This is a genomic window from Hymenobacter sp. GOD-10R (assembly GCF_035609205.1).
Lineage (GTDB): Bacteria > Bacteroidota > Bacteroidia > Cytophagales > Hymenobacteraceae > Hymenobacter.
The window spans coordinates 1-43437 of the sequence record NZ_CP141190.1; the positions used below are offsets into that span (position 1 = coordinate 1).

General features: G+C 46.5%; 35 protein-coding genes and 1 pseudogene. 15 read left to right on the top strand and 21 right to left on the bottom strand.

Going from position 1 to position 43437, the window contains the following annotated elements; genetic code table 11:
• Positions 1-193: 193 nt before the first annotated feature.
• Positions 194-952 carry a DUF72 domain-containing protein gene (locus SD425_RS29780; RefSeq protein ID WP_324680921.1) on the bottom strand — a complete coding sequence of 253 codons (759 nt, stop codon included), beginning with the start codon at positions 950-952 and terminating at the stop codon, positions 194-196.
• A gap of 412 nt (positions 953-1364) precedes the next feature.
• Positions 1365-2405: an RtcB family protein gene (locus tag SD425_RS29785; protein ID WP_324680923.1), complete on the bottom strand. Its 1041-nt coding sequence runs from the start codon at positions 2403-2405 to the stop codon at positions 1365-1367.
• Between the two features lie 579 nt (positions 2406-2984).
• On the opposite strand from SD425_RS29785, the gene SD425_RS29790 reads away from it, so the two are divergent.
• From SD425_RS29790 to SD425_RS29825, 8 genes are all read left to right on the top strand, one after another.
• Complete coding sequence (locus SD425_RS29790; protein WP_324680925.1) at positions 2985-4523, top strand: T9SS type A sorting domain-containing protein; 1539 nt, start codon at positions 2985-2987, stop codon at positions 4521-4523.
• A 708-nt stretch (positions 4524-5231) separates the two neighbouring features.
• A complete protein-coding gene (locus tag SD425_RS29795; RefSeq protein ID WP_324680927.1) occupies positions 5232-6818 on the top strand; it encodes a DUF2235 domain-containing protein in 1587 nt (528 codons plus the stop codon).
• Positions 6819-7043: 225 nt separating this feature from the next.
• Entirely contained in the window at positions 7044-7598 is a 555-nt protein-coding gene (locus SD425_RS29800) for a hypothetical protein (protein ID WP_324680929.1), read from the top strand.
• An 82-nt stretch (positions 7599-7680) separates the two neighbouring features.
• On the top strand, positions 7681-9246 hold the full coding sequence (locus tag SD425_RS29805) for a hypothetical protein (RefSeq protein ID WP_324680931.1): 1566 nt from the start codon (positions 7681-7683) through the stop codon (positions 9244-9246).
• 474 nt (positions 9247-9720) lie between these two features.
• Positions 9721-10200 carry a transposase gene (locus tag SD425_RS29810; RefSeq protein ID WP_324680933.1) on the top strand — a complete coding sequence of 160 codons (480 nt, stop codon included), beginning with the start codon at positions 9721-9723 and terminating at the stop codon, positions 10198-10200.
• 1012 nt (positions 10201-11212) lie between these two features.
• Complete coding sequence (locus SD425_RS29815; protein WP_324680935.1) at positions 11213-11716, top strand: hypothetical protein; 504 nt, start codon at positions 11213-11215, stop codon at positions 11714-11716.
• Positions 11703-12392 carry a hypothetical protein gene (locus SD425_RS29820; protein ID WP_324680937.1) on the top strand — a complete coding sequence of 230 codons (690 nt, stop codon included), beginning with the start codon at positions 11703-11705 and terminating at the stop codon, positions 12390-12392. Before SD425_RS29815 ends, SD425_RS29820 begins: the two co-directional genes overlap by 14 nt.
• Before the next feature lie 20 nt (positions 12393-12412).
• Complete coding sequence (locus tag SD425_RS29825; protein WP_324680939.1) at positions 12413-13663, top strand: hypothetical protein; 1251 nt, start codon at positions 12413-12415, stop codon at positions 13661-13663.
• A 1405-nt stretch (positions 13664-15068) separates the two neighbouring features.
• Here SD425_RS29825 and SD425_RS29830 read toward each other — a convergent pair.
• On the bottom strand, positions 15069-15245 hold the full coding sequence (locus SD425_RS29830) for a hypothetical protein (RefSeq protein ID WP_324680941.1): 177 nt from the start codon (positions 15243-15245) through the stop codon (positions 15069-15071).
• Between the two features lie 215 nt (positions 15246-15460).
• On the opposite strand from SD425_RS29830, the gene SD425_RS29835 reads away from it, so the two are divergent.
• Positions 15461-16261: a GTPase domain-containing protein gene (locus SD425_RS29835; RefSeq protein ID WP_324680943.1), complete on the top strand. Its 801-nt coding sequence runs from the start codon at positions 15461-15463 to the stop codon at positions 16259-16261.
• Between the two features lie 4 nt (positions 16262-16265).
• Positions 16266-16790 carry a hypothetical protein gene (locus tag SD425_RS29840; protein WP_324680945.1) on the top strand — a complete coding sequence of 175 codons (525 nt, stop codon included), beginning with the start codon at positions 16266-16268 and terminating at the stop codon, positions 16788-16790.
• Between the two features lie 835 nt (positions 16791-17625).
• Here the strand turns inward: SD425_RS29840 and SD425_RS29845 are convergent.
• Positions 17626-17835: a transposase gene (locus SD425_RS29845; protein WP_324680947.1), complete on the bottom strand. Its 210-nt coding sequence runs from the start codon at positions 17833-17835 to the stop codon at positions 17626-17628.
• Between the two features lie 125 nt (positions 17836-17960).
• Between SD425_RS29845 and SD425_RS29850 the strand changes: the two genes are divergently transcribed.
• A complete protein-coding gene (locus SD425_RS29850) occupies positions 17961-18410 on the top strand; it encodes a hypothetical protein (protein ID WP_324680949.1) in 450 nt (149 codons plus the stop codon).
• Between the two features lie 294 nt (positions 18411-18704).
• Here SD425_RS29850 and SD425_RS29855 read toward each other — a convergent pair whose 3' ends face one another.
• The 5 genes from SD425_RS29855 to SD425_RS29870 all read right to left on the bottom strand — a co-directional run bounded on the left by SD425_RS29855 (position 18705) and on the right by SD425_RS29870 (position 22475).
• Positions 18705-21056 carry a S1 RNA-binding domain-containing protein gene (locus tag SD425_RS29855; protein WP_324680951.1) on the bottom strand — a complete coding sequence of 784 codons (2352 nt, stop codon included), beginning with the start codon at positions 21054-21056 and terminating at the stop codon, positions 18705-18707.
• Positions 21057-21297: 241 nt separating this feature from the next.
• Entirely contained in the window at positions 21298-21486 is a 189-nt protein-coding gene (locus SD425_RS30125) for an integrase core domain-containing protein (RefSeq protein ID WP_416381055.1), read from the bottom strand.
• 252 nt (positions 21487-21738) lie between these two features.
• Complete coding sequence (locus SD425_RS29860; RefSeq protein WP_324680886.1) at positions 21739-21924, bottom strand: hypothetical protein; 186 nt, start codon at positions 21922-21924, stop codon at positions 21739-21741.
• Complete coding sequence (locus tag SD425_RS29865) at positions 21925-22176, bottom strand: hypothetical protein (protein ID WP_324680888.1); 252 nt, start codon at positions 22174-22176, stop codon at positions 21925-21927.
• Positions 22173-22475, bottom strand: coding sequence for a transposase (locus SD425_RS29870; RefSeq protein WP_324680890.1), 303 nt, complete (start codon positions 22473-22475; stop codon positions 22173-22175). Before SD425_RS29870 ends, SD425_RS29865 begins: the two co-directional genes overlap by 4 nt.
• A 231-nt stretch (positions 22476-22706) precedes the next feature.
• Here SD425_RS29870 and SD425_RS29875 point away from each other — a divergent pair, with 231 nt between their 5' ends.
• On the top strand, positions 22707-24545 hold the full coding sequence (locus SD425_RS29875; protein WP_324680892.1) for a DUF262 domain-containing protein: 1839 nt from the start codon (positions 22707-22709) through the stop codon (positions 24543-24545).
• A 529-nt stretch (positions 24546-25074) separates the two neighbouring features.
• Here the strand turns inward: SD425_RS29875 and SD425_RS29880 are convergent.
• The 9 genes and pseudogenes from SD425_RS29880 to SD425_RS29925 all read right to left on the bottom strand — a co-directional run bounded on the left by SD425_RS29880 (position 25075) and on the right by SD425_RS29925 (position 36804).
• Positions 25075-26028, bottom strand: a complete 954-nt coding sequence (locus tag SD425_RS29880) for a phospholipase D family protein (protein WP_324680894.1) — start codon at positions 26026-26028, stop codon at positions 25075-25077.
• Between the two features lie 9 nt (positions 26029-26037).
• The gene (locus SD425_RS29885; RefSeq protein ID WP_324680896.1) at positions 26038-27840 is read right to left on the bottom strand and encodes an ATP-binding protein; all 1803 of its coding nucleotides are present in this window, start codon (positions 27838-27840) and stop codon (positions 26038-26040) included.
• Between the two features lie 21 nt (positions 27841-27861).
• A complete protein-coding gene (locus SD425_RS29890) occupies positions 27862-29283 on the bottom strand; it encodes a DEAD/DEAH box helicase (RefSeq protein WP_324680898.1) in 1422 nt (473 codons plus the stop codon).
• 387 nt (positions 29284-29670) lie between these two features.
• A complete protein-coding gene (locus tag SD425_RS29895) occupies positions 29671-30201 on the bottom strand; it encodes a hypothetical protein (protein WP_324680900.1) in 531 nt (176 codons plus the stop codon).
• Positions 30202-30434: 233 nt separating this feature from the next.
• A complete protein-coding gene (locus tag SD425_RS29900; RefSeq protein WP_324680902.1) occupies positions 30435-31538 on the bottom strand; it encodes a phosphoadenosine phosphosulfate reductase family protein in 1104 nt (367 codons plus the stop codon).
• A 4-nt stretch (positions 31539-31542) separates the two neighbouring features.
• Entirely contained in the window at positions 31543-34776 is a 3234-nt protein-coding gene (locus tag SD425_RS29905; protein WP_324680904.1) for a hypothetical protein, read from the bottom strand.
• On the bottom strand, positions 34760-35641 hold the full coding sequence (locus SD425_RS29910) for a DUF4007 family protein (protein ID WP_324680905.1): 882 nt from the start codon (positions 35639-35641) through the stop codon (positions 34760-34762). The genes SD425_RS29905 and SD425_RS29910 overlap by 17 nt, the downstream gene beginning before the upstream one ends.
• Before the next feature lie 537 nt (positions 35642-36178).
• Positions 36179-36364 (bottom strand): annotated as a pseudogene (locus tag SD425_RS29920) (DMT family transporter); the annotation flags it as partial.
• A gap of 179 nt (positions 36365-36543) precedes the next feature.
• Entirely contained in the window at positions 36544-36804 is a 261-nt protein-coding gene (locus SD425_RS29925; protein WP_324680907.1) for a helix-turn-helix transcriptional regulator, read from the bottom strand.
• Between the two features lie 259 nt (positions 36805-37063).
• Between SD425_RS29925 and SD425_RS29930 the strand changes: the two genes are divergently transcribed.
• Together SD425_RS29930 and SD425_RS29935 are read left to right on the top strand one after the other, a co-directional pair.
• Positions 37064-37441, top strand: a complete 378-nt coding sequence (locus tag SD425_RS29930; protein WP_324680909.1) for a GNAT family protein — start codon at positions 37064-37066, stop codon at positions 37439-37441.
• A 197-nt stretch (positions 37442-37638) separates the two neighbouring features.
• Positions 37639-38298 (top strand): recombinase family protein, encoded by a 660-nt coding sequence (locus SD425_RS29935; protein ID WP_324680912.1) that lies wholly within the window; start codon positions 37639-37641, stop codon positions 38296-38298.
• 161 nt (positions 38299-38459) lie between these two features.
• Here the strand turns inward: SD425_RS29935 and SD425_RS29940 are convergent, their stop codons facing one another.
• The 3 genes from SD425_RS29940 to SD425_RS29950 form a co-directional block, all read right to left on the bottom strand.
• Positions 38460-38693, bottom strand: a complete 234-nt coding sequence (locus SD425_RS29940; protein ID WP_324680913.1) for a hypothetical protein — start codon at positions 38691-38693, stop codon at positions 38460-38462.
• Positions 38694-40437: 1744 nt separating this feature from the next.
• The gene (locus SD425_RS29945; protein ID WP_324680915.1) at positions 40438-40878 is read right to left on the bottom strand and encodes a hypothetical protein; all 441 of its coding nucleotides are present in this window, start codon (positions 40876-40878) and stop codon (positions 40438-40440) included.
• 11 nt (positions 40879-40889) lie between these two features.
• Positions 40890-41633 carry a ParA family protein gene (locus SD425_RS29950; RefSeq protein ID WP_324680917.1) on the bottom strand — a complete coding sequence of 248 codons (744 nt, stop codon included), beginning with the start codon at positions 41631-41633 and terminating at the stop codon, positions 40890-40892.
• A gap of 767 nt (positions 41634-42400) precedes the next feature.
• Here SD425_RS29950 and SD425_RS29955 point away from each other — a divergent pair.
• Positions 42401-43333, top strand: coding sequence for a replication initiation protein (locus SD425_RS29955; protein WP_324680919.1), 933 nt, complete (start codon positions 42401-42403; stop codon positions 43331-43333).
• The last annotated feature ends 104 nt before the right edge of the window (positions 43334-43437 follow it).

Sequence of the window (43437 nt, forward strand, 5' to 3'; positions counted from 1 at the left end):
ACACGCACAAGTAGATTTACCTACACATTTATAGGCTTCGGTATTTACTGGTTAAGATGTAATTGTCTGCGCTCTTGCAGTCTAAAGCAAGTAAATAATAAGCAGGATTTACCCAGACAGACCCGCGCTGTGGTTTACCATGACTTGGACCTGGAAATCAACGCCACCCGGCCCCGGACGCGCGTCGTACGGCTCAGGCCCGCTCCGCGACCAGCCGCTGCAGGTCTTGGGCATTGGCAAACGCGGCACCCATGGTATTGTTGAAGTAGGCATACACGTCTTTCCCCTCTAGCAGGTAGTCGTGGATCTGCTCGGCCTGCTCGTGCAGAAAGTCGCGCTCGTAGGACTCCCGGTAGTTTCCCTGCGGGCCGTGGAAGCGCAGGTAGACAAAGTCCGCCCCCTCGTTGAGCCGAGCGTTGCGGGCGGCACCTTTGTCGTGCCGCACCAGGCTAGCGCCGTGCTGGTCCAGCAGCTCAAACGTCTCCTCGGCCTGCCAGCTGGGGTGGCGAAACTCCACTGCTTTGCGCCACTCGTGAGCGGGGTCTGCCGCGGCCAGCGCCTGCAATAAGGCACGGACGGCGGGTAGCTGGCGAATAGTGTTGCTGGGCGGGAACTGCAGGAGCAGACAGCCCTTTTTGGGGCCTAGCTCCCGGGCGGCCTCGATGAAGCGGACCAGGCCGGAGAGGTCCTCGGCCAGCGTCTTGGTGTGCGTGATATCGCGCCACAGCTTGAGGGTAAAGGCAAACCCAGGGCCGGTTTCCGCGGCCCAGGCCGCAAATGTTTTGGGCTGGGGGATGCGGTAGAAGGTGCTGTTGATCTCCACCGAGTTAAATAGGGTGGCATAGTAGGTGAGGCGGCTCGTGGCTTGGTAGGCCTCGGGAAAGGTGGCCTTTGGGCCCGGCACGACGATGCCGCTGGTGCCGGTGCGCAGGGTGCCAAGGAGGGTAGGCATGGGAAGGAGTTAGACGGGAAGTTTGGGGTGTAACGGGCCACGCTGCTTCGGCGTTTTACCCTAGGCGCATCTTCCGGGGTCTGACATATCATCTGCTGGTCCTCGTGGCGCTCTTTGCCGGCCAAGCCGGGGGCAGCCGCTCCAAGGCCCTGCACGCCGCCGAAGCCACCGCGCGGCGCTTCTACGCCGGGTGTAACGTGGCGAATGCCGTAGTACTCCGGAAGGCCTTTTCCTATAACGTCCTGTGAAGAAGCGTTTGCAGAACGTTATAGCGCACCGGTAACCGGCATAACATCTTTCGAGCACGTTCAATAGCTGCGTCGAGCTTAACTACTGGCCATGAACCTGTTCGAAGGCCATTTAGCCCACCAGCACCTAGCACCTCCTCGTGCTAGATTCTGGTGAGCGGCACCTACACTCCCGTATATTTCACCGTCACCAGGGGCCGGGTTTCATCGCACCGGATCAGATGCGGTTGGGTGTCCAGCAACGCCTTGGTGTCTTTATAGGCAAAGTCGAACTCTTGTAGGATACTGCTGTCAAAGTCGCCCTGGCGGTTGAGTAACTCCGAGAAGCGGTGGCGGTACGTATCTTTCTCCGCTTTCTTGAGCGAATGCCAGTGCTTGAGCGTATCGGTGCGGCTGTAGCGGCGGCCCGCGCCGTGCGCGCAGCTCCACAGGGCGTGCAGGAGGGCCGGATGCCAGCGGTTGGGTTTCACGATCAGCGAGCCGCGGCTCATGGACAGCGGAATGACCACTTCCCGGTCGGCGACGAGTTGGGTGCTGCCTTTGCGATGAATCACGCCCGTCGGCGTGAACTCGAGTAAGTTGTGGCAACTATCCGCAAAAGCGGGCGTACCCGCCTGCACATAGCCATTGCGCAACAGAAAGTCGTAGGTTTTAAAGACGAACTCTCGTCGGCGGCTCGCGGCATACGTCAGCGCCCGTTCATACTCCTGCCGATAGTCCAGGGTGGCTAACTCGATCGGCAGCCACTCCTGACCCGGGTTATACTGCTGCAACAAGCGGCAGTTCTCCTGGTACAGATAAATACCTAGGTTGCGACTACCCGTGTGCACGAGCACATACAGGTACTCCTGGGAGGTTTCCAGCGCGAGAAAGTGATTGCCCCCGCCTAAGCCTTCATCGGTCATGCCGTGCACCTCGCGCTCCAAGGCGCGATAATGCTGGGCTTTGTTGAAGGGCCGCAAGACGTCCTGCTGGGGAATGCGCAGGTAAGCCACCCCGCAGCCCAGATCCTTGCCGGTGACCAAGGGATAAAATACCTCGGTGGTGTGAAACGCGACCCCCACAGGGATAGCGCGTTCGGAGCAGTAGTGAATATCGGGGAATACAGCGATCTGCCCGATGGCTTCTTGTTCCTCGTAGTGGAGGAGGGATTGTAGCGCGTGCTGCTCCACGCCGCTACGATCCGTAAAATAGACGGTGTTCACGTGGTCTTCTTTACGAGATAAATAAAAGGACGCGCGCCAGGGAGCAGCCGCAGAAAGTGCGCGCGAAAGGAGCCTCAGCATAGGCTCGTACAAAGATACGATAATAGACTATACCTTAGCAAAGTGCCACGTCATAATGGTCAAATAAAGCATCACTATTCCAAGAGCGGGGGTATAAGCAATACTATGTTAATCAACTATTCCCAGGATTCAGAGACCTTGTGTACTGTGTTTATTTCTATGTTTTGTCCAACGGAAGTTCCCTTCGGAGGATGGCCTTCTACATCGTTCTAAGTTCATGTCGCCTGCAACCTTGAACATAGCCAGAAAAGCGGGCACTGAAACTTTTTATGCCTTGAACCAGCTAGCCTTGTGAAAGGCTAAACCATTTGCTACTTTCATAATTGTCACAAAGTTAACTCGTTGACTAAACAGGGAAGCATTATGGCTACACACGTGCTAGAGCATACCCTCCGGTTCTGGCACTTAGCCTTGGTACTTTTGTGGCTACTGCCTCACTCACTCGTCGCGCAGACCCCTTCTGTAACCTGGCCATGGGCCACTCGCGCCACTAGTAGTGTGACTTCCTCTGAAGACTATAGTACCAGCCGACATATTCAGCTAGATGGCGTCGGTAATGTCTTCACCGCCGGTGATTTTCGGGGCCTGATGTCCGTTGACGGAACGACGCTCACCTCCCCCCAAACGTCGGACAGCTACTTGGCCAAATACACACCGGCTGGCAAGCTAGCCTGGATACGGCACTTCAGCAGTACGTTTTCGGAAACCATTGTCAAAGCGATAGCCGTCGATGCTAGCGGCAACTGCTACGTGGCCGGATATTACTTGTCGCCCGGCGTATTCTTGATTGATGATGCCCTCACCTTGACAAGTGGGGGTAGTTTCCTAGTGAAGTTCAATCCGCAGGGCACCATGCTCTGGGTCCGTGGCGAGGGAGATGGAATACATGGTCTTGCGTGTACGCCCATTGGGGAGGTAGTAGTTTTAGGTGACTTTTATGGCACGCAGGTATTCGGGAACACGACCCTGACCAGTCCTCCTGACAAGTCTAGCAGCTTTGTGGTGAAATATGATGCACAGGGCATGGCTCAGTGGGCTCAGCAGTTTGAGGGACGATCTAATGATGAAGCGGTGGTTAGCCTGGATGCCGCAGGGAATGCGTGTGTCGCCACTGAGTTTCAGAGCACCGCCACCTTGGGACCGCTCACGTTAACGGGCAGTAGCAGAAACGACGACGTTTTCGTAGCCCGCTATAGTGCAGCAGGGGTGCCCCAATGGGTGGTGCGTCACCCTAGTCCGAATCCAGCCAATGCGGAAGGGGTCTGGAGTATGGCCACGGATGCGGCGGGCAACGTGTACCTGACCTCTGACACGACGCCGGATACGGCGCCAGTTGGCTCGTCACCCTGGCAGTGGGCCATCACGCAGTACACCCCCCAGGGTACTATAGGGTGGAATTATCTCTCGGCTATCGCGAAAAACGGAGGGATCAGTGGAGTGGCCACGGATGCGACCGGCAACGTGTACCTTTCCGGAGGCGTAGTCGGTACGCTCAGCTTGGGCGGACTCACGCTCACTTCGTCTAGTGACACGGATACGGACCTAGCGCTGCTTTCTTTTACTGCTCAGGGGGCTCCACGCTGGGCCCTGCGAGCCGGTGCTACCACTGGCTTGGAATATGCCTTACGGTTGGCACTGGATGCGGCCAATAATATCTATGTCACTGGCGCTCTGCAGGGACATGTACTTCTGGGCTCGCTTGTCCTGCCCCAACACAGCCCGTCTTATGAGCAGTTTGTGGCCAAAGCCTCAATCAGTACTATTACGGCGGCTCAACCAACACATAATAGGGCCACGCTACAGCTCTATCCAAATCCCGCCAGTGACGCGACACTCCAGGTGCGGTGGCGACCCGCTGGGATAAGCCCTGCTCACCTGCTAGTAGAAGATGCGCTAGGCCGTTGCGTGCTACGGCAAGAACTTGCAAGGGGACAAACGGAAGTTGCTGTACCGGTTTACTCCTTGGCACCAGGAGTCTACTCTCTACGGGTAGAATCGGCCACAACGACTGTTACGGCACGTTTTATTAAAGAGTAACCATCTTAGGATAGGGAGCACTGGCCCAAGCCACCAAATGAATTTGGTAGCTCTATTGAACATGAACAGTGTTAAAAGTCAAAATTTGCATTAAATGCTTGACTTTCAATACTATTTGCTCCTGGGCAAGACAGTGATTGAAGGAACAAGGCAGAGAAGAGGTTGCTATGATGCACATATGTGCTTTAGTAGGCTAAAACGGTACAGGACAGATCTTGCTTACTATTCAGTGCTGGTACGGATGTACCGTACTGCCTGCTGTTGTAGGTTAACGTCTACTACTCCCCAACACTTATGCAGTTCTTGGTATTAACCGTTTATTTCCTGCTAGCCTACTATCTGGCTTTAGGAAATAGACGCCCTCAGCCTCGTACATGATGTAAAAGAGGAGTAAGTATTATTTGGCGCCTTCTCCGCTATACCACTAGCCGGCGAAGAAGCATGAGTGGAACATTTCCTTGTCTTCTGGCTGCTACCAGCGCTACCAGTGTATCCTGACTCACACTCAGGAGTAGCCTCTTGCTGATATGGGTACTATTTAGTCCTTTACGCAGCGGATTAGCGCCTACAAAACGGCTGACCACCTTCACCTTCAACTTAGAGGCTTTCCGAATCAGCATTCCTGCCTTCCTAGGTAAGATCAGAGGTTGGATGTTGGCCTGTAAGGATACACTTCATCATGATCAGTTCCTTCTATTTCTAGCTGCTATGCCTAAGAACCTAGTGATTTGCTGTGATGGCACCTGGAATTCGGCCGTGGATGAGGAGTACGGTGCTGCCGCTCCCACCAACGTGCACAAGCTTTATCAGGCTTGCCTAGATCAAGCGGAGTCAGATGGGCAGCAAGTTACCTGGTACCAGCCGGGGGTTGGGGCGCTCGGGAGCACCGCCCGGCGTACTTTTGAGGGAGCTACGGGCACGGGTGTGGGAGCTAATATCCGCAGGGGATACATGGCTATTGCTTGGAATTACGAGCCAGGTGACCGCATCTTTCTGTTCGGCTTTTCCCGGGGGGCCTTCACGGCGCGTTCTATTGCGGGCATGATTCAACAGGTTGGCATCCTGGTGCAGCCGACAGCTGAAAGAGTAGAAAGAGCGTACAAGTACTACGAAAATCATAAGGTCAGTGAGGATCGAAACTTGCCGGATCCGCAGTACGCGCAGGACCCCGGTTGGCACCAGGGACTGGGCCTGAATACCCGCTACGCCCGGATCCACTTCATTGGCGTTTGGGATACGGTAGGCTCACTGGGCGTGTCTTTCTGGGGGTGGAGCTTCAATTTGCGCTTGTTTTTTCGCAATGGCTTTCACGACCTGTCACCCAACCTGATCACGGACCACTTTTACCACGCCCTAGCGATGGACGAGATGCGAACCAGCTTCATGCCCACCTTGTGGGAAGTCAACACAGGCGAGACGCTCACGGCGCAGGTAGAGCAGGCCTGGTTTCGAGGAGTGCATAGTGACGTAGGGGGGGGCTATGCTGAACGGGGCCTCGCCGATATCACATATGAATGGCTAACCATTAAAGCCCAAACGCACGGGTTGCAACTGCGCACGGGATGGGACCAATCACTCAAACCTGATGCCGCTGGCCGCATCCACCGCTCGCTACGCGGGCCACTGTATACAAATGTAGCAGGATGGCCACGCTGGTATCGTCCCCGCTACCAAGCGGATACTCCAACCCAGGAAGAAAAACTACGCGGTTATCTACATTCCAGTGTGCAGGAGCGCCTGGAAAAATGCAAGCTCAACGGCAGCAAAACGTTGGCTTTGCGCACTCTTAGTCCCGGCGAATCAGCCACGGTGGAGGTGCCGGCCGACCAATTATGGACTAACACCGGGCTGATTTTGGAAGAGGGTGCCACCTATACCTTTGAACCAAGTGGGGTGTGGCAGGACCTGAATGATACACCAGTTGGCCCTGGGGGAGAACCTCGGGGTAAAGAATCCCTGCTGAAACGTAGCTTTCGCTGGGCTCTACGAGCCCCGAACGAACCGTGGATGCAGTTGATGGGGCTAGTGAACTACCCACGCACTTGGCCATGGCTGGAAAAGTCGTTAGGAGAAGCCTTCCGCTACTTAATCTGGGAAGATCCCGAGCCTTTGCTAAAGGATTTGTTTCCTATCAAGAACAACTTGAGAAAGGTAATTACATCCAAGCCCGCGGACGAGGCCACCGGGGTGGTAGATAACGCCACTGGAGTGCTCTGGGTATTTGCTAACGATTTATGGAAGACCCACGTCAACAACACGGGCAGTCTCCGGCTGAAAGTTACGCGCGCTCCATAACGAGCTGAGACAATGCGCCGACGGTGAATCAGGTAACTGGCTTTCTGTTGCTAGGTGTAGTGGCAAGTTTGAGCAGAACCAAAGAGGTAGGTATGCTGGCGCGATTGCAACAGCTGTTTACGTATTATTTATGGAGAGCGGCCTAGCATAAGAGATTATGGGTCAGTTTAGTACTCTAATAGGAATTCGAGCGACCAGGATATCATCAACTTTGCGGTCAAGCTCATGGATAACAAACAGCGCCTACGCCCAATAACAATCGGGATTGTTGTTGGGCTATTTTCGTGTGGTTTTCTCTTGTGCGTCTATTATGCTGATGCCCTTGCAGCTCGATTGTTCATTGCTCCCGCTCAGCAAACCACAATTGTAATTCGTACGGTGAGCACTATTTTCTTAGATGTGCTCGTGCTCTATCTCTGTGATCAATGGCTAGCAGATAAATCTTTAGTGCATACCACTAGTGCGGGAGCATATCATGCGCTGGATTGCTTAGCCGATTGGGCTAAGTGGATCGCTGCAATTAAAACGGCGACGCTCGGGGCGATTGGTTTCATCATTAAAGACCAGGAAGAAGCCCTGCGACGACCGGCAATCACTGTGGCGGTTTTGGTCATTGGCGCTGCTGTCTCTTGTAGTGCGTGGGTGTTGTCTTCCTTGGCCTCCATTGAACTTCGAATCTGGCCTGGCGCCAGCGATCCGCCTGGAACGAATGATCAGGATGAGGCAGCAGTGGCAGCGTACTATGACGTGTATGAGCGTCGCCTTTATGGCTTTGTGTAAATAAGACGTCTTTGCTACCTGATCTAAAAGTTAATGGCCTTAAGAGCAGGATTAACCTAATTGCAAATCATACTTTAATTAAATGGATAAGACAATTAAAGATATATTGAGCTGGTTGCAGAATTTTGCAATTACATTTTATCACGCAACTTTTAGACCTAAAATTTTATTTACTAACATTTACTTTAATCAAAAGGTTAGCTATATAAATCCACTGGCTTACCTTATTATATGCTTAATACTTGTCTTTTCTGTACATAACACATTTATTAAATTTAATTTATCTTTTGAAAAACATAATGAAAAATATTTAGAATCCGTGAATGATTTTTTATTTAAAGATAGTTTTTTGACCCAGATATTATATATTCTTCCCATAGCGTTCTTTCTTTTTCTTATCGTTAGGATAATAGGAGAAATTTTATTTGCAAACAAAGCGCTTAAGAATGTATTTATCACAATAGGTATCTATTGGATAGCATCTTTTCCTTTTATATATGCTTTGTTAAATATGATAATTGGTGTATTTATTAATGCATATGTAATTTATAAGTTAAAAGGCGATATAAGATTTCTAGAGAAACAGGAAAGCTATTTTCCATATACAGTTAGTTTTCTGTATTATATACAAATACTAGGATATTTAATTCCTTCAATAATTATCTTTAAATTTTTTAAAAGAAAAAGGATACAAACAATTAAATTTCTGATACTTCCAATTTTATCCGGCACCTCAGTATTTGTAACTTATCGGATAGTTGAATTTGAGCTTCAATTACTTAATTTTTTAAAAGGAGATGAAGTTCAAGTCTATCCTTCAATAAACAGTAAGATTGGTCCCATATCATTCAAAGCTAATCATGTAAATGATAGCACTATTGAGTATAGCGGAAATGCTTATATTAAGAACAAATCTAATAATACAATTAGGATTTATATGCGTAATTGTTTTTTATTAAGTGTAGATACCGTAAGCCTTAATGATCCAAGTTGTGCTGTACAATCACATTCATTGAAATCTTTACAAGGAAATGCTTACCCTATAAGTAAACAAGACAATGTTCAAGAAGGATATTTTATAATAAACCCCAAAGAAGTACTTCCAATAACAATTTCATTTGATATCAAGTATCAATCAGTTTATTTTTGCACGTCGTCACTTGTATTTAACACTGATTTGTATTATAGTTACATTGATGAAGATTATTTACTGAATTCTTCCCATCAGTTTAGTTTTGCTTTTGATAGATATAATGAGTGTAAAAGTAGAGACTCGGTTCCAGAGCCTTGCATTAAAGGTCTATTTCATCTTGTTCAGTCAGCAAAAGTCTATAAAGGCATTGTAAATAAATTAAAAATCAAGAAAAAAACGAATAAACAGTATGCATATAAACTTGTTCTTTGGACAGTTACATATTCTAAATATAAAAATAAATGTTATCCTACATATGAATTATCATTGATAGAAGGGTATCACAACAATATTTCAGAAGTAGCAAATTTTTCTTTTAATTTTAAAGAGAAAAGATTATCTATATATGATAAAAATATCAGACATCTAAAAAGAATAAATTTCAATAATAATTTTCTTGTTGATCTTGATGATAATTGTAGTGAAAGTGTAAAAAGTAAATATTATTTAGAATAATGTTTGCAACAATATTTTTTTAATATAAAATAATGTCGTGCTTTTGCATAGTATTCTTGTGAAATATTCTTTGTTAATGATTGACATACTAAAAGAAAGATTATGCAGCGTCAGTTTAATTACTATTATATAAATACACCCACTATGCAGTATTTTGTTACTTAAAGACCTCACCCCATTCTATAAAATTTGTCCCTATAATAATCCGTGCTGTGGTGCTTACATACTCAGCGTTATTCTAAGTAAATAATCTATGGCAGCTGTTGGGCTTGGTGTCCTTGATGAATCGGGATATCCTGATCTATACCGCCGAATTTAGGATAGTAGTGAATACGTAAGTCACCTGCTTGTACTCTCTTTATCGGTGAAGCAATTCACGTGAAATTAGCCCTACTCAAACTAAGGTAGTCTAAGTTAGGCGGATAGAAGAAGGACGTATCTTTCTTCTAACATGACTGCAAAAAGAACAGGGCATTGCCCGACAAACGGCGTAAGTATGATGCAGCCTTCAAAGCCGAAGCCCTACGTCTAGCTGAGGAAAGTCGCTTCATCCAAGCGGCCGCCCGTGCGTTGGGCATCAATCCTAAACTACTCTATCGCTGGCAGCAGGAGCAGGTAGTGGCCGAAGTGGGCAGTATGAAAATGGCTCGTGACTCAGAGAGGTGCGCCCTACGGGCGGCCAACAAACGGTTGACGCAAGAACTGGACATTTTAAAAAGCCTTGGTCATCTTCGACCAGCCGACCCCGTGAGCGTGTACCAGTACATTGTTCAACGGCAGGCGCGTGTGTCCGTACGGCAACTGTATTCCGTGTTGCGGGTAACCACCAGTGCATACTATGCTTGGCTGGCCAAGATAATATCGGCGGGCTGTTATACCGGCATGATAAGGAACAATGTGTCAGGTCTTAGTCAGACATGCTCGGCGCTATGGCACTCGTCGCCTGCTGGCTGAGTTGGTAGCTGAAGGATACAGGGGATCGGTCGCCGACGCATCTGGCAGGTCTTAGCTAATTACTTCGAAATCCAACCAAAAAACGTCCCAACTCTGTCCAGCTTAGGTGGACCACCTCAGTATCAATTGGTAAGGTTTACCACCTACAGAGCCAACGATACGGAGCATACGTTATCTAGAAGCCAATTTTATCGTTTGCATTAGCGCGTTGAAACTGCCGAGAATCTGGCTTCGTATTTCGTCCAACTCAGCCTTGCATAAGATAGTTAGGCGCTTAAGCGTTTGGTCGCTGCCTGTGGGTATTATCGTAGGACCACAAGCCGGTGCGCTGCCAGTGATAGAAATAATACACTGCTGTTCAAGCCGAGAACTTCTGCTGTTAAGGCTCGACATTGGCAGCAGGTGCGACACATGTAGATTAAGGCATTAAATACAGGCGCCCTTCGCGTTGCACTAGCAGCAGTAAGCTGATAACTATCCATTGAGGGTCAATAAGGGATTGATACAACCATAATGTGCATGATGCTTAGAAACCCCACGCACAACTTACTGGCTCGCTGCTATTTTACTCCCTACCTAATTTTCTAGTACGCTCTTGAACTAGCCATAGGCACACTATAGCGTTGTGGCCAAATTGAAGGACTCTAACATCACCCTACGTTCAAGAAATAGGCTGTCCTGAATACGCTAAAATTCAGTGCTAGCACTGATTCAAATGGCAAACAAAAATTGAATTTTGCTTCACTTGTTTATTGAACTTTGAAGACTATAGATAATCAGGATCAATATCATAATAACAGAAAAGCAAGGACTTTATTATATAAGGAGGAGAAGCGTTGAGTAATTTGTGCCTACTCAATATTTACCTTAAAATATTTATGAGTTAATGTTTATAGATTTTATCAAAAATGGTTCCAAACACACCTTATAATTATTTATTGATATCATGAATGCACTCTATTCTTTCAACTACATGTTTTTGATTACTCTAATAATTTAAACAAAGTTTATTATGAAAAGGTTGACTTTTTTTGCCATTTTGGCTGTCATTATGAATGCCATTCCGGGTTATTCTCAAACAACTTGCAGTACCGCTATCTCGCAGTTGCAATCATACGCTAATCAGGTTAATAAAGCGTACTGGGAAGAGTACAACAGCATCATACCCAATCAGCGGTGCCCAGCATTTAACCAATGGGGTCAGCCTTACGACCAGACAATCGTTTATAATTGCCGCCAACAATGGCTAGCAAACTTGAACCAATGGTATGCAAATCAATGCGCTTATGTCAATAATTGCTATGCATCTATTGTTTCTAGCTGTTCAAACCAACAGCCTACACGAATGCCAGCTCCGCCAATCAAAGACAGCGATGAAGACGACGATTCCACTGATGGCTCCGTTGCTCAACAGCAACTTATTAATGCTCAAAGCATTAAAAACATTACCGTAGGAGAGAACAGAAACAAACCAGTTAGAATTACTATTCCAGCTACCGCTGATGGATTTCATTGATCAGACCCGTATGGTGAGGGCTTTGTTCGCGTTCATTGCCCTCTTATTAGCCTGCGTTCTTACTGCTTTTTCTTGGGATAATTACCAGGCAAGGCCACGTGTTTGTGGGTTCTCTGGTCAAAGTGGCTATTATACCAACCAAGGAAAAAAAAGATCTTTTATTGCTAATGAAGCTTCTGCTGAAGATGATGGTACAGGTATTTATGAAGTTGTAGCAAAAATGAAAAGGACATTGAAATTCGATGTTCCTATTATGATATATATTTCCAAAGGAGAAGGTAATTGTTATGCTACAACTTCCCCTGATAACACTCGAATGTTAGTGGCAGATAAGGACTTTCTTATTAATACTAATAATACAACTGGTACAAAATGGGCAGCTATTTCTGTCCTAGCACACGAATTAGGCCATCATGTTGCCGGATTTGATCGGCACCCAACGCAAGCAGGGGATGAATTAGATGCCGATTATTGGAGTGGTTATATTTTAAATAAGTTGGGCGCGAGTAAAACTGCTTCAACCAAATGCGTACTACGCTACGGCGGCGAAAACGATACTGACACGCATCCAAATAAGTTAACCAGAGCGGAAATCGTACAAACGGGGTGGGACGATGCGCACAACAACACAATCAACTATGAGCATTGCGACAACTGCAAGCCTGAAGGAAATTAATCTACATAAATAATAAAACCATGGCTTCCACCTTGAAGAGGTTCTGGATTGTATTCGTGTTGACGATGATAATATGGGTGGTATTCCGCATACTTTACCCAAATAACGCGTTGAGTCAAAGCGAAACCAACGTTGTAGTAGCTATTCTTTTCCTCGCGGCGGCGGCTTGGACTTATTTAGCCGGTATGTTTGCCCAAAAAAAAACTAAAAAGAATGAATCTAAAAAAGGGGGAGATATAGCCCTTGTTATTAGTTTCTTAGTGGCAATCAATAGTAATGCATTAGCTACAGTACCCCCAGACCCTATAATTGTCGTATGTAGAGCCGAAAGAAGTGTAGTAGAGCCCTTCGATAGCGTCCGACTAAGGGCACTTCCATCTGATAATCGAAAAATCGTTACTTCTTGGACTGTCCCTGTTGGGAAAGTCAAAAAACTTGCAAATGGAACAATGTGGATACTAGGTGGCGCGCAAACAGGTGACTATATAGTTAATTGCACATGGATCTTAGCAGAAGATCCCACCATTTCCGGTACTGCTTCCCTATCCATTATGGTCGTGCCAAAAGGCCGCAGCTTGCAGTACAAAGCAGGAGATAATTCTCATCTTGGCCCTTCCTTACTCGCTCGTTCATGGCTTGAAGGCCAGCGCCCAGAGGAAAGGGGGTTCGGATTATACAGCTATTTACTTTTTAGGGTTCCTCCAAGCCAAGCTAATAAAGAACGTTATCGTCTAGCTATACAGGAGTATCTTCGATCAATTACTCAAGTCAACGTACTGCAAGTATATGAACCTGATCGGTCAAAATTAAATGTCGCCTATTTACCAGTTGTGAAACCAACGCAGGGTCTTCGCACCTCTTATTTGCAAACAAACGCCACTACGAACATAAACGAGCTTACTCCTGACCAGATAGATGACGATTTCGTGCAAAACCGATATAATTACCCCCGCGCAATGGTGTACTTAAGCAAAATGCCCGAGATCACAGGCGATGGTCCCTTTATTATTTGTTCTAGAAAACCTTTAAGCCAATGGACCCAACAGGATGATGCCATAGTCCAAAACATGTCTACGGTTCCCCCCCGATTAATTAATCTCTGGATAAATGAATATATTACTCAATGTACACAGCAACGGCTGTGGCAAGATAACACACTTAGTCTACTTCCTTTACGTATACGCACTGGTGTGAGCTTATTAGCCGAAGGCATGCCGGATGTGAAAGCGGCATTGGAGTCGTGGATAAAATGGAGCAAAGGATCTAATTAAGTAACTAGCAAAATTATTGCTATTTTAAGATACAGGGAGTGAGACTCGTGTTGAATAGTGCGCCCACTTTTCGCCAGTAAGACCTGCGGCCTGCTAATGAAAGCCTTGTAGATGGCCTTGCGTCGAACCTCTTGCAGAGGCATGATTGGCAGTAGGTCGAGCGGTTCAGCAGTCCTTATAAAGCCGGTGCTACTTCATAGGTGATCCTTTCTCTTTTACTATTTTCTCGCCCTCATAATCCCACTACCCCGTTGCGAATAGCCAGGATTTTGGGTAGAAACTCGAGCATAGCCGCTAATCACAAAAAATAGCTAGTTGTATAACCGAATGAGTGGGGTAGATACAAGAATTAGAGTCCGTTCGAAAGTCCTTTACAGGTACCCATAATACGTTTCTGATTCGCAATGACGACCAGGTGTGTGTCTCCATTCAAGATGCCGACGAGTCCGATTTACACTGGGTGGTTAATCCCACCTAGCACAGACAAGCTACTCGACTAGGTGCGACCAAGTGACACCGTAGTCGTATGGAAGCTGGATTGGTTGGGCCGTCCCCTATAAGACTTGGTTACCCTATCTGCAGGACCATTCAGAGTGATGCTCTTCTCTTTAAAATTCTCGTCTTCGTAAAACGTTACCCAATAATTGTTCATGATGTTTATGAATTAAAGGGCTTACTGTAATCAATTTTCGGTTGCTTTACGAACACCGTTTTTTCAACGTGTAGTCTAGTTGCGAAGGATATTATAATTTCAATCATGGTACGTCAGTGCCAGCACTGAGTATTTTGGAATAGGAGGGGAAATATTTGTATCTCTTTCATAAGCATGACTTACTACTATGCCCAAAATATACTTAGATGCCCAGGAAGACGCCCATGGCTCCAACCGCGACCCACATACCGACCACTTGAGCCCGGTCATTGAGTTCTAGACTTACTGGTATGGCCAATATTGACAACACCAGACGAAGTATTGCTTATTAACTCCTCTGAATTCTAGGAAAAGTTTCTTTACATAATAAAGCCTTATAACCTGAATCTTGGAATAAGTAAAGTCTTTTTTATCCTTGCTGGTTGCTACGTTTGGTGAGGTGCTTTATTAGGAAACCGAGTCCTAGTTTGGAATTTAGGATTCGCAAGCAGGAGCGTTATAGTAGAAGGGCTTTCCGTGGGCTTACTCCTTGCAACTCTCGTACTAGTTCCCACCTTTGGCAGTATAGGTTGCTCCAGGCCGTGTAACAATGTTAATATCTGGTGTCTTGAGTAGCTTAATTTGTGGCCCGTATGCTTGCACTACGACGATAACCGTACCCTGCAGATTAATTTCCAAACTCGTCACATTCAAGCGCATAAGTTGCTGCACTAAGAATGTGTCCCTTGAGGCCATACATAAATGTGGGTTTCCCTAAGAGAGAAATTTGAGGAAGTGGCTGCGTTGGCGTGCGTAGTCATAGGAATATGGGGCAAATCCGGCGGTGGGCGGTTTGTAGAGAGATACCCTAGCCTCCCCTGCACGCTGGTCAATGCTGCGGACGAACAAGGCCGAAAGATCATCGCCGCCGTGCTGGCGAAGAAAGGCCATGACTGAGTCGGGTTGCTTATGGCAGGCCCTCAGCACTAGAAGCACTAACAGGAGTATTCAAACGACTGTGGCTGTTGTAGACTCCTGATAATCGCCTGGATTTGGTCAATATTTAACCAATCCCAAGCATTTTACATAGATTTACGCTTACCCGACTGATATTTAGTGAGTACTAAAACGCCAAATAATATCGCACTCGTATGCTCTGGAGTACTTTGATTAAGACCCCCTTTACTCTCTACCAACATCGGCAACTCATCCAGCATTGGTGGATTAAGTTTCTGGCCAATATAAAAATGGGGAGTACTGATATTGTGATTGTCGGCCCTCCAGCTGTTGGCAAGACTGTACTTAGTAAGTGTTTGCACGGTCAAGCACCGGAGTTTGGCTTCAAATTACCTGGTGCATCCACTACGGTAGAAACTGAAGCTATCGCTTTAGGAAAATGGACTCAACTAGTAAGAGTAATTCCAGGCCAAGAAAGCACAGAAAGAACAAATGGGTTATGGGAGGCTTTCCATCAAAGCGAAACGTTGGAAGGAGTTATCTATGTTGTAGACTGGGGATATTCAAGCCCAAGAAACGAGTTATTGCAAGGCTCTCTTGTACGTGATGAAGGACTAGATACTATTGATAAACTGAGAAATTATAATTTAAAGAATGAGCTTAGTGATATAAAAGATATAATGGGTAAAATAAGAGATTTGCAAAATCAGTACCGCCGCCCGAAGTGGGTATTGTTTATTGTTAATAAAGCTGACTTATTTGTCGATAAAATAAATGATGCTCAAATGTACTATAGTTTGGATTTTGATAGTGAATTTACTAGAATAGTTAAAGAATACATAAATATAATTGGCACTATGAATGTTAAGGTTGATACACTTCCTATGTGTTCGTGGCCAGAGCCTTTTGTTTGGAATGGAAATACAATAAAATCTAGCTTAGGTGGAAAACCTCTTGAGAATGCATTAGCGATGAGAGTAATTAGTAAGATTGCTGAATTGTCATCCTAACAAAATGGAGCTTGGAACTAAGGAATATAAACGGTCCGGGGAGTACAATGAGCTTGTTAGCCTAATAGAGTTAGCAGAAAAGGCCGCTGAAGGAGTAAACTCTTTAGAAAGCACTTTTGCTAAAATTAGAACGCGCGTTCTAATTTTATTGATTGTAATCTACTCTTTATTCGCAATTTCTGCTTATATAATTATTAAATATTTAAAGAGCGACGTAAATCAACTTTATGAGATAATCGTAATATTATTTGCATTAACTGTAACGGCGTTAATTTTTTCCACCCTTGTCAAGGACTTTAACGAGCTTAAAAAAGGCAAGGCGCAGCTTCGAGTAGAAAAAGCTATACTATATAGCCTGCTTGAGCTTACTGATTCAGTTAAAAGAAAAGTTTTCTCTGAAGAAAGTCGCATATCGTTTATAGACAAAGCACTTCTGCAGATGAGATTAAAACGCATTTCATTTAATGTGGATTATAAAAACAACGATGAAATAGAAAGTATAACTAGGGATATATTCTCTCTTAAGTAAAAACTTCTTTCAGTTAGGCCGCCCTAATGCTAGCGTTCTAACTAGAGAAATTTTAGCCAATACTATCACGGCACGCGAAGATGGCCAAGTGCCTATGAGGTAGCAGAGGCTGCTGTAGCGAGCCACATTTTTGGCAACACGGCCATCATTTCCGACCCGGACGGCTACTTGATCCTCCTATACAAGTCTACCACTTAAGTTAGACCCTGTATTAGGTACTGTCTTGTCCTACAAAAAATTGACAGGTCTTACCTGCTTTGTTGATTTAGCCTTCCTCCTTTTACTGTACAACTCACTGTGTCGAAGAAGGGGCCGTAGGAAAGGGTGAATAAGCCGAAAAACGGTTCAGAAAGAATGTTCAGCAATCAAAGTATAGGAAAGGGTATTGCTACGATGGGAAACATGAACTTAGATCACGTTCATAGATTCATCCAATAGCCAAGCCAGTAACTGAAAAGACTAGTTCAGCTAAGTTCAACAAGTCATAGTGGCTGTTGCAGAACCCTACCTGTACTGCGGCCAAGCCATATTCAACCCCTCGATTACGAGAAATAATGGCAGTAATTTAGCTTTTAGGCCTGTTTTAGGAACCGATTTTACTATGCTGAATCACTGCTAATAGTTCTACAACAGCCACCATAGCTTCCCGACCCTTACCCGTAGTCGACCTACTGGGGCTTGAACTACTCGAAAACAGAGGGTTAAAAAGGCGCTGGAAAAAGCTTGTCCGTGGCCGAGACTGTGGAACTGACCGGCATTAGCCTCTCCAACGTCAAGCACTACCGTAAGCACCTGCAGGCCGCGCTTGCCTCATAGTATGGCTGCCGGAATGGGCTTAGCGTAATTTTATTCCCCCCACTGCTATAAGAAGGCCAGGTTGCGTAGCATTTTGCCACTTGTACAGTCGTTTGGGGCTGATGCCCAGCTGCCGAGCTGCGGCTTGTGTGCTGCGGCTTTCAGCGGCTAAACGCAACGCTTCCACTCGGAAGGCGTCATCATAGGGGCGGCGTTTGCGCGGCGCGCCCATGTTCATTTTCTGAGTCATGACAGAAGGAAAATAATCCCCTTTTCTATCTCACTTAATTAGACCCTCTCAGAATAAGCTTGACCGATTTTAGCAGACCTGCATAAAGACATCTCTTCCCACACGGTACCCTCTTTCATAAGATCATGAAGAAGATAACAGACCCCGCTACCATCAAAAGAAACTTGATGATAGCCTCGCTTTTTGTTACTGCATTTGAAATGCTGAAGAGTTCTGTCGAGGACAAAATCAAGGGACTGTTATGTGAAATCACCGGGTTTGATGACGAGAAAGGGACTGTCAAAACTAAGGTTACGCCCACCTATAGAGCAGCAATTCTTGACCGAGATATTCCTGAAATAACCAATAAGAAAAGTGACTTTCAGGTGTTTTATGCTTCCTGTCTATGGTTTCAGGACTCAGGAGCTATTACCGAGGAAGAGGTAAAAGATCTCCAAGCTATACGTAAGCATAGGAACCTGATTACCCATAATCCAGTCCGACTGCTAGTTGACGATGCCGTCGACGTAAATTTGGAGTTACTGAGAAAGGCCCACCACATGCTGAACAAAATAGACAAATGGTGGATTTTGTAAATCGAAATGTCCATCAGCGGCGAATATGATGCTGATCATAGAATAGAGGAAACCCAAGTGGATTCTGGAATGACTTTGCTGTTTGATTACTTCATGGCAGTAGCTGCAGAAGAAGTGAACTCGAAAACTAACAACCCTTCAGGCACATAATAAACAGTCTGCGTGCGTTGCGCACTCAATGGCAACTATCCAGGGTATATTCTTTACTTCACTTTGCTTTAAAATGACTGCGATTAATCAATAACTTAGGCACGACTACAAAACCTTCAGCTTTATCCAACCGCTACTTACGATTCAAAATGGCAGGTCGTTGTCATCGTCCTCCTCATATTGCAAGGTCGAACGAGTAGCTCTAGTCACAGTGCCAAGTACAGAGCTTGGGGTAGTATGAGGAAGATGAATTGTAATACCATTTAGATCTGCTCTAGTATAACAGGCATGACATGGACGGAAACCAAAGGCGATAAGCAATGCACCGTCAAATGCCAATTGGTTATTGAACTTACTACGATAGTAGGTATGAAGTAACGTAATTAGTACTTTCTTATAGTTATTATCAAACTTTATGAGAATAGTACGTACTTCTTCATCCGTAAGAGAAGTACCATGGTCGACACGCTCATTCTTTTTGGCCCCTTTGTAAGCATGAGTGCCTAATCTGCCTATGATTTTGTGGTGGTCATCTGACGAGTTAGCAAAGGCGGCAGCATTTATAATGACTTGCTCGATTTGCTTTTCTAGAACAGAAAGCTGTTGCCCATCAACGGGAATCAAACCAGAGTTAGGAATATTGACTGGTCTTGGAGGACTGCTAAGCCTAAAATGCTGCATGCATTCCACCATGAGCGGTTCCATCAGCAGAGGCTTTTCCATGTAGCGAGGATTCTGCTCTAGCTTTTTAGCAAACCACTCACGGAATTCTTCCTCTGCCTCCTTGCCCCGTTTTTTTATTTCTTCAGGTATAGAATAGTTTATGTAGTTAGATAAAGCAAATTCGCAGGAATAGGTTTTGTGAAATGCTGGCGCTTTGCTTGCAAAAAGCATATTTCCAGAACCTTTACGAACCCGATCAGCCATTGAGGATAGAAAATGGTTGGGATATTCGCACAGCTGCTTATAGGCTAGTAGTTGCTGACGTTCTAGAGTGTTGAGGTAGGGGAAATTCACTGGATATACTTCTCCCGATAAATTCAGCTTATCAAACTCAATTGCATTTGTAATTTGTTTTGAATTGCTGAAAGTAATAAAAACAGGTAGCGAGGCTACGGTATTTTCAGTATAAGGAGCGGCTACTTGAGTTAGTTCTTCTGGTGCCCATGTAGTAGGCTCAGGTGTTTCTATCTGAGTGCCTAATTGCTCCTTAGCTTGATCCAATTGTCCTTGAACTTCCTTAAGCTTTTTGCCCTGTTTTGTTAGCTCGTTACGATGGGCCTCTGAAGCTAAATTTCGAGCTTCTTTCTCGGCATCAAGCTGTTTTTCCACAGTTGCCAACTTCATACGGAGTTGTTGTCGAAGCCTGACTTCTGCGTCGAGAGATTGTTGATGCTGAAGCTTTAATGACTCTAACTGCTCATGAGTTGCCCTCTTAGCTGTTGTAAGTTGAGCGTTGGCATTTTGCAGATCAGTTGTTAGGCACTCGATCTTATACTCATCTTCCTGTTTTTGTATATCAAAGGCTTCTGATAAGCGTTGGTTCTCTATGCTTAAGGAAGTGAAACGATCTTCTAGAGCAACTACTTCCCGTTGGCTTTCAAACAAACGTTGTTGGAACAAGCTCAACGTCTTCCATTGCTCTAGCTCTATTGCACAACGCGCGCTTATTTTTCGCTGATCAGTTGAAACTTGCTCAATTACTATAGGTATTTGATCACCCACATTGAAGTGCACGTCCAAGTCAGTCTCTGGTACACAACCAATGATGGCTGAACGATGAACCAGGCAATCTACACCTGGGCGCAATTCTGCAAAAAGGCCAAATTTGACAACATTCTTAATGCGGGCCAAAATCGATTTCCCTTTTGGAAAAAGTTTATCAGCATCTAGCCAAGGATTAGGTGAAAGTAATCGCACACTAGCTTCAAGGGCCAATCTATCTAGGTCTATTCTAGTAATTACGATCTGCAGTATATGACCCGGTTCGGGATAGGGTATATCTCCCCAACCTAGTTCTAGCTTATTTATCCGAGCATTCAGGCTGCCTGCTCTGACAATAGTGAAGCCGTCACCATTATAGAGCACATGCCCTTCAATGATGTCACCAAGGATAAGCGTTTTTATCTCTTCAGTACGCCTGTTTAGCAAGCTTTCTTGCTCAGCTTGCTTTGCAATTTGTCGAGCTAGTTTTTCACGTGCTATTTGTTCAGCTTGTACTTCTTTGGCAATCTTTCTGGAAACAACAAGCTTGAACGGAGATTGACTGATTTCAATAATTACAATCCCAACGGTTGTGCCTACTAACTTATCTTCTTCAACCGAAACCACTGCCATTTTTACCAAAGAATGAGAACCTGGTAAGAAGCCTTCGTATCCTAATACTTGTACTGTATACCCACCAGAATTACGTCTTTCGACCTTTGCTTCAACAATTAGCTTGTTGTTGCAATGCAATTGAAGCTCAGAAAAATAGGGGCGGCTTGGTATAGACATTATAGAATGTGTCGTTTATATAATAATTAATCAATGCAATGTGTCTATTTTAACTTAGACAATTCGCTGAATATCGTGAAGTATTACAAAAAGTAAATCCAAGACAACAGTCTTGATAGCGCTAGTGGCTGTTGCAAAAGGCTGACTATAGTTTAGGATGAATATACATCAACCCTTACTGGCTACAAATAGCGACATTGATCATGTCTTTTACGCTATGTCAGCCAGTAGACTGAGGTGGTCAGGTTAAGTGAGACCAGAGTTGGGCTTTCGTTAAAAGTGTTTGTTGTTCAAAGATATGGGGGCACTCATAGCCCAGTGCCGAGTGCCGTCGCTGGTGGTTATAGTAGTCAAAATAAGCAACTAGTTGGGCTTGCGCCTCGGCTACGGAAGCGAAGGCGGAGCGGCTAAGCATCACCTCCGTTTTCAGGCGGGACTAGATCTCGGCTTGCGCGTTGTCGTAGCAGTCGCCTCTGCGACTCATCCTGCGCACTAACTGCCGATCCAAGAGCAGGCGCCGGTAGGCAGTACTGCCCACCCCGATCCGAGTATACCAGTATGCCGGGTGCGGGTTGTCGACTCAGCAGTGCCCGGCGCAAGGCAGTGAAGACCAGTTCTTCGGGCATACTGCCCAGTAGGTGCCAGCCCACTACCCGTTTGGTATAAGCATCTTGAAACGCAGCTAAGCCCATGAGCCATTTTGCAACGGTAAATACGTAATATCGCCCACCCACACTTGGTCAGCCGCCGTAGATACAGGTCGGTCCAGCAGGTAATTCGTCGCCACCCGTGGTCCCTGCTCACTATAGGTCGTGTGCGGCACAAAGGCGCGCGGCTGCACGGCCACTAATTCGCGCCGGCGCAGCACCTACTGGATGCGATAACGACCAATCTGGTGTCCCTGCGCCCGCAGCTCTGCCCGTAGGCGGCGCGTGCGATAGCGTCGCTTGTGCTGGTTAAATATCTGGCACAAAGCCTGCTCCCAAGCGGGCACCAGAGACTGGGAAGCGGCCTTTTTCTGCCAGCGATAGTAGCTGGCCACCCTAACGCGTAGCACCTGGCAGAGACGGCGCACCGGATAGTGCCGTGCCTGCGCTTGAATAAAGCGGCAACGACTCACGGCGTCGGCTGCGTAAAGATGGCCAAGGCTTTTTTTAGGATGTCGCGCTCTTGCTGCAAGTGCCGCACCTCGGCCCGCAACTGCCGCATGGCCACGCTTTCGCTTTCCTCAATGCCCACCTCTAGCACGGGTTGCGTAGCTTTTTGCCGCTTGTAGAGCAGTTTGGGGCTGATGCCTAACTGGCGAGCCGCGGCTTGCGTACTCCGGCTTTCACTCGCTAGGCGCAGGACTTCGGCGCGAAAGACGATATCATAACGGTGGCGTTTGCGTGGCGAGCCGATATTCAGTTTTTGAGTCATGACAGAAGCAAGATAATGCCCTCTCCTGCCTCACTTCCTTAGACCCTCTCACACTTACCCAAAGCCATGCGGTTTGGGTATCGTAGCCCAACAGTGCTCTTTGCCTGAACCACATAACCTAATTCCCAAATACCATCCAAGTAGTCTTGGGGGCAGTAATTAAAACAGCAGCCCTATTCTCTAACTTAGCGACGAACTTGAATTTAATATTTATCATTAACACTATTGACAATGAAGGCTGAAGCGATTCCCCTAATGGAGTTGTATAACACGTCCAATAAGGCTTACGTCATTCCCTCGTATCAAAGACCATTTGCCTGGGAACCGCGAAAGGCAGAAGAGTTGCTCGAAGCTGTGCTCGAAGATGCAGAGGCGAATGCCAAGCTCACTTCGTTAGGCACTTTGCTCTTTTGCAAAATCGTTGATACTGACCTATTTGGCAACGGAACTGCGTTAACCATTTCACCAGCTAACTTGTGGGAAGTAGTCGATGGTCAACAACGATTGACAGTCTTCTCAATCATTGGTTACGCGCTTCAAGAACATCTCAAGGCCCTCACTGCCGCGAGCCCAGCCAATGGCTTTATTCCTGGAGCTGTGGTAGACCTAGAGTCGCTTTTCGAAACGTCGCGAAGTAAGAAAGGAACAGCAGTTCCGGTGCTCATCCGCGATGGCGACAACTTTGATAGTGGCTACACATCAGATTTAGCCAAAATACTTAATGCATTTGCCGGCCATACGCCATTGCCTGGAGGCGTTGGACCACGGCTAATGACCACATATTATGAAATTAAACGCTGGGTTGATAATAACCTCAACGCGAGTAATTTCACAAGCTTCTGCACTTACTTTCTAACAAAGTGCCAAGTCGTTCAGGTAATCGCGGATGACGAAGACAGTGCTTTTACAATGTTTGAACCTCTGAATTCGACAAGCGAGCCACTTACCGCTTTCGAGGTTTACCGCTCGAAAGCGGTGCGTTCATTGAATGTTCAGTTCCCTGAGGCTGAGTTATTGTTAGCTTATGAGAAAACCAAGCGTGACGAGGTGATTAAGCGGTCGAATGACCTAATCTTCACGATGGCGCAGACTTACTCAGGACTGCGGCCTCGAATTCACTTTGTTCCGTTGAAGCATTACCTTGATAATAATGTCACGCTAGCTTTTGTCTCTTCTTTCGAAGAGGCAGCGGTCTTCTATCGTACTATTTGGCTTGAGCAGACAGCCACCGATTTGTGGTTTGATGACGAGGCGAAGAACTGCGTCCGTTTTCTTAAAGCAGCGAAACACGAAATTGTAATCCCTCTTCTACTACGCTACTATTTAGGTCAACGGATTGACCTTGGAAAGGTCCTCAAAGTGGTAGTCGCTTTTTTTGCTCTCTGGCGGACCGCCTACCCAACGAACGCTTTACCCAGTATCTACCGCAATTTGTTTACACCAAATCATGCCGACGATATGTCCGTTGTCAGTGGCAACGCACTAAAATCGCCGCAGGCACTTGCGTCTTATTTCCGCTCAAGTCTGTTAGGAAAAATCGGAGCACTAGCTGCCGGACAGACGGAACAGCAGAAATGGGAGAGTGAGCAGACGCTCAACTATGAGGACTTGAAAGTAGTCTCCAAGTTGTTCATCTTCCTAGACATGGGGGGAAGCATCAAGGCAAATCTTGTAACGACTGAGCCGTGGACGTCGGGAGACGATGTAGAGCACATCCATGCAGCTAGCTTAGCACCAATTCCTGCTGGTGTACAGCAGATTGGTAATCTGACCTTTCTGCCAAGCACCGTCAATCGGTCGCTTCAGGCTACTCCGTGGAATGATAAGCGCGAAGCCTATATATGGCTTGCAGCTACTACTGTGATGAAGTCACCTACTCACTATACTAGTGGAAATCCCGTTCCTAAAGGAGTCCAAGACTACCTCAATAGTCCACAGACATTATCATTGGCGCATCTTGGACCAATTGCTAATTACACTACATGGGGGGACGCCGAGATTCAGCAACGCACAGCAACCCTATTAGGTCGCGTCTGGAACATCCTCTACACAGGTTGGCTCCACCCCTAATCTAAAAGGGTCTAGTGTAAGAAAGGTGAACAGGCCCATACGCCAGCTGCTTGTCGATACCGACGGCTGAGTGTGGGCCTGCTGCCATGCGGCTCACCAACACAACGGAAGCTGGGCAGCCCTATTGCCTCAGCGCCGCTTCTGGGTGCAACGGCCGTAAGCAATCTTTACCAACCAAGGCTACCGCGGCCGCTTAACCGAAGCTGCCGCGGCTTACGCCACGAGCTAACTGCCCACCTTCTACCCGCAGATCTATCTGTGACCGTCGCGCAACGCTTGGTGGTCGAGCGCACCTTTGCCAGGTTGAACTGTTTTCGCCGGTTGGTTATGAACTACGAGCACTTGCCAGAAAGCCATGCTGCGTGGATGCTATGGGCCAACATTATGCTTTGCTTGAATCACATTACCTAATCGCCAACACGCTCTAATGCTAAAGCTACTGAACAAGTAAATACGGATTGTGCCTTGTTTGATGTCCGAATAACTACATAAAGAAAGCAGAGCCTAACTTAAAATGGCTCTGCTTTCTTTATGTAGTTATTCGGACATATACTTCCGAGTAACTCGAATGAACTTGTGAGTATCGATCCGGAAGGAAGTACAACAACCACCTTATCAAGGTCTGCCATGAATAGCTGGCGTCAAAGTTAGGGTAGTCACTACAAGGTAGCGATTTTATGAAAGCTGTAACGGCTCCAAAGCGTCGCGGAGATACTAGGAATTGATCAATCTGTGCAATAACTGGGCTCTGCAAAAGCGCTGCGGCGACACATAGATTGAATGCTGGCTTCGTTAGCCCTGGAGTAATTCTTAAAAAAGCCAGATCTATTTCTGCCATTTGTTTACTGGTGTGAGATAGGTTGCTTATGTCGCCACTATATGCTCTGAATAAAACATCAGGAAAACGGGTAATAGGTAACCAGTGAGCAGGCAGTACCGGTAGATCGCCAGAATCTGCCTGCACTGCCTGCTCATATTTTAACCCTTCATCTGTTATAAACAATAAGTTATCAGGCAAAGCGTTAACGGCATCTTTTGTCTTTTGGTAGATAGATTCGTCAACTAAAGCAGAATTAGCAAGCACTGTTTCCTCGAAGTCAGCTAACCCCAAGGATTTTGAGTCTAACTCTACTAGTAATTCCAGATTTGCTCGTTTACTCCATCCAAGGGCCCGGCCTGTGAGATTCGCTGAGCCTATAAAACAAGCTTTGTCCGCTCTGAAGTACTTCGCATGAAGATGAGAGCACAGATAAAGCGAGCTGTTTTTACGGCTGTCAATAAGTGGCCATACACTTAAATCGGAAACTCCTGCTTGGATTTCGAGTGGGTTCCACCTAGTTATGAGACGAACCGAAACCATTGGCTCTATACAAGCCAATAAGCGTTGCAGAACATGCCCTTTAACAAAGGGAGCAACAAGAAAAACTTCATCAGTAGCCTTACTACAAAGCAGTTCAAGTTGCTCCCCTAATAAAATGTGCATGTCTCAATATCAGTTGTTCGTTAGGAAGTCACGTGCAATTCTACCCCAGTCCGCTCGCGCATCTTGGGCAGCACTCTTTCTAGGTCCTTCCAACTCATCCTCATACCGAGCCCATGCCGAAAGCAGAAGTTTTAAGCCGTCCAACGCATTTGTTAGCCGTTCTTTAAGAGTAGCAATATCCACATTATCAACGTCCTCCTCCAAAATATCGACTAGCTTATCATATACCGGATGATCGGTATTCAATATTACTGTGATTACGCCGGCTTTGGGCTTGACGCTGAAAAAGGCTGCTGTTTCAACTGATGCGTCTGCAAAGGCGTACTTAAGACCATTGGATATAGTACGCGCTGCTAACTCGGCTGCTTCCTTATTTGGTACTCCAGATTCAGTCAGAGAAGTAGTGAGTTGCTCTTTCTTCACATCAACGGGCAAGCTCTCATCTGCATCTGACTTACCCGTGTGTCCTTGCTCTTGACGCTCTTTAGTCTTTTGAGTGGCAGTAGCTTCAGCATTAGAGAGTTCGTGTCTTGCTTTGCTTCTTGTGCCAACAACAGCATCTTTAATCTGGCCTCGCAGGACTTTAATATTAGCCCTGATTTGTTGAACAATATCTAGAAGAGGACCTTTAGGATCATTTTCAAGCTTCATTCTCTCCTTTACTACCTGCAAAGTTTCACCATTCAGCATTTCATCCTGATCTAGTGAGAAAAGGTCAGAGAGGTTTCTAGCGGCCTGTTTATTGTTTGATACGCCAAACAGTTCATCTAAAGCTGGTGGAAAATTTATTTCTGCTCCCCACCATCGTTCGCGTGGGTCATAAGCTATAACTAGACCTTGATCGAGGTCTAATTCACGACCAGCTCGTACAATAGAGACGCCTACATTTTTCTTGGCGTGGCTTAAGCCTCCGCTATTACCTTTTTCCCGAGCCTCTTTTTTAGCGAGAGAGAATCTTACACAAACTTCATGTTCCTTACCATTGAATTTCACTTTAAAAGGAATATCGTTTCCCCATTGTTCGAACATTGGCTCTTTGTCCCACGGAGCTGGACAAGATGAATTGGACATCAGATAAAGTGGATCATTAGGTTTTGCCCATTTATCCTTTTGGGTCTCTTTGGGATTAGCTTCATTGAACTCAACCATTCTGATCTTCACCATATCCTTATCCAGAAATTTCCGATATACTCGGCCGATAAGAAGCTCAGAATTCTTGATTAGACCTCCTGCAGTCCGCCACATGGAGCGGTCTATTTTCGTCCAGACAATCAGCGTACCTGACAACTCGAACGACTGGCCAACCTTTTTCCAGACAGCAGGAACAGCTGACTGAGTGGGCTTAGGAACTAGCTTTTGGCCATCATGCAGAATATTGTCTAGATCGAGACATGTATGCCAAGCAGAGTCCACCCCATTCTGCCATGTCCACACGTCTACTCGCGTACACTGAGAGATAGAAGAGGCAGGCAAGCCCATTCCAAAGCGACCAATTCCAGTATGATGTTCAGGGTTCAAACGAGTGCCGTTGCCAAATTGCAACGCCATACGCAACACCTCAGGCGTCATACCACCGCCGTTATCTAGTACCGCAATACTGTTAATTCGAGATAAGTTATTGGCACCCTGTTGAACAGTTTGCTCCCCGCAGAGTAGCTCAACTTGCTTTGCACCAGCTTGGATAGCATTGTCTATAAGCTCAGCTACTGCATATGCAGTATTCTTGTATCCGTTGTCCCGCATAGCTCGAACGGCCAAATGGGTTGGGACAATATCATAATGTGTTTCTGTTTGGGTAGCAGTTGCTTCCATATTTTGTGTAGTAAAATTTACTTAAGCCCATACATCTTCCCAGTTCGCAAAAGCGTTTTTGATGCTGTTGAACCCAGGAAGTTTGAAATCAACAACAGTTACTATTTCTGCTTCTTCATTACCTCCTGCTTGTTTTCCACGAATTGCTCTGCCGATCATTTGCGAGTATAGAACTAATGACTTTGTAGGTCGAGCAATTATGGCAGCACTAGTTCTAGGTGCGTCAAATCCAGTCGTTAAAACGCCATAGTTGCAAAGCACCTTTGGGTCCGCTGAGTCATCTTTATAATCAGCAATGATGCTGTTGCGTAGGGCACTTGAAGTTTGCCCCGTTATAGCGCTTCCCTTTATTCCTCTCGCTCTCAGTACCGTTGCTAGTAGCTCCGCGTGTCCTACAGTTGAGGCAAATACAATGATGCGATTATGCCGCTGAACCATTTCCTCTATCTTATTTAGGATAGCCAGGTTCCGTGCTTCATCTACTGCTAGCTTGCCTAGGATGGCTTCAGGCACATCTAGCTTCTCGCTTAATGCTTGAATATCTTTAGTCGTCATTTCCACGCCAGGTGTATAATGAAGCTGCTCAAAATTGGCCTTAGCCAAGTATCCCTCCTCAATAAGATACTCTACTGGATTATCATACCCCTCTACTTCAAGGGTAACTTTGCACTTACCAAAAAAATTAGCCAGGCCCTCATCGGCACCTACATCATTCCAGGTACGACCAGGTGTGGCAGAAAGTCCTAGTAGCCGCTCATCTTTTCTTAGACTACAAAAAGCATCGAGCAATAAGCTGTAGGTAGGAGCAACGGCTTGATGAGCCTCATCCATAATCAGCAAAGTTGTTCGACTGCCTAGTTGGGAAAGTATAAATGGCGCATTTTTGAGCAAACTCACCATTTTGGCCAATCCCGCAACCAATATCCCATCTCGTATCTCTTCAAGATTCTGGTTATAGCTGCCCCAATATCTATGTACACCAACTTCCCGGTTTCCTAAGTATAACCAAGACTTCTCAAATTCACTTGCTGCTTGTTCACATAGTTCCTCGCTATAAGCAAACCACACAACAATCCCTGGTTCAGTAGACCGAAGATGGTCACAAGCAATATTCATTGCCGTTCGGGTTTTGCCTGAACCTGTCGGCATATGCAGTAATACACGCCCATTCTTCAATAAATTGAAGATAGTTCTTCTTGCAGCAAGCCGTTGATGCTTAAACAAAGTATAGTTTGCTCTCCCCTTTTGGGTTGCAGGAAGCTTGTCTTGCTCTTCATCCACTGGGTGGAACAGCCCAAAAAAGTTGAGCAGCGTATTCGCACGCTCTGAGTTCCTGGTAAATTTAGTTGCTTCCAACGCTTGGTAAGCATTGGCCCCTTCAATGCCTAGTGCTTGGGTCAACAAAGCTGCTTCTTCTGGACGCAGAAGTTCCAGTAGCAGCATGCGAGTTCGAGCACTAAGGAGAAGCTCTTCAGCTGAATAAAGACTTAATAAGATACTTCTGAGTGTACTAACTTTCAGAGTTGACTGGTCTAATATCCTTATAAGCCTGATTGACTCCCTGCCAAGTAACTGCCCAAGAGAATCCTCGTCTGCGCGGTGCAATAGCTGATCAAATAGCATAGTACTATATATATCATCTAATAAAAATTAGCGTATTCAATAAAAGCACGTTAATGTAATCAAGTCCTGAGCATATTGGTTATTTATGGTGACGCTAACAGTCTATTCTCTTGTTAGCTAGCACGTAATCAGACACTTTCATTGACTGGACTTCACTTTGATTTTCGAAAAAGGAAGCGAAGATTCGGATGATAAGCCTCTCGATAGCTACTCTTTGTTGCTTGCTGAGGCCGTCGGCAGGGTGTCAAAACGATAAAAGTCCCAATCGCGTATGTTTTCTCGCTCTTGCTCTTGCTTTAACCTTTTAATCAAGCTCTCTGCTTCACCCACATATATTTTTCTATTCTTTGTATCAATAAGGTTATAAATAACATTAATAGCCTCGACCTGACTTGCAAATGCTTCTCGTTTCCGCCAAGTACCCTTTGTAAAATGGAACGCCTCTTTATCATTGATTTTTTCATCAATGCGCTTAAGAGTATGAGAATTAATTAATTCTTGAAATAACTCAGTATAAATAGGTTTCTGTGTATAATATGCTTTGAATTTAAATTCGCGCTGTTCGTTATTGGATTCAATATCTAAAAACTCCCAAAAGGGTATTTCCTCTTCAATATCGACTCCATCATACTGTACTTTTGCTTTTCGTAAGTCCTGTTCAATGCTTCGCATGTAGCTCATAATGAATACCTCTTTTAGAGCATTACTTAGTGGCTTTGTAAAGAACAAACGGTACATAGCTTTCGAAGGAGAAAAGAGAATATAAGCTCCTTTAAACTCCTTCTTATTGTATATCACGCGTACGGGACTTTCTGTATCTCTACAGAATCCTCAACTCTGAACAGCTCTTCAATTCCCCAAACTTTCCAAAGAAACTTAGGAATAGGAGTGGCAGCGTCCTTGAATACAAACGCGTCCACCTTCTTGCGCCAAAGGGGATGTTCTATATCCGACCGTTCTTGTTTCATACATTATATAAAACAAGACGCGCAGCCTACCTCTTCTTCGTCATCTAAGATATCAAGCAGATATTGGCTGCTTTGTACTTTGGCTTTGTTCTGTTTATTGATAGCATCCAACTTAATCTTTCGGATACGCTCAGGTTTAATCAAGTCGGTTAACGGCTCCTCCATCCAAGTATAACCTTCCCGCTCGTAAGCCAGTGCCCGCTCGAAGAGCGCTAGATGTTGCTCATACAACCACACCCATTCTATTTTTTGCTGAAAGAAACAGAAGAAGCAGCCCGATCTGCTTCGGGCATATTCCCCTTGCTTTCCGTCCACCTCAAAGCTTATTTTTTCATAATAGGCAGGTACTCCCACTCCACTTTCCCGCAACAACCGGAAGATGTCAGCCCGGATCAAGTTGTCGTCGTTATCTAGCAGCGAGAATTCAGCAGCCTCCGCCAATGGGTAGGCTGTGCCACGTAACATGCGGAATACAACTTGATTAAACAGCCGTGTGTCAGCATCTAGCAATGCACTCAACTTTTGCGACTGAGAAAAGCTGCGCGATAAAGGAGTTTCGGCTAGCGCTACTAACCGTGCCTTCTGTGTGGGCTCACTCAACTCCTCGTATAACTCACGAAGTTGAGACAATGCATCAGCCTTTAGTACTTTCTGCACCACATCCTCACTCCAAATGTTGCGGCGGAACGGGAAAATAGATTGAATATTAGACTTGCGAGAGATATACCCCTCTCGGTCTTCGTCCCCGCGAATACCCACATAGGAAATTACTGGGTCATCACCTACAAACTGTTCGAAGGGCTCCAGCTTTAACTTCTTGGTACACCACCGCGCACTCGACGAAGGCAAATAACCTCCGTACACTTTCACAAAGTGGTCAAACGAGTCTTCTGGGCTGTCAGGAGCAGCTTCTAGACGCGTTATCTTCTTTCCTAGATAGTTCTCAAGGTTACTGATGAGTGTATACGTTTCTGGAAGTTCCTTACCAGTGTCACAGAAATAGTATTCAATATCAAGCTCAGGGTGCTTATGACGCAGATAGATAGCTAAAGCCGCACTGTCCTTGCCGCCTGAAATGCCTAATACGTGCCGAGGGGGCTTGCTCATAGTACTACAGTTGTTCTTGTAATAAGCGGGCCAGAATTGCAAGGCTACGAGCTTTATCGTCGCCTAGTAAGGTCCGTATTTGATTTTCCAAACCAGTATCTGCCGCACTTAGTTGTTTCGGGCGGCGAATGATACGGGTTTGCTCTTTTTGGCCAAAAGCGGAGATTCCCAAACGAAACACATCCTCCGATTCTGGATTCACATCCACTTTAGTCAATTCGCACAAGTTATCGAGTTCGTGCACTCGTTGTTGAAAACGGTCCTGAAAAATACGTTCATCTGCGTCCTCAAACCCGGCAAGACTCTTACTCAATAAGCAATTTGCCATAGAGTTGAGCCAAGACTCTCGGTCGTCCAGCTTAGACATGATGCGCTCTTGAAAAACGCGAAGGTCTGCTGGTAGTCGTTGCTTATCTAAGCCTTGAAAACGCCCCTGGAGCCGTTTCTTATATGTCTCGAAATCAACTGCTTTGCCAACTACCAGGCTGCTGATGAATTCCTCAAGGCGTACCAACAGAGCAGGATAGGCTTGACGAAGACGAGCTATGTTTTCCTGTAGGGTTTGTACATACCGTTCCCGCGTAGCAGCGTCACGCTGCAATTCGGGCAGATTAAACCCTAAGGCCCCTGGAAACTTCTCAAAGAACGCCGCTTCAGGGTCTTTCGCCGTAACGATGCTCTCCCGCAAGCGCTGTGCAGCCACTGGCAAGTTACGGGTGCGCTGGGCATAAATGGGTAAAGACTTGTAGAAAGTCAAGAAGGGCTTAATTGATTCAATAAACCCTTCATTAGATACCCGCTCAGCAGGGTTGAGCTGTAATAGCTCCCGGTAGTCATTGAATAGAGCCAGTTTCTCAGGAACCAAAGCAAATGCTTTGATGGCATACTGACCAGGGCTTTTAGAGAACAAGTCCACAACTTCTAATCGTAATTCTGGGATGTATTTCCCTTGCTCACCATACAGCGCAAACTCATGGCGCTTCATGAATAGGAATAAGGGTACCCAGAAGTCGACGAAGCCTTGCTTAAGCTTGAAAGGTTTTCGGAGTAGGGTTTGCATCAGGTCCGAAACCTTCAACGGACCTTCTTGAGTCCGTTGGAGGAAATCTTCACAAGCTTGCCATAGAGCCTGAAAAGAAAGATTATTTGGAGCAGTCAGCGTATAGCCACCATTGATGATTTGATGTATCCCCGTCTCCTGAAGTAGCGAGAGATAAATCGTTTTCTCTGGTGGATATTTTTTTTCAGGAAAACCAAGATCAGGTTGCTGCCAATTTTCAAACAAAGCCCGCATAAAGTTCTTTCGGGCAGTCTGGATAGGAGACGACAGTTTGGTTTTATTAACTAGCTCACTACGATATACCGGGGTCGAGGGGTACACGTAATTGGCAATAGCCGACAGGCAACGGTTGAAACTACGTCGCCCTTCAAAATTCACAGGAATAGGTCCATTGAAAAACCAAGCAATGGCTCCGTCCCGCGCATATAGGCTATCTATCACATAGTGTCGAAGCAATGCCTCTTGGTGTTCCAAAATGCTATTTAGCTCCCTCCGAGCGACTTTATCATTTAAGTTTTCCTCCCGAACCTTGCGCACCTTGTCAATCTCGCGGATTAGCTTTTTGATTTCGCCCGATCGCTGGTAGATGCCATACAGCACTGCATCATTGCGACTGCCTACAGTGTGCTGTAACTTATCAATGGTGAGGGCGTCGGAGAAAATCAGGTTCACGAAACCATCTACTTCACCCCGAGGCTCCTCTAATAGCACATCGTCCGTCATCCGTACTTCGAAAATGCGGGGTGTTCCTCGCTCAAAGGAAACTTGCTTGGCGGCGATATAAGGGAACGTGAAAAACTCACGCAGGCGTTTAGCCACATCCGTAACTTGCTCTACAAGACTTCCAGCCTCATCGATAGCGACTTCGATATCTAGGTCTGTTCCTTCGAACAGAATGAAGCTATTTTTGTGTGGGACAAAGCGCACGAGCTTATGCTGTTGCAGTACCTTCAGTATAGGAGCTGCAGTGGGTTGTCCTAAGCTTGTTTGAGTGTAGACCTCTAAAAACTCGCTACTAATTTCTGCACCAGCCGACGCAAAAATGGAAAGCAGCCCAATGGTTTTTATCAGCTGTTTTGCGGTTTCTGAATCAGCTGCCTCATCTAAATACTTCTCTACTTGGTCCAGCGTTGACCGAATAATGGCCCATTGAGCGAAGTGTGGGTTGTAGCGAGAGGTAAGTAGGGAATAATAATGGAAGCTCAGGTAGTCATATACCAGGCTTATATTGTAATACGTTCCCTGAACGGCTTGCTGTTCTAGACCAAGATAATCGTTAGACTGCAAGAAGGAGAACAATGACCGTTCATTTTGACCGTAGCGCTGCAATGCTTGTACCAATACAGCGGCCGCAAGCAAGTCAAGTGGCCATAGTTGTTGTTGCATTTCCAGCGTGAAGTAGTCACGCAACGGGAATGCTTTGGCATTCTCTATTGCTTCAAACAACCTTGTATTCGTTGCTGGATTGGCAACGGTGGGCTGTGGTAGAGTAATTAGCTGTTGCGCCGCAAGCATGAGGAGCTGTTCTACCGGCTCGTTGAAAGTCAATTCTTTCAGACGTCCTTTTACTTTTTCCCATTCTTGCCGTTGTGTGCGTCCTAAGCTGACGGCATATGCACTTAGGTCCTGGTGAACCGTCGATACCAGCATTATATCCCGGCTGGCGTCGTTAATATACTCAGCTAACTCTTGGATAAAGTACAATTCATCCTCTGGGCTTTCCTTGGCCGCATACTCTAGAAACTTACCAAATTCGTCTATTATAAGGATGAGTGCTGCGCCTTTCTTGGCAAGTTCGCGGTACTGCAGCTCAATAGCCAGCAGAATGTACTCCGTTGTCGTTTCAGCATTCCCATCTGTGATGAAATGCTGAGCAAACGTTTCTTTCAGAGAAGCATACTGACCTATGAAACGCTCAAATCGAAAAGACTTAATATTTTTAAAGCCAACTTCTGTTTTGAAATATTCATGCTTCTTCTTCAGTGTTTTTTGAAACGCCCACAGAAACGCTGACTTACCTGTACCATAAGCCCCAACTATGTTAAAGCAATGAGTGCCTGACAAATAGTTGTTAACAATTTGCCCAAAAATCCGCTGTGCATTCTGTGTGGGCAGATACGACAATTCATGTTTCGCATCGCGCACAATGTTGACGGAAGGGCTATACGACTTGGCCATAATATGCTTGCAGAACCTCAGTGAGGTTGATTAGATCTTTCTTAATGGTCAACACGCGGTTTCCTGCTGTGCTTGAGTAAACGATAGCAGTCGGAAACTGCACCATCATTTCCTCTATCTTGTAAAATAGTCCTTTTTCATTCAAGGCGAACACTAGTCCTGGAGAGTCAGGAGCGACTTCCAAATCGGTAAAACTGATTGCTTCTCCGTACGATTCATTCTCGAGTATTACTTGCAAAACCACTTGCCAAGGCAACTCAGGACGTTCCGTATTTTCGATGTGGTATCGGATGCCATCAGTCTTACTGATGGTTAGCAAGCCCAAGTCTTGCAGCAACCCAGTCGACTCTTCTTCAATGTCTACCTTACCACCATCTTTTCCAGAGGGACCATAAGTCCGCACAAAGACGGTCATATCCGACTCCAGCGTATTCTCATTCACTGCCACTCCCCGTTCACTACACTTTCTCGTTACATATTGCTGGAGCTGGGCACGGCTAAAGGAAAAGCCTTGCTTACGCAGCTCATTAAATATGAAGTGATAAAGAGAAGCCCGGCCAGTTTTTACTAGTAAGTAGTGTAGATACCATAAAGTAGCTTCATCCTCAAGATAGGGGTCCAAACCATCTGCACCAAGTATTTGATGAGCAATAGGTTGAAGGACATCTATCTCATCTGTTAAGCCGAACGACCGCAACCAATAACGGATAGAGGTAACCATGTTTTTACCAACTCCTAGCCGTACGACTGAATCGGCATTTGTAAAGTTGCCGCCACTATGGAGAAAGTCATAGCCTTTCTTTAGCCAGTTATTTCGACAAATGAATGTATCGTGGCCTTGAAATATGAGGCGGTCTGATAGCATGACGTATTTTTTTCAGCTAAGGTAGCCATAAGGCTAAGCCCTTTCAAGTTGTGCTAATATTTTGAGTAAAGCCTTAGTAGTTTACAATCTGACCTGCAGCATCTTATACAGTGTATATTTATTGCTTGCATAGTGTGCTAACAGCTTTACCCTGATTTACATGCCTAATAAATATTGAAAGGTGGTTGCATGTTGTCTTCAGCTATTAATCTCCTATACTTACTAGACTACCTCAAAGCAGAGAATAAAGCGTTCTGAAGCTCAGTAGTAGCGGCAGCAGCCATTACCTGGTCGATCATTAAATTCTGCAGCGAGCTGTACAGGCGGAATCTTTTATATTTCTGCCGCTATTGCTCGATTTTATCCTGCTCATCGATCAGTGACAAAACTCAGTGCACATTTAGGCATTCCTCTCGGAAGCTGTCGTTAAAAGATTCAATATACGAGTTGCCAGTCTGTTTGCCGGATGGCGTCTGGCACCGGCTGATAGAGCACGATGCCCACCAGGATCACCAAGACAATGCCGATCCCTGATCAGGTGGCATACGCTACCCCCACCGGGATCGTACGCAACGTCAAGCTTAGGCAGTAAAAGGCCACTCCGTAGCTGGTAATAGTGATGAGACTAGGCAGGGGTTTGGAAAAGCCCTCCGAGAGCTTGAGCGCGGAAGTGGCGATGGTTTCGTTGATAATAGCAATGAACAAAAACAACCAGTTTTTCATATGCAATCGAGCGCATCAGATGATTATAAAGCTACCGTTGCGTTAGCCATTAATCTGGCGCTAATTCCTACTTGGCCTAGGTAGCTTAACGACAACTTCTCTTTGTACTTACCAAATACATAAAAGCACACTTTATTCAGGGCACACAAATCAGTGGCTTCTCTTCGTACGGCACGAACTTAAAGCGCAGCACCAGGCTCCGGAAAGTCCATTAGATCTTTCAAGGGAAGCTGTAGCGCACGTGCAATGCTGGCTAAAACATCCAAGCTAGCGCACAGGTGACCGGTTTCTACCCGTTGGATGGTCGGACGACTTAAATCAGCTTCGTCTGCCAGCGCTTGTTGGCTCAGGCCTCTTTGCTGACGCAGGGTGCGTAGATGCTCGCCAAAAGCGCGAATAGTAGCCGGATTTTTCACGGTCCCGAAGGACCGCGGCTCCACGAGGAGTATTCGTATCGTATACGATACATTTATCGAGCAAACTCCGTATGTTTGATGAACCGGATAGCGGATCTGACTCTTCCAATGAGAGCCATCAAGCAGCGCATCCGCAACACCTTTTTCACCGTCAAACCCTAGTTGTATGACGCACGAAACCATCTTGGCCGTCATGTTGCGCGCCAACGGCCAGCCGGTCGCCCAGGTACCGGCCTACACCTACTTCGAAATCACTCCCCACGTGGAAGAGGCCGAAGTCGAGGTGCACTACACGTCCAAGACTGTGGAGGGCCCGCGGTCCTTTACGGGGACGCACACCCTCTTCCTCATTCGTAACGACGACCGGGTCTGCGTGGCCGCCATTCAAGACGCGGGCCAATGGGACTTACATTGGGTGGTCGACCCCGCTTACCGCGGGCAAGGCCTGCTCACCGCTGCCCTGCGAGACGAACTCCTCCCCTACCTGCTGCGAAGTCGACCCTGGCAGCAGGTGACGGTAAGCTACGGGGTCGCGGGCGAGTACTACGAAGCCAGCCAGAAGGTCGCCCGGCAAGCCGGCTTCAAAGCAATCAGTACCACGGACGACGAAGTCGTCTACCGCATCAATGCCGAGGACCTCGTGGCTGACCCAGTTCCTTAGGCCCTTCCTCTCATGAGCGTTCTGATACGCTCTCCTATTCTGAAGCCCCCGCTGTTCTCAGCGGGGGCTTTGTGCTTTTGAGGAATGTTCCACGGGGGGTTGGACATTTTATAAAGGAGCGTTTGTAAAATGTCCAAGACCACTATTTTTGCTTCCGATCTTCTCATAGCACCCTTTGCACCCCTCCCCTCCTGCTGATGCCCTATGTTGCCTACTACCGTGTGAGTACCCTCCAGCAAGGTCGTAGTGGCTTAGGCCTAGCGGCTCAGCAGCAGATGGTGCGTAGCTTCGTAAGGGAAGACGCCGTGTTGGGGGAGTACGTGGAAGTAGAGAGTGGTAAGACTGCGGAGCGGCCGCAGCTGCGTCAGGCGCTGCAGCTGGCCAAAGCCCGGGGAGCGGTGCTGGTGATTGCCAAGCTCGACCGGCTCTCGCGCAACGTGGCCTTTATCGCTTCGCTTATGGAGTCGGGGGTGGAGTTTGTTGCTTGTGATCAGCCCCAGGCCAACAAGTTTACCGTGCACATTTTTGCCGCGCTCGCGGAGCAGGAGCGCGATCTGATCAGCGAACGTACGCGCCGCGCGCTACAGGTGCTCAAAAAGCAGGGCAAGCAATTAGGCTCGCCGCAGAACCTTACATTGGAAGCACAGGTGGAGGGGCTGGCCACGCGGCAGCGCAATGCCCGTCAACACGAGGGCAATCGCCAGGCGACAGCCTTGATCTTGGCGCGGCTGGCACAGGGGCATAGTTATAACCAGATTGCGCTGGAGCTAGAGGAGTTGGGCTTCCGCACGCGGCGAGGTTGCACCTTCACCCACAAACAGGTGCAACGCCTGGCCCAACGAGCTGCCCAGGCTTAAGGCGCACACGCTTACTACTCCCAGGGAAGGTAGAGCATGATTAAGGCACCAGTCCTGCCATTTGTCGCCTTATACCGAACCCCTGACCCGATGCTAAGCGCCTGGCTGCTCCCTTCTCTCGCTGCAAAACAGGCGCACGAGATAGACCGCGATCAGCAGGCTTATTTTTTCACGACAGTATAGATCCCTCCGTGTGGGTAGGCGGTATAAGGAGGCTTGAATGGATTCTGATCTGGAAAATACCAATTGCCGCCCAATTGATCTTTTCCTAAACCCGTCGCTTGCCCGGAAAGCAGGGTTGCCACATACGTTCCCTTCAGGATCAGCGTACTGGAACCTTGCAGCAAGGTGGCCTCCGTAAAGTAGTAGTATTGGTTGTCAGCATAGCCTTCCATAGCGGTAATGCTGTTGCTTAAGGTCGGCCATCTGACTACCCCTGAACACGTACAGTCCTTTACCTTTTGGACCTCCAGGATCATAGGATAGGAGTGCAGCGTACTCACCTGCATATAATTCCCCTCCCACGTGCCTAGTAGGGGCGTCACATCCAGACAAGCGGGTTTCGGATCCTCGTCATCCGCACTCCCACCACAAGCGCCGCACCAGACGAGGGCGAGCACTAGAACAGTTCGGGCGTTCATCAGTAGATTGGTTAACGGTGAGACAATGTCCTCCAAACAAGTCGATCCTAGGGTACCCCGGGGCTGGTCGTGGGCTACCGCGCGGCTAACACGAAGTCGCGATGGCCCTGCTTGGACGCCTGGACTCGCCCTGCTTTCTTGGCAGTAGAAGGCTTCTTTAAGATACAGGACATGCGTCCATCAGGCAATCGCATAAACATGTGATTACTAAAATAGTAAGCCCTTTCTTCGCCCTCACGAATCTAGTGGCAGGCACCTTCTGGTTCGTCAACTTCTTCGGGAAGTAGGAGGAGCTTTCTCGCTCCCACTGGCTGGCTCCTGCCGGGAACGCCAGCGGCATGCGGGTGCCTATGCACCACACCAGCAACAGAGCCAAGGTGCGGTGTGTAGGCGCATGACCGTTTTGGTACCCTGCCAGCAAACGTTATCACTGGTCAGGTGAGCGAGCACGGCCGTTCGCCAGACAAGCGTGTCTAGGCTCAACGAAGCCAGCGAGCAGCAGATATCGTCCTTTTTGCGGTGCAATTGCACGCTACGCGCTGCGCGAGTCGTGGGGCTAGCGCCCGGAACGTGAGAAAAAACAGTAGAAATACGAGCTAATATGTTTATTTACAGATAGTTATCTCCACGAACATGAGAAAAGCAAGTGCTAAAAGGTCGAAAACGACGGTGTTGTGACGAATTCATAACGCGTTGGCGCGTTTTGTCGGCGGCAACTCCAGTGCAGGGAATGAAAACGCGCGGATGCGATGCGTGATCGAACGTTTGCCTAATTCTGCTTACCTCTGCTGTTCTTGCGTTGGGCTAGCTAACATGCACGCTGGACGGTGGTATAGCCATTCGGTGCAGGCCTTGCTCGACCATGGTCACTGAAAAGCCTAGCTGGTAGCCCGTAGCGCCGGCAGATATCGGCCTTTTTCGGGTGCAATTGCAGGCGACCGACTGCGCGGGTCGTGGGGCTACAAGCCACCAGAAGGGCAAAAACCCTATGAAAATTCGTTAAAATATTGACAGCTAATACCTTATTTCAAAATTTATGAGATTGACCTTGTCAAAAACGACCTTTTTAGCGGAATTTACCCCGTTTCCGCCCTTTTTTAGGGTGCAATTCTGGTATGGGGGTTGAAAAACCGGTGAATACAACCTTACCAGAACCGCTTTCTACGGCGACTTGCTTTTCTTCTCTCCGCTCGCTGTTCAGTTCATATGTCCTCTAAGTTGGGCGAGTTGGATGGTGGCGCAATCCCCCTAATGAAGCGTTTGACAGGAGGTGTTCGAGAGAAGACATCTTACATACCGAGACCTTTTTATGGCGGTGGGGATAAGATCTTTCTACGTTTTCAAGGCTTATCTAGTCACTTAGCCTCTCTCAGTAAGTAAATTCGTCTAACAGAGGGCTACTCGCGTGACGTATTGAATAGGTTTGAGGCAAGTGTACATTACACTGCCGCTTCTGAAAAATTTTATTGTGCTATATTCTCCGTTTTTTAAGAAGTCCCTATTTAGTAATGCCGCGGCGAATACGCTGCTTGCGGGTTTCTTCCTGCTGCCTGATATGAGCTGGTCGCTCCTCAATGGTTGCCCCTTCAAATAATCGGTCTAAGGCCTCATGCAAGGCCTGTTTTTGCGTGTACTCATATTGTCCGTTAACCCGTTTAGTGTGCACGAAATCCTTGAGACGGTTCATATACTGCTGTCCAATGATAAAAGTCTGACGCACATCTACATCTTCACCTGTAACACTATCATTTTGTGCCATGATATCAGCACCTATGTTACTAGTACTACTAGTGTTACTAGTGTTATTATTTGATTGCATAGTCATTGATTCATCATTAGCAGATACCTTCTCCTGCTCTAGAAAATCAAGGATATCCTTTTCAGAGTTACGCTTCGGCAGTTCTACCTTAGGCGTGAGTTGTTTGAACGATTTGGCCATGAATTACCGAATTAACGAGTCAGAATTTCTTTTACTAGGGTTTCATAGTCCGCGGCGCCGGCACTAGTTGGCGCATAGCTGAAAATATCCTGCCCTAGGTGCGGTGCCTCGCCAAGGGCAATAGCCTCGCGGATGGTGCTGGTTAGTACCAAGTCAGGATACTTATCGCGCACCACTTCTGCTGTTTCGCGGCGTAGTACTTTACGGGGATCAAAACGAGTGAAAAAGATTCCCCCAACCTTCAATCCTGGATTTAGCCGGCGCTTCACTCTTGCCACCATTTCCAGCACTTTCTCTAGACCATCGGTAGCGTAGAGCTGCGCCTCCAGTGGGATATAAAGATCCGTGGCGCAAGCGTAAGCATTAAGGGTAATCAACCCTAACGCTGGTGGACAATCGAGCAGGATATAATCGCACCGCTCATGCAAGGGTTCAAGCAGATCTTTGAGTAGGAACTCACGATCTAACTCATCGCCCTTTACTTTCTCGAAGCTGGACAGGGCCGGTGAGCCAGCTACAAGAGCCAATCTCTCTTGGATGGGATAGGCCTTCACCTTATACTCGTGCAACAAGGCTCCATACACGTTGAACTCGGCATCTAATAAGCCCAGTCCATGCGTCAGGTTAACTTGAGGATCCAGATCAACCAGCAGTACTCTGTGTCCGGCCCTTGCCAAGCCCGCGCCAATGTTCGCTGCGGATGTGGTCTTGCCCACGCCCCCTTTTTGGTTGGTAAACGCGATAATCTTGCTCATACGGCAATACTACAACAGAATAGGTATTATATCCATGTTAAGGGGTAATACCACTGTTATGCATCTTACTCTTGTTACATGTGTTCCATATATTACTAGTGTTACTCATGTTATAAATAAATAATACTAGTAACACTAGTAATACATGGAGCAACTCTTAAATGAGTATTTTCAATACACCTGTGGTACTAAGTCAAACAGTTTCAGCTTTGATCTCTACTTACACCAATACTACTGGCTTCAATTACCGCTCAGTTTAGTATCTGCTCCATTGCCAATTTATTATTGAAGCCACGGGCAATAGAGAAATACTTATAAAACGTGGTTTTTAGATAATGAACTTATAAAATGTGAGAATAACTCGTTTTTAATCAAATAAAACTAAAAAAAATACAATCACTAAGATCGTTTGTATGATGCACCCGGTTTTTTGCTTGTTTGTTGCTTGTTCTAAAAAACCACGTTTTATAAGTCAAACCAATATCTTAAAAGCTAATCTGATCTACTAACAACAATATTGTGAAAGCTTGTAATATTTATCTATTTGCAGGGGATATAACTCATTGATTAGCAGAGGTATATAAAGGTAATAAACCACGTTTTATAAGTTTTATACCACTTTTTATCAGTGAAGACGCACGTTTTATAAGTGAAAAACCACGTTTTATAAGTCTAATCACCACGTTTTATAAGTGAAAAACCACGTACAAAAATACCAGTGGTTTTTATACTATAATTATTTATCTTGGCGAGCAAATTCCATTCACATGCCCCAGGATAGCACGCAGTTAAAGGAGTTGGCAATTCGCCAGCACAACGCTATTACCACCGCCCGGTACGATTATTCAGCTTGTCAGCTTGACATCCTATTCTATGTGCTATCCAAGTTGAAGAAGGATGACGGTCCCGATACGCAGTATTGCATCTACGTCAAGGATATTGAGAACCTAACGGGGCGTAGTTGGAACTATCAGCAACTACGAGAAGCCACCGCTGATATGGGCTCGCGTATGTTCGAAGTGGAAAACGCTCAGGTCTACAAGCAAATCTGGATGTTTCAGAAGGTAGAGTACATCAAGGGGAAAGGGTATCTAGAAATAGAGCTATCCCGGCACATTCGACCTTATCTGTACGAATTAAAAGACAATTTCACCTCCTATCAGCTTCATTCTGCCCTTAAGCTGACAAGTAAGTACGCCAAGCGTATTTATCAGCTAGCCAGCCAGTGGAAAGACATTGGGGAAACCAAGGCCTATGACCTTGAAGATTTCAAGCTAATGCTCAAGCTCAAAGATCCTGCAGGCAAGGAGCCGGAGCAGTTTCAAAATATCAGTCAACTCAAAGCTAGGGTGCTCGATATTGCCGTGCGTCAGATCAACGAACACACAGATCTACAGATTGACTACCAACTACAGAAGAAGGGGAGGGCCTTCACTGGAGTACGCTTCTACGTACGTAAGCAACAGCCACAACAGTTACCCATTCTATTTACTGACACTCAAGATGACACCCGTACCCAGCTAGCTCGTCAACACTTGGATTCGCTTGGTATTGCTCAAGCCGAGCTCATGCAACAAATCCTCAACGAGCCACGCCTGGTTGATGAGCTCTTCAAATTCATGTACAAGCTCAAGACCGATAAGGTGAAGGCCGATCGTAATCCAGGTGGCTTGTTTCTGAAGATGCAGGGGCTTCGGTAGAACGAAAAACCACTTTTCATAAGCCGAGATCTAATATTAGCTTATTAGGCAAAGTACAACTCTGAGTAACATTAGTAACACTGATAACATTAGCAACATTAATA

What these genes read in the sequence shown, in the direction of transcription:
- SD425_RS29780 (WP_324680921.1), bottom strand. Translation starts at nt 952, where the DNA reads ATGCCTACCCTCCTTGGCACCCTGCGCACCGGCACCAGCGGCATCGTC.
- SD425_RS29795 (WP_324680927.1), top strand. Translation starts at nt 5,232, where the DNA reads ATGCCTAAGAACCTAGTGATTTGCTGTGATGGCACCTGGAATTCGGCC.
- SD425_RS29800 (WP_324680929.1), top strand. Translation starts at nt 7,044, where the DNA reads ATGGATAACAAACAGCGCCTACGCCCAATAACAATCGGGATTGTTGTT.
- SD425_RS29805 (WP_324680931.1), top strand. Translation starts at nt 7,681, where the DNA reads ATGGATAAGACAATTAAAGATATATTGAGCTGGTTGCAGAATTTTGCA.
- SD425_RS29815 (WP_324680935.1), top strand. Translation starts at nt 11,213, where the DNA reads ATGAAAAGGTTGACTTTTTTTGCCATTTTGGCTGTCATTATGAATGCC.
- SD425_RS29820 (WP_324680937.1), top strand. Translation starts at nt 11,703, where the DNA reads ATGGATTTCATTGATCAGACCCGTATGGTGAGGGCTTTGTTCGCGTTC.
- SD425_RS29825 (WP_324680939.1), top strand. Translation starts at nt 12,413, where the DNA reads ATGGCTTCCACCTTGAAGAGGTTCTGGATTGTATTCGTGTTGACGATG.
- SD425_RS29830 (WP_324680941.1), bottom strand. Translation starts at nt 15,245, where the DNA reads ATGGCCTTTCTTCGCCAGCACGGCGGCGATGATCTTTCGGCCTTGTTC.
- SD425_RS29840 (WP_324680945.1), top strand. Translation starts at nt 16,266, where the DNA reads ATGGAGCTTGGAACTAAGGAATATAAACGGTCCGGGGAGTACAATGAG.
- SD425_RS29845 (WP_324680947.1), bottom strand. Translation starts at nt 17,835, where the DNA reads ATGACTCAGAAAATGAACATGGGCGCGCCGCGCAAACGCCGCCCCTAT.
- SD425_RS29850 (WP_324680949.1), top strand. Translation starts at nt 17,961, where the DNA reads ATGAAGAAGATAACAGACCCCGCTACCATCAAAAGAAACTTGATGATA.
- SD425_RS29855 (WP_324680951.1), bottom strand. Translation starts at nt 21,056, where the DNA reads ATGTCTATACCAAGCCGCCCCTATTTTTCTGAGCTTCAATTGCATTGC.
- SD425_RS29870 (WP_324680890.1), bottom strand. Translation starts at nt 22,475, where the DNA reads ATGACTCAAAAACTGAATATCGGCTCGCCACGCAAACGCCACCGTTAT.
- SD425_RS29875 (WP_324680892.1), top strand. Translation starts at nt 22,707, where the DNA reads ATGAAGGCTGAAGCGATTCCCCTAATGGAGTTGTATAACACGTCCAAT.
- SD425_RS29880 (WP_324680894.1), bottom strand. Translation starts at nt 26,028, where the DNA reads ATGCACATTTTATTAGGGGAGCAACTTGAACTGCTTTGTAGTAAGGCT.
- SD425_RS29885 (WP_324680896.1), bottom strand. Translation starts at nt 27,840, where the DNA reads ATGGAAGCAACTGCTACCCAAACAGAAACACATTATGATATTGTCCCA.
- SD425_RS29890 (WP_324680898.1), bottom strand. Translation starts at nt 29,283, where the DNA reads ATGCTGCTACTGGAACTTCTGCGTCCAGAAGAAGCAGCTTTGTTGACC.
- SD425_RS29895 (WP_324680900.1), bottom strand. Translation starts at nt 30,201, where the DNA reads ATGTACCGTTTGTTCTTTACAAAGCCACTAAGTAATGCTCTAAAAGAG.
- SD425_RS29900 (WP_324680902.1), bottom strand. Translation starts at nt 31,538, where the DNA reads ATGAGCAAGCCCCCTCGGCACGTATTAGGCATTTCAGGCGGCAAGGAC.
- SD425_RS29905 (WP_324680904.1), bottom strand. Translation starts at nt 34,776, where the DNA reads ATGGCCAAGTCGTATAGCCCTTCCGTCAACATTGTGCGCGATGCGAAA.
- SD425_RS29910 (WP_324680905.1), bottom strand. Translation starts at nt 35,641, where the DNA reads ATGCTATCAGACCGCCTCATATTTCAAGGCCACGATACATTCATTTGT.
- SD425_RS29935 (WP_324680912.1), top strand. Translation starts at nt 37,639, where the DNA reads ATGCCCTATGTTGCCTACTACCGTGTGAGTACCCTCCAGCAAGGTCGT.
- SD425_RS29940 (WP_324680913.1), bottom strand. Translation starts at nt 38,693, where the DNA reads ATGGAAGGCTATGCTGACAACCAATACTACTACTTTACGGAGGCCACC.
- SD425_RS29945 (WP_324680915.1), bottom strand. Translation starts at nt 40,878, where the DNA reads ATGGCCAAATCGTTCAAACAACTCACGCCTAAGGTAGAACTGCCGAAG.
- SD425_RS29950 (WP_324680917.1), bottom strand. Translation starts at nt 41,633, where the DNA reads ATGAGCAAGATTATCGCGTTTACCAACCAAAAAGGGGGCGTGGGCAAG.
- SD425_RS29955 (WP_324680919.1), top strand. Translation starts at nt 42,401, where the DNA reads ATGCCCCAGGATAGCACGCAGTTAAAGGAGTTGGCAATTCGCCAGCAC.